Here is a 57,671-nt window from a genome sequence, read left to right on the forward strand (position 1 = left end):
TTTAATGATACGGCGACCACCGAGATCTACACTCTTTCCCTACACGACGCTCTTCCGATCTTACCAATTCCGCCACCTTCGCATACCATCGATACTGTAAAAGTATCGTAACCACGGAGGCGCATTCTAGATGTTTTGAGCTTTACGTCAATAGAAAAATGCGCGCGTTGTTTTAATTGCTGCAAAAATGGCCGGAGGGGGATGGCACTTCTCCGGCAAACAATACCCGTGGATTACTTTTTAGCCTGACGCGTCATCACGGTACGGTAGACCTTAAAACGGCCCGTTTGCGCGATAACTTCATGGAAGCCGAAGGTTTCATCCAGCACTTTCGGGTACGGCAGAAACGCGTTGGCGACGATCCTCAGTTCACCCCCGCTGTTCAGGTGACGTACTGCGCCACGGATCAGCGTTTGCGCTGCTTCAAGGCTGGTTTCGATGCCATCGTGGAACGGCGGATTTGAAATAATCATGTCGAACCGACCGGTAACGTCCGAGAAGACGTTGCTGGCGAAGACATCCCCTTCGAAGCCGTTTGCGGCAAGCGTCGCACGGCTGGCTTCAACTGCGGGCGCGCTGACGTCACAGAGCGTCAGGCGGACTTTTGGTGAGTGGCTTGCCAGCACCGTGGCCAGTACCCCTGCACCGCAGCCTACGTCCAGCACTTTGCCTTTGGTGTGCGGCGTCAGCGTGGAGAGCAGCAGCTTACTGCCCACGTCCAGCCCGTCACGGCTGAAAACGCCCGGCAGGGTTTTAATGGTCAGGCCATCAAGCTGATACGCATCCCAGTATGTCCCGGCATCAAAGGAAGGCTGGTTTTCCAGACGACCATGATACAGGCCGCAGCGACGGGCGCTGTCGACTTTATTGAGCGGGGCGTACGCTTCCAGCATCTGCTCTGCGCTTCGCACGCCGCTGCGGTTCTCACCGACCACGAAAATATCGCACCCGACCGGCAGCAGAGAGAGCAGATTCATCAGCTGGAACTGCGCTTCCGGTTTGTTCTTCGGCCAGTAGTAGATCAGCGTGTCGCAGTCAGCGACATCACTCTGTTCCGCCACCAGGCTAAAGCGTGCGCGCTCGCCCATCTGGCGGCTCAGCACCTGCCAGTGGTGGTAGTATTGGGTGTGGGCACGGCTTTCAGCACAGTCGAAACGCGCGGGCAGGTCATCCTGCATATCTCCGGCAAACAGAATACGGCTTTCTTCGAAATCATCACTGTGACGCAGCAAGACTTCACTTGCCGGGGTAAATGCAGACATGAATTGTTCCTCAATAAACTCAGGCGGGGATTATAGTAGGTAGATGGCGCACTTTCGACACATTTGCTATATTTGCGCGCCTGAGAGACAGGAGTTTTCGCTATGACATCCCGACGTGACTGGCAGTTGCAGCAGCTGGGTATCACCCAGTGGGTCTTGCGTCGCCCGACGGCGTTGCAGGGTGAAATCGCTATCGCCATCCCTGCGCATGTGCGTCTGGTGATGGTGGCGGAAGAACTGCCTGCCCTGAATGATGCCCTGATTGGTGATGTCCTTCGCAGCCTGAAGCTGACGGCCGACCAGGTTTTACAGCTGACGCCGGACAGGGTCGCCATGCTTCCTCCTGACAGCCATTGCAACTGCTGGCGAATGGGCGAGACAAACGACATATCCCTTTCCGGGAGCCAGATCAGCTCCCCCGTGCTGGAAGAGCTGAAAGCCAACCCAAAAGCGCGAAGCGCGCTATGGCAACAAATCTGCGAATATGAACACGATTTCTTCCCTCACGACGCCTGATCTGCCTGCGGCGTATGCGATTGAAACACGCGCCCATGCGTTTCCGTGGAGCGAAAAGACACTCGCCAGCAATCAGGGCGAACGGTATCTGAATTACCGCCTGGACGTTGACGGCACCCTGGCCGCATTTGCGATAACCCAGGTCGTTCTGGATGAGGCCACGCTGTTTAATATCGCGGTGGATCCCGCGTTTCAACGCCGTGGGCTGGGAAGAGAACTGCTTACGCATCTCATTCGTGAGCTCGAAACCCGTGACGTTTTCACCCTGTGGCTGGAGGTGCGCGCGTCAAATGTCGCCGCCATCGCGCTCTATGAAAGCTTAGGCTTTAACGAGGCGACAATTCGCCGTAACTACTACCCGACCGCAGAGGGACGTGAAGACGCCATTATTATGGCTCTGCCGATTGGATAACGAAAAATAAGGTTGTAACGATGAAATGGGACTGGATTTTCTTTGACGCCGACGAAACGCTCTTTACGTTCGATTCGTTCGGTGGTCTACAGCGGATGTTTTTGGACTATAGCGTGACCTTCACCGCTGAAGATTTTCAGGACTATCAGGCGGTGAATAAACCGCTGTGGGTGGATTACCAGAACGGTGCCATCACCGCGTTACAACTGCAGCACCAGCGTTTCGATGTCTGGGCCGAACGGTTAAATGTAAGTCCAGGCGCGTTAAACGAGGCATTCCTCAATGCGATGGCCGATATCTGCGCCCCGCTGCCGGGGGCGGTTTCCCTGCTTGATTCGCTGAAAGGCAAGGTCAAACTGGGGATCATCACCAACGGTTTTACCGCGCTGCAGCAGATTCGCCTTGAGCGCACGGGCCTGCGCGATCATTTCGACGCGCTGGTGATCTCAGAAGAGGTGGGCGTGCCGAAGCCGGATCCGCGTATTTTTGATTATGCACTGGCGCAAGCCGGCAACCCCGATCGCGACCGTGTGCTGATGGTGGGGGATACCGCGGAGTCGGATATTCTGGGCGGCATCAATTCTGGTCTGTCGACCGTCTGGTTGAATGCGCATGGCCGCGTGAAGCCAGAAGGTATTGAGCCAACCTGGACCGTAACGTCGTTGAACGAACTGGAGCAGCTCCTGTGTAAACAATGATTGCCTGCCCCCCATTGATGGGTAAAATAGCCGCATTTTTCGTATTCCATGATGCGCGGCCTGCTGTCGCGCTTATATAAGAAGATTTGATTATGACGTTGTCTCCTTATCTGCAAGAGGTGGCCAAACGCCGCACTTTTGCCATTATTTCGCACCCGGATGCCGGTAAAACCACCATCACCGAGAAGGTGCTGCTGTTCGGACAGGCCATCCAGACCGCCGGTACCGTAAAGGGCCGTGGCTCCAGCCAGCACGCAAAATCTGACTGGATGGAGATGGAAAAACAGCGTGGTATTTCGATTACCACCTCCGTGATGCAGTTCCCGTATCACGACTGCCTGGTGAACCTGCTGGACACCCCGGGCCACGAAGACTTCTCCGAAGATACCTACCGTACGCTGACGGCGGTGGACTGCTGCCTGATGGTGATCGACGCCGCAAAAGGTGTAGAAGACCGTACCCGTAAGCTGATGGAAGTGACCCGTCTGCGCGATACGCCAATCCTCACCTTTATGAACAAACTCGACCGTGACATCCGTGATCCGATGGAGCTGATGGATGAAGTGGAAAACGAGCTGAAGATTGCCTGTGCGCCCATCACCTGGCCAATTGGCTGCGGTAAATTGTTCAAAGGGGTTTACCACCTTTATAAAGACGAAACCTATTTGTATCAGACAGGTAAAGGCCACACCATTCAGGAAGTGCGCATCGTGAAAGGTCTGGATAATCCGGATCTGGACGCCGCGGTGGGTGACGAGCTGGCTGCACAGCTGCGTGACGAGCTGGAGCTGGTGAAAGGCGCATCTCATGAGTTCGATAAAGAGCTGTTCCTGAACGGCGAAATTACCCCGGTCTTCTTTGGTACCGCTCTGGGTAACTTCGGCGTCGACCATATGCTCGACGGTCTGGTGGAGTGGGCGCCGCAGCCGATGCCACGTAAAACCGACACCCGTGAAGTGGAAGCGAAAGAAGAGAAGTTCACCGGCTTCGTCTTTAAAATTCAGGCCAATATGGACCCGAAACACCGTGACCGCGTGGCCTTTATGCGCGTGGTGTCCGGCAAGTATGAAAAGGGTATGAAGCTGCGTCAGGTGCGTATCGGTAAAGATGTGGTGATCTCCGACGCGCTGACCTTCATGGCGGGCGACCGTTCGCACGTGGAAGAAGCGTATCCGGGTGACATTATCGGTCTGCATAACCATGGCACCATCCAGATCGGCGATACCTTCACGCAGGGCGAAATGATGAAGTTCACCGGGATACCGAACTTCGCGCCAGAGCTGTTCCGCCGCATTCGCCTGAAAGATCCGCTGAAGCAGAAACAGCTGCTGAAAGGGCTGGTGCAGCTTTCCGAAGAGGGTGCTGTGCAGGTCTTCCGTCCAATCGCGAACAACGATCTGATCGTGGGTGCGGTGGGTGTGCTGCAGTTCGACGTGGTGGTTGCGCGTCTGAAGAGCGAATACAACGTGGAAGCGATTTACGAATCGGTCAACGTGGCGACCGCGCGCTGGGTTGAATGTGCTGACGTGAAGAAATTCGAGGAGTTCAAGCGTAAGAACGAAGTTCAGCTGGCGCTGGATGGCGGTGATAATCTCACCTATATCGCCCCAACCATGGTTAACCTGAATCTGACGCAGGAACGTTATCCTGACGTACAGTTCCGCAAAACGCGCGAACACTAATCCCCTCTCAGAGCACGGCAGCCGCCGTGCTCTTCTTTATTTCCTGTCTTATTAGTCCCTTGCGGAATGTTCTTAATTCATCGCATTTTCGCGCTTTTTGCTCGTTTTTTGCCCGAAACTGAAAGCACCTCTGTGAGAGTGATCTATATTTAACTCAGTGTTTAGCTCCGGGCGTGGATGAATAAACTGTTCAATGCATGACTTTAGGTTCTCCATTTTGCCCGTGTGTCTATTCGCAATATATAAAACTACTAAGGAAGTATGTAGCCCGAATAACGGGCAAAACACAGGAATACATCGATGAATATGACAAGACTGAAGATTTCTAAAACTCTGCTGGCGGTGACATTGGGTAGCGTTCTGGTAAGCGGCTCCGCTCTGGCGGAATCCAGCACCATGGATAAAGCGCAAAACACCGCTAATACCGCAGGGGAAAAAATCGATAGCTCTATGAATAAAGTCGGTAATTTCATGGATGACAGCTCAATCACAGCAAAAGTGAAAGCCGCGCTGGTAGATGATGAAGCTATCAAGAGCACCGATATTTCCGTAAAAACCGAGCAAAAAGTCGTCACCCTGAGCGGCTTTGTTGAAAGCCAGGCCCAGGCCGAACAGGCCGTAAAAGTGGCGAAGGGTGTTGAAGGCGTTGCGTCTGTAAGTGACAAACTGCACGTCCGTGACAGCAAAAACGCGTCGGTGAAAGGCTATGCAGGCGATGCCGCTACGACCAGCGAAATCAAAGCTAAACTTTTAGCAGATGACATCGTGCCATCGCGTAAAGTCAAAGTGGAAACCACCGACGGTGTGGTTCAGCTTTCCGGTACGGTAGATTCTCAGGCGCAAATTGACCGCGCCGAATCCATTGCGAAAGCAATTGATGGTGTGAAAAGCGTTAAAAACGATCTGAAAACGAAGTAAACCTGCACGATTCGCCCGACAGGCCAGCCCTGCGGGCGAAATAAAAATGACTCTGGAAAAACGCCGGTGAGTGACCTGAGCGCTCATATTTAGCGGCCGACATTAACTATGGTAAAGGAGAGGCTTATGTTTCGTTGGGGCATTATATTTCTGGTTATCGCGTTAATTGCCGCCGCTTTGGGCTTTGGCGGACTGGCGGGTACAGCGGCCTGGGCAGCTAAAATTGTCTTCGTTGTCGGTATCATCCTGTTCCTGGTGAGCCTGTTTACGGGACGCAGACGTCCGTAGCAAACGCAATATTCCTTAAACAAAAAAAAGCCAGTCGTGATGACTGGCTTTTTCTTATTTGCGTTGCTGGTCGGGTGCGTTACTGTGGAGAGAGAAAATAATCAAAACAGGAAAGCAGAGGTGGGGCAACGAATTCCCGTTACGCTCGGCAATATTGCGCCGCTGACGTTAAAACCGTTTCGTGCTGGTCAACTTGCGCTGGTTTGCGAGGGGGGCGGGCAGCGCGGCATTTTTACCGCCGGCGTGCTGGATGAATTTATGCGCGCGCAATTTAACCCGTTTGACCTTTACTTCGGCACGTCTGCCGGGGCGCAGAACCTGTCTGCCTATGTCTGTAACCAGCCTGGCTACGCGCGAAAAGTCATTATGCGCTACACCACGGCGAAAGAATTTTTTAACCCGGTGCGCTTTGTGCGCGGCGGCAACCTGATCGATCTCGACTGGCTGCTGGAATCCACCTCCAGCCAGATGCCGCTGGCGATGGATACCGCCGCACGCCTGTTTGATAGCGGCAAAGCGTTCTGGATGTGCGCCAGCCGGGGCGATGATTATTCCCCGGGCTATTTCTCTCCGCAAAAAGAGAACTGGCTGGATATCATCCGTGCCTCCAGCGCCATTCCCGGTTTTTATCGGACCGGCGCGCTGCTGGACGGCATCAGCTATCTCGACGGCGGCATCAGTGACGCGGTGCCGGTGCAGGAAGCGGCCCGGCGGGGGGCAAAAACCATTGTGGTGATCCGCACTGTGCCGTCGCAAATGTACTACACGCCGCAGTGGTTTAAACGGATGGAGCGCTGGCTGGGCGACAGCAGTCTGCAGCCGCTGGTGAATATCGCGAAGCAGCATGAAACCACCTACGGCGCGATGCAACGCTTTATCGAAAAACCGCCGGGTAAGCTGCGTATTTTTGAAATTTATCCGCCGAAACCGCTGGTCAGTATGGCGCTCGGCAGCCGTGTTCCCGCGCTGCGTGCAGATTATAAAACGGGGCGACTGTGCGGACGCTACTTCCTGGCGACGGTTGGAAAAATGCTGGCAGAGCAACCGCCGCTGCACCGGCACAAACACATTATTACGCCGCCTGCGATTGTGGCTAACGATCCGCTGACCGTGCCGCTGGTGGATGTCCCGCAGGCGAATGACGCTTTACTGGATAACGAGGATCTGGCGTGACGCACCGTTTTGTTGATACCCACTGCCACTTTGATTTTCCGCCGTTTACGGGGGACGAGACGCAGAGCATTGAGCGCGCCGCTCAGGCGGGTATCCACGCGATGATTGTGCCTGCAATCGAAGTGGACAGATTCGAGCGCGTGCTTGATCTCGCCCGCCGCCATGATGCGCTGTATGCCGCACTGGGTCTGCATCCTATAGTGATAGAACACCATCTGGACGAACATCTCGACGTACTGGATGCGGCGCTGCAAACCCGCGAAAACAAACTGGTCGCGATGGGTGAGATCGGCCTCGATCTCTATCGCGATAATCCGCAGTTTGAACGCCAGCAGACGATCCTTGATGCCCAGCTCAGGCTGGCAAAGCGTCACGATCTGCCGGTGATCCTCCACTCACGACGTACGCACGACAAACTGGCGATGCACCTGAAACGCATCGATCTGCCGCGAAAAGGAGTGGTGCACGGTTTCTCCGGTAGCCTGCAGCAGGCGCAGCGTTTTATTGAACTTGGCTATAAGATTGGCGTGGGCGGTACCATTACCTATCCCCGGGCCAGCAAAACGCGCGACGTAATGGCACAGTTGCCGCTGTCCGCTCTGTTACTGGAAACGGATGCTCCTGATATGCCGTTAAACGGTTTTCAGGGGCAGCCGAACCGCCCGGAACAGGCGGCACGCGTGTTTACCACGCTGTGTGAACTGCGTGAGGAGCCGGAAACGGAGATTGCAGATGCGCTGCTGGAAAATACCCGCGCGCTGTTTGGCATCACGCTATAGGTAAAGTGCCGGGCGGATCACCGTGATGTGCTGTTTTTCGAGCGCCAGCGCCAGCGGCTCGATGTCCTCCGGTGTAGCGCTGCGCCATGACGCCGCCTCGCCGTAAACCCCGTGCGCGTGAAACGCGTTAATGCGCACCGGCACATTCCCCAGCCCAAGGATAAATGTTGTCAGGGGCTTAAGATGCTCCAGATAATCGCACTGCTCAGGGATCACCAGTAAACGCAGTTCCGTCAGCCGCTGATGCTGCGCCAGCCAGCGAATGCTTTGCTTAATCTGCGGGTTTTCGCGTCCGGTCAGCACGCGGTGATGTTCGTTTCCCCAGGCCTTGAGATCCACCATCGCGCCATCCAGTACCGGCAGCAGCCTTTGCCAGCCGGTTTCCCCCAGCAGACCGTTGCTGTCCACCAGACACGTCAGGTGGCGCAGGGCGGGATCCGTTTTGATCGCCGTGAACAGGGCGATCAAAAACGGCAACTGGGTGGTGGCTTCGCCGCCGCTCACGGTAACCCCTTCAATAAAAGGGGCGGCTTTACGGACCTGCGCGAGGATCTCTTCCACGCTCAGGCGCTGCGCCATTGGCGTTGCCTGCTGCTGGCACAGATGCAGGCAGGTATCGCACTGCTGGCACCGACTCTCCTGCCACCAGACGCGTCCGGCCTGAATGTTCAGTGCATCGTGCGGGCAGTGGGGCACGCAGTCGCCGCAGTCGTTGCAGCGCCCGATGGTCCACGGGTTGTGGCAGGTTTTACAGCGCAGGTTACAGCCCTGCAGGAAGAGGGCCAGGCGGCTGCCCGGCCCGTCCACGCAGGAGAAGGGGATAACCTGACTAACTAAAGCGCATCTGCTGTTCATGGCTAATCACGCGCGGCTGACGATCCAGAATGCGGGTATTGCGTGCGGCTTCTTCGCCAAGCCAGGTGGTATTGGTGCGCGATCCGGCTTCGCGATACTGTGCCAGATCCGACAGCCGCACCATATAGCCGGTCACGCGCACCAGATCGTTACCGGCAACGTTGGCGGTAAATTCCCGCATACCGGCCTTAAACGCCCCCAGGCACAGTTGCACGACCGCCTGCGGATTGCGTTTTACCGTCTCATCCAGCGTGAGAATGTCGCTGATCCCGGCGGAGTAGTGCGGGTGATGCGGCGCCACGGCCAGCAGATGAGTGATGGGATCCGGCTCGTGGCCGTACGGCAGACGCGCACCCGGAGTGGTACCGACATCTGAACTTATTCCCGACTGTGCATGGAGCATCGCACGCTGTTTCCAGCCGTATTTAACCGGCGTGTTTTCCACAAACGCCGCCAGCTGCTCGCTGATGCGATAGCCCAGCGCGTTGGCCTGCTCGCTCTTACCGTAACGGCCGTCAATACCCGCTTTTTCGCAAAGCGTATTCACCGCCTCTGCCATGCCGTACATGCCAAACATCGGTACAAAGCGATCGGCATCAATCAGCCCCTCTTTCACCAGGAAGCTATTCTCAAAGAAGCCGGATTGTTGATAGAGAAACGCGCAGCGGGCATCAATGATGGCCATTTGTTGCTGGCAGTAGTGCGGCAACATACGCGTGAAGAAATCGTCGGGTGACGCGCTGTGTTCAGCAATCGCCCGCAGATTGAGGCGGACCAGCGTACTGCCGCCGCCCGCCAGCGGCAGCGAGTTGTAACAGCTCACGATGCCATAGCGGCCTTTTGTGAAAATTTTATCATTCACCGGGCCATGGGAAATATGCGGTTTGCTGCATTCACAGATATTTTTTGCCACCTCAAGCAGGAGATCGTCCGGCGTTACGTCCGGGTCATAAATAAACGTCAGATTTGGTGCAGCCTGCTTCAATTCTGCATCGGCACGCAAAATGGCGCGGGTGATGGGGGTATCTGCCGGACCGATGTTGACGTGCGTAAAGGCGTCCGGCAACGTTCTGTCGAGATAGCGCCAGAAACGTTTTATTCGGCTATCGATCGCTTCTTGTGTTAGAATTCTAACATAGGGTTGCAGTAAGGCATCAAGGTGACCGAGATAGACCGGCATTGATGTTACTGACGGCACATGATGGTAGAGAATGGTTAACAGCGAGAGCGCGTCATCCAGATCTTTCGCCCCCTCCAGCTCCAGCCATTCTGAACCTTTAGCCAGAAACGTTGCGTAATCCGGCAGAACATAACGGGGTTTATAGGGCGCGTGGCCTTCAAACATGTCGCAGATAAATCCCTTGTCCAGCGCGGCACGAGCCGCCTCAGGAAGTGCCGGATAAGGCAGATTGTTTTCCGCTTCCAGCGCCAGAAAATGACGTTTCTGTTCCGGGGTTAACACCGGGCTTGTCACAATGTGCTGGCAACGTTGTTGCAGGGCGTCGGGGCTGGCGTGGGGCATGTTCGCTTCCTTGATTGTTCTGCGGATGATGAACGGATTGTAGGAAGCCATCCCGTCAGGGCTTTTGATCTGACAAGGGGAATCGCTGCATTCGTCAGCAGTTCACGCATTAAAATTTGAATCAGATCTCATTACAGTAATGCAAATTTGTACGTAGTTTTCATTAACTGTGATGAATGTCGAAGTGTGAATGCGGGTGGATGTTAGAATACTCACAGACCCGCAAGGTAAAATTGATACGGCACCGCCGTTGGAGAATGTTATGACCGATTTAACTGCAAGCAGCCTGCGCGCGTTGAAACTGATGGACCTGACCACCCTGAACGATGACGACACCAATGAAAAAGTCATCGCCCTGTGTCATCAGGCGAAAACGCCAGTGGGCAACACTGCCGCTGTCTGCATCTATCCGCGCTTTATCCCGATTGCCCGCAAAACGCTGAAAGAGCAGGGTACCCCGGACGTGCGCATTGCAACCGTAACTAACTTCCCGCATGGCAACGACGATATCGAGATCGCGCTGGCGGAAACCCGCGCGGCGATTGCCTACGGCGCAGACGAAGTTGACGTGGTATTCCCGTACCGTGCGCTGATCGCGGGCAACGAGCAGGTGGGCTTTGACCTGGTGAAAGCCTGTAAAGACGCCTGCGCGGCGGCAAACGTACTGCTGAAAGTGATCATCGAAACCGGCGAACTGAAAGAAGAAGCGCTGATTCGTAAAGCGTCCGAAATCTCCATCAAAGCCGGTGCGGATTTCATTAAAACCTCTACCGGTAAAGTGCCGGTGAATGCGACCCCGGAAAGCGCGCGCATCATGATGGAAGTGATCCGCGATATGGGCGTGTCCAAAACTGTGGGCTTTAAACCGGCGGGCGGCGTGCGTACTGCGGAAGACGCGCAGCAGTTCCTGGCGATTGCCGACGAGCTGTTCGGCGAAGAGTGGGCGGACTCACGTCACTACCGCTTCGGCGCGTCCAGCCTGCTGGCAAGCCTGCTGAAAGCGCTGGGTCACGGCGACGGTAAGAGCGCCAGCAGCTATTAAGTTTGAATTGCCGGGTGGCGCTACGCTTACCCGGCCTACAGGATCGTGGTCGGGTATATCGTACCCGCCATCATTCACCCGATTCCTCATGGGGGTTACCGTGTTTCTCGCACAAGAAATTATTCGTAAAAAACGTGATGGTCATGCATTAAGCGACGAAGAGATCCGCTTCTTTATCAACGGCATTCGAGATAACACCATCTCAGAAGGGCAGATTGCAGCCCTGGCGATGACCATCTTCTTCCACGATATGTCGATGCCTGAGCGTGTCTCGTTGACCATGGCGATGCGAGATTCAGGAACCGTACTGGACTGGAAGAGCCTCAACCTCAACGGTCCGATTGTCGACAAACACTCCACCGGCGGCGTAGGCGATGTAACGTCTCTGATGCTCGGCCCCATGGTGGCGGCCTGCGGCGGTTATATCCCGATGATCTCCGGGCGCGGCCTGGGACACACCGGCGGTACGCTCGACAAACTGGAAGCCATTCCGGGCTTCGATATCTTCCCGGATGACAACCGCTTCCGCGAAATTATTAAAGACGTTGGCGTGGCGATCATCGGCCAGACCAGCTCGCTTGCCCCGGCAGACAAGCGCTTCTACGCAACCCGCGATATCACCGCAACCGTTGACTCCATCCCGCTGATCACCGCCTCTATTCTGGCGAAGAAACTGGCAGAGGGGCTGGACGCGCTGGTAATGGACGTAAAAGTGGGTAGCGGCGCGTTTATGCCAACCTATGAACTCTCTGCTCAGCTTGCTGAAGCGATCGTTGGCGTTGCCAACGGCGCAGGCGTGCGCACCACCGCACTGCTGACGGACATGAATCAGGTGCTGGCCTCCAGCGCCGGTAACGCCGTCGAAGTGCGCGAAGCCGTTCAGTTCCTGACAGGCGTTTACCGCAACCCACGACTGTTCGACGTGACCATGGCGCTGTGCGTCGAGATGCTGATTTCAGGCAAACTGGCGAAAGACGACGCTGAAGCGCGCGCGAAACTGCAGGCGGTGCTGGATAACGGCAAAGCGGCAGAGATCTTTGGCCGCATGGTGGCGGCGCAAAAAGGCCCGACCGACTTCGTGGAAAACTACGCGAAATACCTGCCGACCGCGACGCTCAGCAAAGCCGTTTATGCCGATAGCGAAGGTTTCGTCTCTGCTATGGACACCCGTGCACTGGGTATGGCGGTGGTCTCGATGGGCGGCGGCCGTCGTCAGGCATCGGACACCATTGATTACAGCGTTGGCTTTACCGATATGGCCCGTCTGGGCGACAGCGTTGACGGAGAACGTCCGCTGGCGGTGATCCACGCCAAAGACGAAGCCAGCTGGCAGGAGGCGGCGAAGGCGGTGAAAGCGGCTATTACGCTTGCTGATAAAGCACCAGAAAGCTCGCCTTCGGTCTATCGTCGTATCACCGAATAGCGGTATACTGATCTGATCAATCATTTTTAGCACTACGTACGGAGAACAATTATGAAACGTGCATTTATTATGGTGCTGGACTCATTCGGCATCGGCGCAACCGAAGATGCAGAACGTTTTGGTGACGTGGGTTCCGATACCATGGGTCACATCGCGGAAGCCTGTGCGAAAGGCGAAGCGGACAACGGTCGTAAAGGCCCTCTGACTCTGCCCAATCTGACCCGCCTCGGTCTGGTGAAAGCGCATGAAGGTTCTACCGGTAAAATCGCTGCCGGTATGGACGGCAACGCGGAAGTGGTGGGCGCTTACGCCTGGGCGCATGAGCTCTCTTCCGGTAAAGACACCCCGTCTGGACACTGGGAAATCGCCGGTGTGCCGGTTCTGTTTGACTGGGGTTATTTCTCCGATCACGAGAACAGCTTCCCGCAGGAACTGCTTGATAAGCTGGTGAAACGCGCCAACCTGCCGGGCTACCTCGGTAACTGCCACTCTTCCGGTACCGTGATTCTGGATCAGCTCGGCGAAGAGCACATGAAAACCGGTAAGCCGATTTTCTACACCTCTGCTGACTCCGTATTCCAGATTGCCTGCCACGAAGAGACGTTTGGCCTGGATAAACTGTACGAACTGTGCGAAATCGCCCGTGAAGAGCTGACCGAAGGCGGCTACAACATTGGTCGTGTTATCGCGCGTCCGTTTATCGGCGACAAAGCGGGTAACTTCCAGCGTACCGGTAACCGTCACGACCTGGCCGTTGAGCCACCGGCACCTACCGTGCTGCAGAAACTGGTTGATGAGAAAGGCGGCCACGTGGTTTCCGTGGGTAAAATCGCCGATATCTACGCCAACTGCGGTATCACCAAAAAGGTGAAAGCCACCGGCCTGGATGCGCTGTTTGACGCGACCGTCAAAGAGATGAAAGAAGCGGGTGATAACACCATCGTCTTCACCAACTTCGTCGACTTCGACTCCTCCTGGGGCCACCGTCGCGACGTGGCGGGTTATGCGGCCGGCCTGGAGCTGTTCGACCGTCGTCTGCCAGAGCTGATGGAGCTGGTGGGTGAAGATGACATTCTGATCCTGACCGCTGACCACGGCTGTGACCCAACCTGGACCGGTACTGACCACACCCGTGAGCACATTCCGGTGCTGGTGTACGGCCCGAAAGTGAAACCGGGCTCGCTGGGTCACCGTGAAACCTTCGCGGACATCGGCCAGACGATTGCGAAATATTTTGGCACGTCTGACATGGAATATGGCAAGGCGATGTTCTGAGTTATGTTGGGTGCGGCCTGATGCCCTCACCCCAACCCTCTCCCACGGGGAGAGGGCGAATTTACAATGAAAAGGAACTGAAGATGGCAACTCCTCACATTAACGCAGAAATGGGTGATTTCGCTGACGTCGTATTGATGCCGGGCGACCCGCTGCGCGCGAAACACATTGCAGAAACTTTCCTGGAAGACGTGCGTGAAGTGAACAACGTTCGCGGCATGCTGGGCTTCACCGGAACGTACAAAGGCCGCAAAATCTCCGTGATGGGCCACGGTATGGGTATTCCATCCTGCTCCATCTACACCAAAGAGCTGATCACCGACTTCGGCGTGAAGAAAATCATCCGTGTTGGCTCCTGCGGCGCGGTGCGCATGGACGTTAAACTGCGTGACGTGGTGATTGGTATGGGTGCCTGCACCGATTCCAAAGTCAACCGTATGCGTTTCAAAGATCACGACTTCGCGGCGATTGCTGACTTCGGCATGGTGCGTAACGCGGTTGACGCGGCTAAAGCGCTGGGCGTTGATGCTCGCGTGGGTAACCTGTTCTCCGCGGATCTGTTCTATGCGCCGGACGGCGGCGAGATGTTCGACGTGATGGAAAAATACGGCATCCTGGGCGTGGAAATGGAAGCGGCGGGCATCTACGGCGTCGCGGCTGAGTTCGGTGCGAAAGCGCTGACCATCTGCACCGTATCTGACCACATCCGTACCCACGAGCAGACCACGGCTGCTGAGCGTCAGACCACCTTCAACGACATGATTAAAATCGCGCTGGAATCCGTTCTGCTGGGCGATAAAGAGTAATACAGAATGAAAGAGTGTAGCCCTGGCTACACTCTTTTTTGTTCTTAAAGATAAACAAGGCTGATTGTTGCCTGCCCGTCAATCGTGGTGTCATCGGTCAGGGCGAGCGATGTTGTATCCTGAACGGCCAGCGCGATGCGCAGCGGGAATACCGCATTGGTAAAGGCCACTGGATCGACGCCTGAGCTACCAGCTACCGTGTAAACCATGCCGTCATGTCGAACCGGCGCACTGTCGCCCACCATCTGGCCCCATGCATAACTTCCGGTGGAGTTGGCACCTGAAATCATCCCCGTGGTATTTCCGTCCGCAGTGACGTTACTCAGTTGCATCGTAACGGAATATGCCCCCAGATTTACACCCTTCGAGGTTTTACCCGCGCCGAAAAGGCTATTACTGCTCCACACCGAACCAGAACCACTCCAGTCGGTATTTTCGACAATCAAATTCTGTCTGGAATCCGCACGATCGTCGATAATACTCCAGCCTACTTTTGTCGGGGCAACGCAGTTAATAGAGAACGACAGATCTTTATTGCCAAGTTGGTTAGTCTGCGTGGCAGACATGTTACCAATATTTGTCGTGCCGAAATCCACAATACCGCCGCCACTCAGGGAGGGGGTACATGCTGAGTTAGTTAAAACACCTGTGACTTTTAATACTGCAGTTTCCGCAGCATGGGCGGCAGACGACATAATCACAGCAACAGACGCTGCTAAAAGAATTTTTTTCATGTTTAATCCTTAACATTAATTATGAGGAACATCATTTATTCCTCTGTGTCGGGATTTTCTTATGCGCTGTGCTATTTCGTCTATTTAATCTATTTACATTAGAAATGTGATTTTTTTAAAAAACACTTTTTTGAATATTATTACCCTTAATTATTTTACTTCCCCAGCGATCCATTCCGATAACTCTCTTAATTCCCTTTCCTGTTGAGGAAAATCTCCCAGCAGCGCATCGCATTCCTGTTGCAGCATATCCGCCCGATACAAACAGCCCTGCAAACGAGCCGCCAGCGCCTCTAACGGCGCCGGATTAAGGCTGTCCGTAAATACCTGCGTGCGGGTGATATGACCTTTCTCTACGTCAAAGTGCAGCTCCACGCCGCCCCAGGTAAAGCGTTCGTCCAGCAGATGCGAAAAGGCAGGCGCCTGACCAAAGTTCCACTCCCAGCTGCTCTGACGGGCAAAGGTTTCGGCGAAATTGGGCAGATCCGGGGTTTTATCCGGGGAGATCACCTCTGCCTCTACGCGCTCACCGTAATGGGCAAAGAAGGCTTCCTGGATCGCCTCGCAGATTTGCGCGTGAGTGATGTCCGGCAGAAGCTCAACCAAGTTGGCCACGCGCCCCCGCACGGAAGTGATCCCTTTGGCCTGCAGTTTTTTCTTGTCGGGATTCAGGTAGTTCGCCAGACGGCTGAGATCGGCGTTAAGAAGAAGGGTGCCGTGGTGGAAGCCGCGATCCAGTGTTTCGCGATAGGCTGAGCCTGACACTTTGCGATCTCCGTCGGGCGTTTTGACCACCAGATCGTTACGCCCGGAGGCTTCTGCCGTCACGCCGAGCAAATTGAGCGCGTTGAGGACAATGGACGTTGAGATGGTCTTGTCGTATTCCGGCTTACCCGCCATAAAGGTAAAGCAGGTATTGCCCAGATCGTGGAATACCGCACCACCGCCGCTGCTGCGGCGCGCCAGACGGACGTTGTCCTCTTCCATACGCCGGGTGTTACACTCTTTCCACGGATTCTGTGCGCGGCCAATGACCACCGTGTCGGCATTGCGCCAGAGAAACAGCACGCGTTGGGTGGCGGGCATCTGGCGGAAGATGCACTCTTCCACCGCAAGATTAAACCACGGATCGTAAGAGTCAGAGAGCAGCAGGCGTAACGTCGTCATGGCAGAGTTCCTTTTCCGAATCATCAGCCTACTTTATCACTAATCTTTCTTTTCGCTCTCTTCGTCTTCAGGAACGGATTTACTGGCGGTCAGCAGGAAGGGCGACTGCTGCCAGCGGGTGCGCTTGCCCTGCAGCAAGGTGCGGGCCAGTACCACGCCAATGGCGAGGGAGAGCAGGAGCATCAGACGGAGTATATTGGTGGTGTTATCCACCTGTTTGGCTTCTGTGGGCAGGGTATGGGTGTCGAGCGTCAGGCGCAGATACCCCAGCGGACCATTTTTGCCCTGAATAGGTTCGACGATCTGCTGGTTAAAGTAGCCCCCGGCTTTTTTACCGTCCAGCGCCAGTCTGTCGCGTACGTCGACATGTTCGCCCGCGCGGGCAATCAGATCGCCTTTTTCATCGTAGACACCGGCATCCAGGATACGGCTGTTCTCGGTTAACTGACGCAAAACCTGGCTGATGCGTTTGTCATCCGGCGTTTCGGTACGCATAGCGGTCGCGACGTTAAGCGTAACCTGACGCGCCAGCGTGCGGGCCAGCTCCTCAAACTGCGGATTCCGTTGCCGTTGATGATTCTGGCTAAACCACGACGCCCCTTGCATCAGCACCACTAACAGGGCGAGACAGAAAAGGACGATCACGGCACGATGAAGCCGGAATTTCAGTTTTGCGCGAGCCATATTCCACCTGCTGAAAATTTACGGCTTAATGTTGCCAGAAGTGATGGTTACAGGGTAGCCTCATGCGTTATTTTCCCTCTGGAACCTTCCGGCGCGAACGAAATTACAGGAGCTTCAATGCCGAACATTACCTGGTGCGACCTGCCAACGGATGTCTCTTTATGGCCAGGATTGCCGCTCTCTTTAAGTGGCGATGAGGTGATGCCTCTGGATTACCACGCTGGCCGTAGCGGCTGGCTGCTGTACGGACGCGGCCTGGATAAGCAACGCCTTACCCAATATCAAACTAAACTGGGTGCGGCGATGGTGATTGTCGCCGCCTGGTGTGTGGAAGATTATCAGGTCATTCGCCTTGCCGGTTCCCTGACGCAGCGCGCGACGCGTCTGGCGCACGATGCCGGGCTGGACGTTGCCCCGCTGGGTAAAATCCCGCATCTGAAAACGCCGGGTCTGCTGGTGATGGATATGGACTCTACCGCCATCCAGATTGAGTGTATCGATGAGATCGCCAAACTGGCGGGCAGCGGCGAGCTGGTGGCGGAAGTGACCGAGCGCGCGATGCGCGGCGAGCTGGATTTTACTGCCAGCCTGAGACAGCGCGTGGCGACCCTCAAAGGGGCCGATGCCAATATCCTGCGTCAGGTGCGCGATGAACTGCCGCTGATGCCCGGGCTGACGCAACTGGTGCTGAAGCTCCAGTCGCTGGGCTGGAAAGTGGCGATCGCTTCCGGTGGCTTTACCTTCTTCGCGGATTACCTGCGGGAAAAACTGCATCTGACCACTGTGGTCGCCAACGAGCTGGAGATCATGGACGGTAAGCTGACCGGGCAGGTGCTCGGCGATATCGTGGATGCGCAGTATAAAGCCAATACGCTGAGCCGACTGGCCGAGAAATATGAAATTCCGGTTGCCCAGACCGTTGCCATTGGCGATGGCGCAAACGATCTGCCGATGATCAAAGTTGCCGGTCTTGGCATTGCCTACCATGCCAAGCCAAAAGTGAATGAAAAGACGGAAGTGACAATCCGTCACGCTGACCTGATGGGTGTATTCTGCATCCTCTCCGGCAGCCTGAATCAGAAATAACGGTATGCGATTGTAGGCCGGGTAAGCGTTAGCGCCACCCGGCGCGCAGGCCGCACTGAAATAACGAGGTAAACCGTGGCTAAAGCCCCAAAACGCGCATTTGTCTGTAATGAATGTGGTGCGGATTATCCGCGCTGGCAGGGGCAATGCAGCGCCTGCCATGCCTGGAACACCATCACCGAAGTGCGTGGTGTGGCGGCTTCGCCGAGTGTGGCCCGCAATGAACGCCTGAGCGGCTATGCGGGTAATGCCGGTGTGGCAAAAGTCCAAAAACTGTCAGAAATCAGTCTGGAAGCGTTGCCGCGCTTCTCCACCGGCTTCAAAGAGTTTGACCGCGTGCTTGGCGGCGGCGTGGTGCCGGGCAGTGCGATCCTGATCGGCGGTAACCCGGGAGCGGGTAAATCGACCCTGCTGCTGCAAACGCTCTGCAAGCTCGCCGAGCAGATGAAAACCCTGTACGTCACCGGCGAAGAGTCCCTGCAGCAGGTGGCGATGCGAGCACACCGTCTGGGGTTACCTACCGGCAATCTGAATATGCTGTCGGAAACCAGCATTGAGCAGATCTGCATGATTGCCGAAGAAGAGCAGCCGAAGCTGATGGTGATTGACTCCATCCAGGTGATGCACATGGCGGATATTCAGTCCTCGCCGGGCAGCGTGGCGCAGGTGCGTGAGACCGCCGCGTATCTGACGCGTTTTGCCAAAACCCGCGGCGTGGCGATCGTCATGGTCGGCCACGTCACCAAAGACGGCTCGCTGGCGGGGCCAAAAGTGCTTGAGCACTGTATCGACTGCTCCGTGATGCTGGACGGCGACGCGGACTCCCGCTTCCGTACCCTGCGCAGCCACAAAAACCGCTTTGGTGCGGTGAATGAACTGGGCGTATTTGCCATGACCGAGCAGGGGCTGCGCGAAGTCAGCAACCCGTCGGCCATCTTCCTGAGCCGGGGAGATGAAGTCACCTCCGGCAGTTCGGTGATGGTGCTGTGGGAGGGGACGCGCCCGCTGCTCGTTGAAATTCAGGCGCTGGTGGATCACTCGATGATGGGTAACCCGCGGCGCGTGGCGGTCGGTCTGGAACAGAACCGTCTGGCGATCCTGCTGGCGGTGCTACACCGTCATGGTGGCCTGCAAATGGCCGATCAGGATGTCTTCGTCAACGTGGTCGGGGGCGTGAAAGTTTCAGAGACCAGTGCCGATCTGGCGCTGCTGCTGGCGATGGTCTCCAGTCTGCGTGACAGACCGCTGCCGCAGGATTTGGTGGTCTTCGGCGAAGTGGGGCTGGCCGGGGAGATCCGCCCGGTGCCCAGCGGCCAGGAGCGCATCTCCGAGGCGGCGAAACATGGCTTCCGCCGGGCGATTGTGCCGGCGGCCAACGTGCCGAAGAAGATCCCCGAAGGGATGCAGGTCTTTGGCGTTAAAAAACTCGCAGATGCGTTAAATGTCTTTGACGACTTATAATTACGTATTCGATTTTGCAGGAGGCACCGTAATTTATGTCATCATTTGACTACATCAAGACCGCAATCCGTCAGAAAGGCTGCACGCTACAGCAGGTGGCTGACGCCAGCGGCATGACGAAAGGCTATCTTAGCCAGTTGCTGAACGCCAAAATCAAAAGCCCCAGCGCGCAAAAGCTGGAAGCGTTACATCGCTTTCTGGGGCTTGAATTCCCGCGTATGCAAAAGAACATCGGCGTGGTGTTTGGCAAGTTTTACCCGCTGCATACCGGCCATATCTACCTGATCCAGCGCGCCTGTAGCCAGGTCGACGAGCTGCACATCATCATGGGTTACGATGAAACCCGTGACCGTCAGCTGTTTGAAGACAGCGCCATGTCGCAGCAGCCGACGGTGCCGGATCGCCTGCGCTGGCTGCTTCAGACCTTCAAATATCAGAAAAACATTCGCATTCATGCCTTTAACGAAGAGGGCATGGAGCCGTATCCACATGGCTGGGACGTGTGGAGCAACGGCATTAAAGCGTTTATGGAAGAGAAGGGGATTGCGCCCAACTGGATCTACACCTCTGAAGAGTCCGACGCACCGCAGTTCCGCGAGCATCTGGGCATTGAAACGGTGCTGATCGATCCGAAGCGTACATTCATGAACATCAGCGGGGCGCAGATCCGCGAAAACCCGTTCCGCTACTGGGATTACATCCCGACCGAAGTGAAGCCGTTCTTTGTGCGCACAGTTGCGATTCTGGGCGGTGAATCCAGCGGGAAATCGACCCTGGTTAACAAGCTGGCAAATATCTTCAATACCACCAGCGCGTGGGAATACGGACGTGATTATGTCTTTTCCCATCTGGGGGGAGACGAGATGGCGCTGCAGTATTCTGATTACGATAAAATCGCGCTAGGCCATGCTCAGTACATTGATTTCGCGGTGAAATACGCCAACAAAGTGGCCTTCATCGACACCGATTTTGTCACTACACAAGCCTTCTGTAAGAAGTATGAAGGACGCGAGCACCCGTTCGTACAGGCGCTGATCGATGAATATCGCTTCGACCTGGTGATCCTGCTGGAAAACAACACGCCGTGGGTCGCCGACGGGATGCGCAGCCTCGGTAGCTCAGTGGACAGGAAAGAGTTCCAGACGATGCTGGTGGAGATGCTTCACGAGAACAACGTGGAGTTTGTCCACGTTGAAGCGTCTGATTACGACACCCGTTTCCTGCGCTGCGTCGAGTTGGTGAAGGAGATGATGGGGGAGCAGGGGTAAATTCACAGGTTTGCCCCTCTCCCTAACCCTCTCCCCATGGGGGAGAGGGGATCGTACGGAGCTGTCTTTACCCTCTCCCCCGTGGGGAGAGGGCAGGGTGAGGGGGAATTATCCACTCAGAACGCAACCACCACCTTCCCGCGCATATGCCCGTCCAGCACTTTGCGGTGGGCCTCGGTAATGCTTTCCACGCTCAGCCCGTGCAGCGTTTCGCTGAGCGAACTCTCCACCACGCCGTTATCTACCAGCTTCGCCACCTCGTTTAAGATCTCACCCTGACGCGCCATATCGGCAGTCTGGTACATGCTGCGGGTATACATGAATTCCCAGTGCAGGGCGGCGGATTTGGATTTCAGCTTGTCCTGGTTCAGCGGGTGCGCATTTTCGACGATGGAGCAGATGTGTCCCTGCGGCGCAATCAGTTCGCTGACCGCATCCCAGTGGCCATCGGTATCATTGAGGATGAAAATATAATCCACCAAGGTGATGCCCTGTTTGGCCAGTTCACCTTTCAGATCGCGATAATTCACCACCAGATCCGCGCCGCGATCGCGACACCATTGGGCGGAGTCTTCCCGCGACGCGGTGGCGATGACCCTGACCTTGCTGTTGTGCTTCGCAAACGGGATCGCAAGGGAGCCTACGCCGCCGGCACCGCCGATGATCAGCAGCGTTTTGTCCGACCCGGCATCCTGAATGTTCAGGCGCTCAAACAGCCCTTCCCAGGCGGTGAGCGCGGTCAGCGGCAATGCGGCAGCGGCATCCCAGCCAAGGCTTGTCGGTTTGTGTCCCACAATACGCGCATCAATCAGCTGGTACGTGGCATTACTGCCCGGACGGGTAATGTCGCCCGCGTACCATACTTCGTCGCCCAGTTTGAAGCCGGTGACGCTTGTCCCCACCGCTTTGACGACACCGCTGGCATCCCAGCCGAGAATGCGTGGCGCCTGCAGGCCGTTTTTAACAAGACTCGCATGCACTTTGGTATCGACCGGGTTGATGGAAACGGCTTTTACTTCTACCAGCAGATCGTGTTCACCGGGCTGTGGCATCGGTTGGGTGATCTCAATAAAAGCTGCGGGATTTTCAGGATTAACGGCAATGGCTTTAACAGACATGATCAACTCCTCAATGGAATGCGTTTTGTTGAGGCTAGTCTATTAAGTGGTCATGCGCATGATAAGATGGACAATCAAGAACGGAGTGTTCGTATGGGGTGAACAATCATGTTTAAACAGCTGCAGGATATGGCGCTGTTTGCGCTGGTGGCGGAGATGGGCAGTTTTACCGCCGCAGCGCAGAAAGCAGACCTGCCGAAATCCAGCGTTAGCCAGCGGATTAGCCAGCTTGAGCAGCAGGTGGGGATCCGCCTGCTAAACCGCACCACGCGCAGGCTGAATCTGACCTTTGCGGGGGAGCACTATCTGGTGCATTGTCGCGAGATGCTGGCGGCCAGCGAAAGGGCGGAGTATGCCATTCAGCGGCTGCGTGAAAACCCCAGCGGGCGGCTTCGTATCACCTGCCCGGCGGGCATTGGCGCGACGTTACTGGCACACCTGAATGCCGAGTTTCAGCTCCGCTATCCTGACGTTTCGCTGGATGTTTCTATTTCTGACGATGTGCTCGATCTGGTGGAGTCTGGCTTTGACGTGGCGCTGCGTACCGGTAAACCGCAGGACTCCTCGCTGATTGGCCGCATGATTGGCCACTGCCCGCGCTATATGCTGGCCTCACCGGAATACCTGGCACGCCGGGAGCCGCTGCACCATCCCCGCCAGCTGGTGGATCACCGTTGTATTACCCACAAGGCCTGGTCTGAATGGCTCCTGCAAAGCGAGAGTGAGGATTACCGCTATCTGCCGGACAATGCGCATATGACGGATAATCTTGTGTATGCCCGTGAGTGCGCGGTAGCTGGTGCGGGAATCACACTCTTACCCGCTTTTTTGCTGGAAGATAAAATTGAAAAAGGGGCGCTGGTGCAGGTGCTACCGGAGTGGAACGTCGAAGGAAACGATCTCTGGCTGGCCTATCCGAGCCGTAAGCTCAATTCGCCTGCGCTGATGAGCTATATCGACTTTGCGATGCAGTGTGATGAGGTGAAGCGGTTTTACGTGGGCGGGTGATTATGTGTGGCCTGATGCCCTCACCCTGACCCTCTCCCACGGGGAGAGGGCACAAAGATAAAAAACGGCAACCGAAGTTGCCGTTTTACTTTTATTTCGCAATACGCTTGTACTTAATTCGCTTCGGCTCCAGCGCGTCTGCGCCCAGCGTGCGTTTCTTGTACTCTTCGTATTCGGTGAAGTTACCTTCGAAGAACTCCACTTTCCCTTCATCCTGGTAGTCCAGGATGTGGGTGGCGATACGGTCAAGGAACCAACGGTCGTGCGAGATAACCATGGCACAGCCCGGGAACTCCAGAAGGGCGTTTTCCAGCGCGCGCAGGGTTTCGATGTCGAGGTCGTTGGTTGGTTCATCGAGCAGCAGTACGTTACCGCCAACCTGCAGCAGCTTCGCCAGATGCAGACGACCACGCTCACCACCGGACAACTCGCCGACGCGTTTACCCTGATCGGTACCTTTGAAGTTAAAGCGGCCAACGTAGGCACGGCTTGGCATCTCGGTGTTACCGATACGCATGATATCCAGCCCGCCGGAGACTTCTTCCCACACGGTTTTGCTGTTATCCATTGCGTCACGGAACTGGTCAACGGACGCCAGTTTCACCGTTTCACCCAAGGTGATAGAGCCGCTGTCAGGCTGCTCCTGACCGGACATCATACGGAACAGGGTGGATTTACCCGCGCCGTTCGGACCGATGATACCGACGATGGCACCCTTCGGTACGGAGAAGGAGAGATCGTCGATCAGCACGCGGTCACCGTAAGATTTACGCAGGTTGCTGACTTCGACCACTTTATCCCCCAGACGCGCGCCAGGTGGAATAAACAGTTCGTTGGTTTCGTTACGTTTCTGGTATTCGGTGTTGTTCAGCTCTTCAAAGCGTGCCAGACGGGCTTTGCCCTTAGACTGACGGCCCTTCGTGCCCTGACGTACCCATTCCAGCTCTTTCTCAATAGACTTACGGCGTGCTGCTTCAGCAGACGCTTCCTGCGCCAGACGCTGATCTTTCTGCTCCAGCCAGGAAGAGTAGTTGCCTTCCCATGGGATACCCTCGCCGCGGTCCAGCTCCAGGATCCAGCCCGCCACGTTGTCGAGGAAGTAACGGTCGTGGGTGATCGCCACCACGGTGCCTTCGAAGTCGTGCAGGAAGCGTTCCAGCCACGCCACGGATTCCGCATCCAGGTGGTTAGTGGGTTCGTCGAGCAGCAGCATGTCTGGTTTTTCCAGCAGCAGACGGCACAGCGCCACGCGGCGACGCTCACCACCGGAGAGGTTGGCAATTTTCGCATCCCAGTCTGGCAGACGCAGGGCGTCAGCGGCGCGCTCCAGCTGCACGTTCAGGTTGTGACCGTCGTGCGCCTGGATAATCTCTTCAAATTTGCCTTGCTGAGCGGCCAGTTTATCGAAGTCCGCATCTGGCTCGGCGTATTTGGCATACACTTCATCCAGACCTTTCAGCGCGTTAACCACTTCGGATACCGCTTCTTCAACCGATTCACGAACGGTGTGTTCAGGGTTCAGCTGAGGTTCCTGCGGCAGGTAGCCAATTTTGATGCCTGGCTGCGGACGGGCTTCACCTTCGATGTCTGTATCGATGCCGGCCATGATGCGCAGCAGGGTGGACTTACCGGCACCGTTGAGGCCCAGAACACCGATTTTTGCGCCCGGGAAGAAGCTCAGCGAGATATTTTTAAGAATATGACGTTTCGGCGGTACCACTTTGCCGACACGATGCATGGTATAAACGAATTGAGCCACGTTGGACTTCGCCTCTTTTATCGTGATGAAAAGGAATTTCAGCCTCGAAGTGTAGCCTTTTTCCCGCCCTAATCCCAGCCAGGAACGTCGGGAGTGTTAAAACGCGCAGGAAAGGTAAAAAAGTGTCCGTAACGTGGCGCGTTCCGGGATGCCTGGTTAGCATAAGTTAATTAGACTTTGACGTGGCAAGACGCTGCAATTGACGAAAAAACAATGAGGAAGAGCTTGTGGAAAAAGCCAAACGGGTGGTCTGGCGTCTGCTGGCGGCCAGCGTATGCGTAATGGCGGTAAGCCAGGCGGTGCATGCCGATTCACTGGATGAACAACGTAACCGCTACGCCCAGATTAAACAGGCGTGGGACAACAAACAGATGGATACTGTGCAGGCGTTGATGCCGACGCTGAAAGACTATCCTCTCTATCCCTATCTGGAGTATCGCCAGATTACTGACGATCTCATGAATCAACCCACGGTCACCGTGAATAACTTCATTCAGGCGAACCCGACCCTGCCGCCCGCCCGGAACCTGCAGTCTCGTTTTGTAAACGAGCTGGCGCGTCGTGAAGACTGGCGCGGACTGCTGGCGTTCAGCCCGGAAAAACCGAACACCACGGAAGCCCAGTGTAACTATTACTATGCAAAATGGGCCACCGGTCAGCAGGAGGAAGCCTGGGCAGGGGCAAAAGAGCTGTGGCTGACCGGGAAAAGCCAGCCGAACGCCTGTGATTCGCTCTTTGGTGCCTGGCGTGCTTCCGGTAAACAGGATCCGCTGGCTTACCTTGAACGTATCCGTCTGGCGATGAAAGCCGGAAACACGCGTCTGGTGATGGCTCTGGCGGGTCAAATGCCGTCGGATTACCAGACCATTTCCACGGCCGTGATGTCGCTGGCAAACGACCCCAACAGCGTTCTGACCTTTGCCCGCAGCACGGGAGCGACCGATTTTACCCGACAGATGGCGGCGGTGGCCTTTGCCAGCGTGGCGCGTGACGATGTCGAAAACGCGCGGCTGATGATCCCGCAGCTGGTGCAGGCACAGCAGCTCAATGAAGAGCAAACCCAGGAACTGCGCGACATCGTGGCGTGGAGACTGATGGGCTCGGACGTAACCGACGAACAGGCCCGCTGGCGGGACGATGCCATTATGCGCTCCAACTCCACGTCGCTGGTGGAACGTCGCGTGCGCATGGCGCTGGGGACGGGCGATCGTAAAGGCCTTAATACCTGGCTTGCGCGTCTGCCGATGGAAGCCAAAGAGAAAGACGAATGGCGCTACTGGCAGGCGGATCTGCTGATGGAGCGGGGACGCGATGACGAAGCTAAAGAGATCCTCCACGCGCTGATGCAGCAGAGGGGCTTCTACCCGATGGTGGCCGCGCAGCGTCTGGGTGAGGAGTACACCTTCCGCATTGATAAAGCGCCGGGTAACGCCAGCCCGGCGTTGACCCAGGGGCCGGAAATGGCGCGCGTGCGCGAGCTGATGTACTGGAATATGGACAACACCGCCCGTAGCGAGTGGGCGAATCTGGTCACCAGCCGCACTACGGATGAGAAAGCCCAGCTTGCCCGTTACGCCTTTGATAACCACTGGTGGGATCTGAGCGTTCAGGCGACGATCGCCGGTAAGCTGTGGGATCATCTTGAAGAACGTTTCCCGCTGGCCTACAAAGATCTGTTCGATCGCTACACCAGCGGTAAAGATATTCCGCAAAGCTACGCCATGGCGATTGCCCGTCAGGAGAGCGCCTGGAACCCGAAAGTCCGTTCCCCGGTAGGGGCCAGCGGCCTGATGCAGATTATGCCGGGCACGGCGACGCATACGGTGAAGATGTTTAATATCCCGGGATACAGCAGTCCATCACAGCTGCTGGATCCGGATACCAACATCAACATTGGTACCAGCTATCTGCAGTACGTCTATCAGCAGTTTGGTAACAACCGCATTTTCGCCTCTGCGGCGTATAACGCGGGCCCAGGGCGTGTGCGTACCTGGCTGGGTAACAGCGCCGGACGCATCGACGCCGTGGCGTTTGTCGAGAGCATTCCGTTCTCAGAAACGCGCGGCTACGTGAAGAACGTGCTGGCGTATGATGCCTATTACCGTTACTTCATGGGGCAAAAAGATACCCTGATGAGCGATGCGGAGTGGCAGAGACGTTACTGATTGGGATGGGTTGTGTTATGCTGTACTCGTTAATGAGTACAACAGGCGGCATAACATGACCCAGCATTCCCCGTATTCCTCGGCACTGGCCGAACAACGTCATCAGGAGTGGCTTCGTTTTGTGGAGTTGCTCCGCCAGTCTTACGACCAGGATCTGCATCTACCCCTGCTGCAACTGATGCTGACGCCTGACGAGCGTGAGGCGTTGGGCACGCGCGTGCGGATCATCGAAGAGTTACTGCGCGGTGAGATGAGCCAGCGTGAGCTCAAAAACGAGCTTGGCGCGGGGATCGCGACGATCACCCGCGGTTCAAACAGCCTGAAGTCTGCGCCGGTTGAGCTGCGTCAGTGGCTGGAAGCGGTATTGCTGAAAAACGCCGGATGACGGCTGCGCCTTATCCGGCCTATACGTTCAACGATAAATGGCGTTATGGAACGGGCTTAACGCCAGGATCACCGCCTGATGGTAAACGCTTGAGCGCGTAAGCGCGCCAGCAGTAAAGACGCCAATCGCCCCTTCTTTACGGCCTATTTCATCAATGCCGGTGTACTGCGACATCACTGGCCCGAGCGCTTCGCCTGCGCGCACTTTTTCCAGAATGATGTCCGGCAGCGGCAGGGTGGCCGAGCGTGCTTCACCGCGCTGTTCACGACTTTCGATAACCACCCAGCTAAACGTCGCGCCTTCGTCAATTCCCGCTTCAATGGCGACCCAGAAGTCGGCATCGGGTGCGGCCGCTTTCGCATTTAACACGCGATTTCGTGCGCCAGCGCGCGTTTCTTCGCTGCCAAACGGCTGTTCAGGAACGCCACTCTCGACGCCGACGGCATCAATATGGCAGGATCCTTCGCCGAAAATCTCTTCAAATGCCCTTAGAATTGCCTGAATTTTGGCAGGATTGGTGGTAGCAGAGACAACATGGTGCATAATTAAGCTCGATTCAAAAAAACTCATCGCAGTATAACGGAAAAAAAGCATGTTACAGGTATACCTTGTTCGCCACGGTGAAACGCAGTGGAACGCCGAGCGACGTATTCAAGGCCAGTCCGACAGTCCTCTCACTGAAAAGGGTGTGCAGCAAGCGTGGCAGGTGGCAGAACGTGCCAGAACGCTGGGCATTACCCATGTCATCACCAGCGATTTAGGTCGCACGCAGCAGACGGCGCGCATAATTGCTGATGCCTGTGGTTGTGATGTGCTGCTTGAACCGCGCCTGCGCGAGCTGGATATGGGGGTGCTCGAAAAACGCCATATCGATACGCTGACGGAAACGGAAGAGGGCTGGCGCCGCACGCTGGTTAACGGTACCGAAGATGGCCGTATCCCTGAGGGCGAATCCATGCAGGAGCTGAGCGTGCGTATGCATGCTGCGCTGGCGGAATGCCTGAAGCTGCCAGCCGGAAGCCGTCCACTGCTGGTGAGTCACGGGATTGCGCTGGGATGTCTGGTCAGCACCATTCTGGGGTTACCGGCCTATGCGGAGCGCCGTTTGCGTCTGCGCAACTGCTCTATTTCCCGTATTGATTATCAGGAAAGCGCGTGGCTGGCGTCGGGATGGGTCGTTGAGATGGCAGGGGACATTTCGCATCTTGATGCCCCTGCACTGGATGAACTGCAGCGTTAACGACGGATCGGGATTAAGAATTCCATCCGCAGATTAATGGGGCCTTCTTCCGGTTTCGCATCGCTTGCCGGGTAGTAGCGCTCAATATCCTGACCTTTACGGCGATTCAGGTTCAGCATAGGCATGCATGTTCCGTAAACGGTCAGGATGAATTCCTGCACGCCCGTTCCCAGCCCTTCGTAGGAGAACATCACATACTCTCCGCCTTCCAGCACGACCGGTTTAGAGCCCTGAATATAGCCATTGGCCATCTCCGGCGTTAACGCGGTGGTGTAGAACACCTCCTGCTCGTCGTCTTTTTCCTGGCTTGGATGCGTTTCGTTGAGACCATACAGGATAGGCGGGATCGCCGGGGCATGGCTCAGGAAGTCGCGCCAGAACTGAACGCGCATTTGATGGCGGAACTCAGAAATCTGCTCCAGAGAACAGGTGTAGCTCTGTGTCGTACCGATCAAATGGGTTTCCGGCAGGGTAATGATTTCGTACTTCGGCATGGCGAACTCGCCCAGACGCAGCGGCGGGCGCATACCGTATGAACTCCAGTCAGGTGAACGGCGATAGAGTGCCGGCGTCAACGAGAACTGTTTTTTAAAGGCTCGGGTGAACGTTTGTTGCGAGTCGAAACGATACTGCAGGGCAATATCAAGAATGGGCCGCGCGGTCAGGCGTAAGGCCACCGCAGATTTAGATAAACGACGTGCGCGAATATAGGCACCGATAGCATGACCGGTGACATCCTTGAACATCCTTTGCAGATGCCACTTGGAATAGCCTGCTTTAGCCGCCACATTATCCAGTGACAAAGGCTGGTCAAGATGACCTTCCAGCCAGGTTAGCAGGTCGCGAATAATTCCAGCCTGATCCATATACTATCCTCATCCTTAAAACAGCAGGTGCCTGATAACAGGTTAGCGGATAATAGCATTTTTTGATGTTTTAGCATTCAGTGTTTTTTTTGCTCATTAATGCTTTTTGTCCTGCGTTTTGGGTGAATATATTCTAATCCTGTGATCTTGCTACATTTTTGTCTAACGTGTTGAATAATCGCTCAACGTAATATTAAGAAATGGTAACAATATGAAATATAAGACATTGCTCTTAACAGCCTTACTGCTGATAGCGGGCCGCGCGGCGCAGGCGGAACAGATTGGTTCTGTCGACACCGTGTTTAAAATGTTTGGGCCGGACCACAAAATTGTGGTGGAGGCGTTTGACGATCCGGATGTGAAAAACGTCACCTGCTACGTTAGCCGGGCAAAAACCGGGGGGATTAAAGGCGGTCTGGGGCTGGCCGAGGATACATCCGATGCGGCCATCTCCTGCCAGCAGGTCGGGCCGGTTGAACTGAGCGAGAAAATCAAAAACGGCAAAGCGCAGGGGGATGTGGTGTTCCAGAAACGGACGTCGCTGGTCTTCAAAAAGCTGCAGGTGGTGCGTTTTTACGATGCTAAACGTAACACCCTGGCCTACCTTGCCTACTCCGACAAAGTAGTGGAAGGTTCACCGAAAAACGCGATTAGCGCGGTGCCGATTATGCCGTGGCGGGAATAAAAAAACGGCGCTTTCGCGCCGTTTTTTTATGGTGTTGACTGCAGGATCACTCCTGCAGGTCACCGCAGAAACGATAGCCTTCGCCGTGGATCGTGGCGATGATTTCCGGCGTATCTGGCGTAGATTCGAAATGTTTACGAATACGACGGATGGTCACGTCTACAGTACGGTCGTGTGGCTTCAGCTCACGGCCGGTCATTTTCTTCAGCAGTTCTGCACGGGACTGAATTTTGCCCGGGTTTTCACAGAAGTGCAGCATCGCGCGGAATTCACTGCGCGGCAGTTTATACTGCTCACCGTTCGGGCTGATCAGTGAACGGCTATTGATATCAAGTTCCCAGCCGTTGAATTTGTAGCTGTCTACGCTACGACGCTCTTCGCTGACGGTGCCCAGGTTCATGGTGCGGGACAGCAGGTTGCGTGCACGAATGGTTAACTCGCGTGGGTTAAACGGTTTGGTGATGTAGTCATCCGCACCGATTTCCAGGCCAAGGATCTTATCAACTTCGTTATCACGGCCTGTCAGGAACATTAATGCGACGTTCGCCTGTTCACGCAGTTCGCGCGCCAGCAGAAGGCCGTTTTTACCTGGCAGATTGATATCCATAATGACCAGGTTGATATCATTTTCAGAAAGGATCTGATGCATCTCTGCGCCATCGGTCGCTTCAAAGACATCGTAGCCTTCTGCTTCGAAAATGCTCTTCAACGTGTTGCGTGTTACCAACTCGTCTTCAACGATAAGAATGTGCGGGGTCTGCATGTTTGCTACCTAAATTGCCAACTAAATCGAAACAGGAAGTACAAAAGTCCCTGACCTGCCTGATGCATGTCGCAAATTAACATGACCGGGCTAACGTGACTAAAGTACGTAATTGCGTTCTTGATGCACTTTCCATCAACGTCAACAACATCATTAGCTTGGTCGTGGGTACTTTCCCTTTGGACCCGACAGTGTCAAAAACGGCTGTCATCCTAACCATTTTAACAGCAACATAACAGGCTAAGTGACACCTGACACCCAATAAAACTACGCTTCGTTGACATATATCAAGTTCAATTGTAGCACGTTAACAGTTTGATGAAATCATCATAGCTAAATGCTAGCCTTTGTCACAATTTTTCAATAAACCAACTAGTTGCGGATCTTGATTGATAAACGTTACGAATCCAACTTAAATCGCGTATTCACCCTGTCATTATCATTATAAAACATAAGGATAATCAGGTTCTGTTAACATTCTAAATGATTGTTCAGCTACAAAATAGTTTAGCGCTTTTAATTTGTTATGAAACGCTATTTCGGTGATTTGTGTTGCAAAATTGTAAATTCGCGCCGCGTAATATGTTGACGCGCATCACAGTAATCCCCGCTAACTGATTAAAAAGAGAGCATAAATGCATCTGTCGATTGTACTGGTCGCGCCAGCCAGAGCTGAAAATATAGGCGCTGCGGCGCGTGCCATGAAGACCATGGGGTTCACCGATTTGCGTATTGTGGACAGCGCTGCTCACCTGGAGCCCGCGGCGCGTTGGGTGGCGCACGGGTCGGGCGATATTCTTGATAATATAACCACTTACGACACGCTCGCCGACGCGCTGCACGATATTTCGTTTACCGTTGCGACCACGGCGCGCAGTCGGGCTAAGTTCCACTATTACGCCACGCCAGCGGAACTGGTACCGATGATGAGCGAGAAAAGCCAGTGGCTGGAAAAAGCGGCGCTGGTGTTTGGGCGGGAAGATTCAGGATTAACAAACGACGAACTGGCGCTCGCGGATGTGCTGACGGGGGCTCCAATGGTCGCGGATTACCCGTCCCTGAATTTAGGCCAGGCGGTGATGGTCTATTGTTATCAATTAGCGTCCTTAATACAAATTCCTCAACCGCCAGCGGTGGGTACCGACGAAAACCAGCTGGCCGCGCTGCGTACGCGCGTTGACAACCTGCTGATGCAACTTGGCGTGGCGGATGACCAAAAAATGGCTGACTGGCTGCAGCAGCGTCTTGGGCGTCTGGAGCAGCGCGATACGGCAATGCTGCACCGTTTGCTGCACGATATCGAAAAAAAATTAGCCGAGTAAAATGCTGCCATAAGTTTTTACTATGGCGTAAGCGTCTGAAGTTAAGGGTTGCCTCTGGCGGAATCGGATGAAAATAAATCTGCACGCAGCGGGACGTAAGAATACGCTGAATTGTGATCAAATTAAAAATTCATTGACTTAAGGTGCCCGATCCTTTAACCCTAAAAGAATACAGCACAGACAGATAATAATGACAGAGTACACAACATCCATGAAACGCATCAGCATCACCACCATTACCACAACCATCATCATTACCACAGGTAACGATGCGGGCTGACGCGTACAGGAAAAACAGAAAAAAGCCCGCACCTGAACAGTGCGGGCTTTTTTTTCGGCTAAAGGAAACGAGGTAGAACCATGCGAGTGTTGAAGTTCGGCGGTACATCAGTGGCAAATGCAGAACGCTTTCTGCGTGTTGCCGATATCCTGGAGAGCAACGCCAGGCAGGGACAGGTCGCGACCGTTCTCTCTGCGCCGGCAAAAATCACTAACCACCTGGTGGCGATGATTGAAAAGACCATTGGCGGTCAGGATGCACTTCCGAACATTAGCGATGCCGAGCGTATCTTCGCCGAGCTGCTGCAGGGGCTGGCGGAGGCACAGCCAGGTTTCCCGCTCGTACAGCTGAAAGCCTTCGTAGAACAAGAATTTGCCCAGATTAAACATGTGCTGCACGGTATCAGCCTGCTGGGTCAGTGCCCGGACAGCATCAACGCGGCGTTAATTTGCCGCGGTGAGAAACTCTCTATCGCCATCATGGCGGGCCTGCTGGAAGCGCGCGGCCATCACGTCACGGTGATTGATCCGGTTGAAAAACTGCTGGCAGTGGGCCACTACCTCGAATCCACCGTTGATATTGCTGAATCAACCCGCCGCATCGCTGCGAGCAAAATTCCTTCTGACCATATGATCCTGATGGCGGGCTTCACCGCCGGCAATGAAAAGGGTGAACTGGTGGTGCTGGGCCGTAACGGCTCTGATTACTCTGCTGCTGTGCTGGCCGCCTGTTTACGCGCGGACTGTTGCGAGATCTGGACTGACGTTGACGGCGTATACACCTGCGACCCGCGCCAGGTACCGGACGCCAGGCTGCTGAAGTCGATGTCTTACCAGGAGGCGATGGAGCTTTCCTACTTCGGCGCGAAAGTGCTTCACCCTCGTACCATCTCCCCCATTGCCCAGTTCCAGATCCCTTGCCTGATTAAAAATACCGGTAACCCGCAAGCGCCTGGCACGCTGATTGGCGCCAGCACCGACGAAGATGGCCTGCCGGTGAAAGGCATCTCCAACCTCAACAACATGGCAATGTTCAGCGTCTCCGGGCCTGGTATGAAAGGGATGGTTGGCATGGCGGCGCGCGTGTTTGCCGCAATGTCACGCAATGGGATCTCTGTGGTGCTGATCACCCAGTCCTCATCGGAATACAGCATCAGCTTCTGCGTGCCGCAGGGTGACTGTCTGCGCGCCCGTCGTGCGCTGGAAGAAGAGTTCTATCTGGAGCTGAAAGAAGAACTGCTGGAGCCGTTATCCATTCAGGAACGTCTTGCGGTTATCTCCGTGGTTGGCGACGGTATGCGTACGCTGCGCGGCATTTCCGCCAAGTTCTTTGCCGCGCTGGCGCGCGCCAATATTAATATCGTGGCGATTGCCCAGGGCTCATCCGAGCGTTCTATTTCGGTGGTGGTTGATAACGATGACGCGACTACCGGCGTACGCGTGGTTCATCAGATGCTGTTCAACACCGATCAGGTGATTGAGCTGTTCCTGATTGGCGTGGGCGGCGTTGGCGGTGCGCTGCTGGAGCAGGTGAAGCGTCAGCAGGAGTGGTTGAAGAAGAAGCATATCGATCTGCGCGTCTGCGGGATCGCCAACTCAAAAGCGCTGTTGACCAACGTTCACGGGCTGAACCTGGAAAACTGGCAGGCCGAGTTGAACGAGGCAAAAGAGCCGTTCAACCTTGGGCGTCTGATCCGTCTGGTGAAAGAGTATCACCTGCTGAACCCGGTGATTGTCGATTGTACGTCGAACCAGGCGGTTGCCGATCAGTACGCGGACTTCCTGCGCGAAGGCTTCCACGTGGTCACGCCGAACAAAAAGGCCAACACCTCGTCGATGGATTACTATCACCAGCTGCGTCTGGCGGCGAGCAAATCGCGTCGCAAGTTCCTGTACGACACCAATGTGGGGGCGGGCCTGCCGGTTATCGAAAACCTGCAGAACCTGCTGAACGCGGGCGACGAACTGCAACGTTTCTCCGGCATTCTCTCCGGCTCGCTGTCCTTTATTTTCGGTAAGCTGGATGAAGGGATGAGCCTCTCAGAAGCAACCCGCGCCGCGCGTGAACTGGGCTACACCGAGCCGGATCCGCGTGACGATCTCTCCGGTATGGACGTGGCGCGCAAACTGCTTATTCTGGCGCGCGAAACGGGCCGTGAACTGGAGCTTTCCGATATCGTGATAGAACCCGTGCTGCCGGCTGAATTTGACAGCAGCGGTGACGTCAGCGCCTTTATGGATAATTTACCGCAGCTGGATGACGCTTTTGCCGCACGCGTGGCGAAAGCCCGTGATGAAGGTAAGATATTGCGCTATGTTGGCAACATTGAAGAAGATGGCGTGTGCCGGGTGAAGATTGCCGAAGTCGATGGCAACGATCCGCTGTACAAAGTCAAAAACGGCGAAAACGCCCTGGCGTTTTACAGCCACTATTATCAGCCATTGCCGCTGGTGCTTCGCGGCTATGGCGCAGGGAACGATGTTACGGCGGCGGGTGTGTTTGCCGATCTGCTGCGTACCCTGTCATGGAAGTTAGGAGTTTAACATGGTCAAAGTTTATGCCCCGGCTTCCAGCGCCAATATGAGCGTCGGGTTTGATGTGCTGGGTGCGGCGGTGACGCCGGTGGACGGTTCACTATTGGGCGATACGGTCACGGTGGAAGCGGCAGAAAGTTTCAGCCTGAATAACGTGGGACGTTTTGCCAGCAAGCTGCCGTCCGAACCGCGCGAGAATATTGTCTATCAGTGCTGGGAGCGTTTCTGTCAGGAGATCGGGAAAAACGTGCCGGTCGCCATGACGCTGGAAAAAAGTATGCCGATTGGCTCTGGCCTGGGGTCAAGTGCCTGCTCTGTTGTGGCCGCGCTGGTGGCGATGAATGAGCACTGCGGCAAACCCCTGAACAATAGCCGTCTGCTGGGGTTAATGGGTGAGCTGGAAGGCCGCATCTCTGGCAGTATCCACTACGATAACGTCGCGCCGTGTTTCCTCGGCGGTATGCAGTTGATGATCGAAGAAAATGGCATCATCAGCCAGCAGGTGCCAGGGTTTGATGAGTGGCTGTGGGTCCTGGCCTACCCGGGTATCAAAGTGTCTACTGCGGAAGCGCGGGCGATCCTGCCTGCGCAGTATCGCCGTCAGGACTGCATCGCCCACGGGCGTCATCTGGCAGGCTTTATTCACGCCTGTTATACCCGTCAGCCACAGCTGGCGGCGAAATTGATGAAAGATGTGATTGCCGAACCGTATCGTACGAAGTTGCTGCCTGGCTTTAATGAGGCGCGACAGGCATCGCTTGATATTGGCGCGCAGGCGTGCGGCATCTCCGGCTCCGGCCCGACGCTGTTCGCCCTGTGCGATAAGCCAGACACCGCGCAGCGCGTGGCGGACTGGCTCTCTAAACACTACCTGCAAAATCAGGAAGGCTTTGTTCATATTTGCCGTCTGGACACGGCTGGCGCACGAGTACTGGGATAACGAATGAAACTCTACAATCTGAAAGATCATAACGAGCAGGTCAGCTTCGCGCAGGCGGTGACTCAGGGACTGGGCAAAAATCAGGGGCTGTTCTTCCCTCACGATCTCCCTGAATTCCCGCTGACCGACATTGATGAGCTGCTGAAGCAGGACTTTGTCACTCGCAGCACAAAAATTTTGTCTGCGTTTATCGGCGACGAAATCCCGCAGGAGTTGCTGGAAGAGCGCGTACGTGCGGCGTTCGCCTTCCCGGCACCGGTTCAGCAGGTTGAGCCGGATGTGGGCTGTCTGGAGCTGTTCCACGGCCCAACCCTGGCGTTTAAAGACTTCGGCGGCCGCTTTATGGCGCAGATGCTTACCCACATCAGCGGCGACAAGCCGGTCACCATTCTGACCGCTACCTCCGGGGATACCGGTGCCGCCGTGGCGCATGCTTTTTACGGTCTGAAGAACGTACGCGTGGTGATCCTCTATCCGAAAGGCAAGATCAGCCCGCTCCAGGAAAAACTGTTCTGCACCCTCGGCGGTAACATTGAAACCGTGGCGGTAGATGGCGACTTCGATGCCTGTCAGGCGCTGGTGAAACAGGCCTTCGATGATGAAGAGCTGAAGGCCGCGCTGGGGCTCAACTCTGCTAACTCCATTAACATCAGCCGCCTGCTGGCGCAGATTTGCTACTACTTTGAAGCGGTTGCCCAACTGCCGCAAGAGGCGCGTAATCAGCTGGTGGTTTCGGTACCGAGCGGAAACTTTGGCGATCTGACCGCGGGCCTGCTGGCGAAATCCCTCGGGCTGCCGGTGAAACGCTTTATCGCGGCGACCAACGCCAACGACACCGTGCCACGCTTCCTGAAAGACGGTAAATGGGCGCCGAACGCGACCCAGGCGACGCTCTCTAACGCGATGGACGTGTCACAGCCAAACAACTGGCCGCGCGTGGAAGAGCTGTTCCGCCGTAAAGTGTGGCGTCTGGGCGATCTGGGCTATGCGGCGGTCAACGATGAAACCACCAAAAGCACTATGCGTGAGCTGAAAGCGGTGGGGTATACCTCTGAACCGCATGCGGCGATTGCTTACCGTGCGCTGCGCGACCAGCTTAATCCTGGCGAGTATGGCCTGTTCCTGGGGACGGCGCATCCGGCAAAATTCAAAGAGAGCGTGGAAGAGATTCTGGGTGAAACGCTGCCGCTGCCGAAAGAGCTGGCGGATCGCGCTGACCTGCCGCTGCTCTCTCATGAGCTGCCGGCGGATTTTGCCGCGCTGCGTAAGCTGATGATGACCCGAGCGTGATTTTTTGCCCGGTGGCGCTGCGCTTACCGGGCCTGCAACAATCTCAATCGTAGGCCGGGTAAGCGAAGCATCACCCGGCTTTTTTGTGAAGAAAATAAGGAGAAAAATAGCAGGGAAAAAGCAGAAATTCCCAATAAATGCGGTCACTTAGCGTTTAGGATTGCAGAGAATAACATCCCCGGTTCCCCTCACGTAATCTCCTTACATCGGCCCACGTTGGGCAAGAATCATAAGGAGTCACCGATGTCTAAACTGAAACCTGCGCTGATTGCGCTTTCACTGATGCTGGTCGCTCCCATGGCGGTACAGGCATCCGAAATCACCCTGGTTCCGGCGGTCAAACTGCAGATTGGCGATCGGGATAATAACGGCCATTACTGGGACGGCGGCCGCTGGCGCGACCATGACTGGTGGAAGGCGCATTATGAGTGGCGCGATAACCACTGGCGTCCACATGATGAGCATCGCGATCGTGACGAACGTCATGACCACCGCCACGACGATCACCGACCAGGCCCGGACTGGAAGCATCACTAATACAAACCCCGCCAGCAGGCGGGGTTGTTTTTTTACTGTTCGTGACGCTTAAATACCAGTTCCCCTTTCCCTGACGCTTCCTCGTCAAAGAAATACCCCTCGCTGTTGAAGCCGGTGAGCTGCTCTGGCTTCGTCAGGCGGTTTTGTATGATGTAGCGGCTCATCAGGCCACGCGCTTTTTTGGCATAGAAGCTGATGACCTTAAACTTGCCGTTTTTCTCATCAAGGAAGACCGGTTTAATAATTTCCGCATCGAGCTTCTTCGGCTTCACCGATTTGAAGTATTCATCGGAGGCGAGGTTAATCACCACGTTATCCCCCTGCGCGTGCAGGGCTGCGTTCAGCTTATCGGTGATAATGTCGCCCCAGAAATGGTACAGATCTTTGCCTTTGGCGTTTTCCAGGCGGATGCCCATCTCCAGACGATAGGGCTGCATCAGATCCAGCGGGCGCAGCACGCCGTACAGGCCTGAAAGCATACGCAGATGCTGCTGGGCAAAATCGAAATCGGCTTCGCTGAACTCTTCTGCCTGCAGGCCGGTATAGACATCGCCCTTGAAGGCCAGAAGCGCCTGGCGCGCATTCGCAGGAGTAAAGTCAGGATGCCACTCATGGAAGCGGGTCGCGTTGAGATCGGCGAGCTTATCACTGATGCTCATCAGAGAGGCGATTTGCGGCGCGGAGAGCTTACGCGCCTCGTGAATCAGCTGTTGCGAGTAGTCCAGCAGTTCAGGCTGGGTATAACGCTCGGTCGCGAGCGGGCTCTGGTAGTCGAGCGTTTTTGCAGGTGAAATCAGAATCAGCATATCCAGTCCTTGCAGGAAATTTAAGGCGACTTTAGCAAAAAATCGCCCTGAATTGATCGATAGCTGTTATTGCCGCGGCAAATCATCCCACGTGCCGGGCGCAATCTGCGATTTGATTTCGGGATAGCGCGAGGCGTCAAACACCGGCGGAACCCCCAGCTTACGCTGGCGAAGGTAGTCCCGGGCGATGAGGGTGACTACGGGCGAGAGCAGCAAAATCGCCGTCAGGTTGGTGATCGCCATCAGCGCCATAATCACGTCCGCCAGTTGCCAGACCACCGGCATGCTGAGCAGAGAACCCACGATGACCATCAGCAACATGCCCAGGCGCAACAGGTTGAGCATGGGGCGAGAGTTGAGCTTCAGGAAAATGAGGTTGTTCTCGGCGTAAAGGTAATTGACGACCATTGAGCTGAAGGCGAACAACAGCAGAATGAGCGAAACAAATCCCGCTCCCCAGCCACCGGTAAGGTTCACCAGCGCCTGCTGAAGAAGCTGTATCCCGCCGGCTTCCGTTGAGTGAGAGATTGGGCCTGCCAGCAGCAAGATCATGGCGCTAGAGGAGCAGATAATAATCGTGTCCGTGAAGACCCCAATCATCTGCACAATGCCCTGCGCGGCCGGGTGAGGGGGCCAGGAAGCGGCCGCCGCCGCGGCATTGGGGGTAGACCCCATTCCGGCTTCGTTAGAGAACATACCGCGTTGAAAACCCGCCATCAGCGCCTGGCTAAAGGTATAGCCCAGCGCACCCGAAGCCGCTTCACGCCAGCCAAAGGCGCTGCTGAAAATGGTCGCAATCACATCCGGCACCTGGTCGATATGCAACGCAGCGACAAGCAGACTGGCCGCAACCCAGAGCAAGGCCATAATGGGAACCAGCCACTGCATCAGGCGGGCTGTACCCTTAAGACCGGTAGAGATGGTCAGTAGTATGCAGAGGGCTAACCCCGCGCCGGTGAGCCATTCCGGACAGGCGAAGGCATAGCGCAGGGCATGGGCGACAGAATTTGCCTGGACGGTGTTGAAAATCAGGCCATAGGCGACGAGTAAGAAAAGTGAGAACAGCACGCCCATCCAGCGCATTCCTAAGCCGCGCGCCATGTACCAGGCAGGGCCACCGCGAAACTGGCCATGATGATCTTTTTCTTTATAGAGCTGGGCGAGAGAGCATTCGGCAAAGGACGTTGCCATGCCGATAATTGCCGTCACCCACATCCAGAAAACCGCCCCCGGCCCACCGGCGCTGATAGCCAGCGCGACCCCCGCCAGGTTACCGCTGCCAAGCCGTGCCGCAAGGCTGGTGCACAGCGCCTGGAACGAGGTTAATCCACCGGGTTGTGGCGTGACGCTGTTTTTCAGACTTCTGCCAAATTTGCGGATATAACGAAACTGGATAAAACCGCTGCGTAACGTAAACCATATACCTGCTGCCAGAAGCAGGTATATCATTATCGAACCCCAGAGCACTTCGTTAATAAAGAAAAAGAAATCAGGCATTAACGTCCCTCATGTTGATGCCAGGGTAAGGATGTAAGCGCTACCACATATTGGGCGTACTGTTACGTAGCTGCCTCTTAATATTCCGAGTTTATCATACATTGGCTAAGCGCACTGTCTGCGGTTGCGCTACCCCTCTGTCGTGTTATCATCAGGGCAGACCGGTTACATCCCCCTAACAAGTAAACCTGTCATTTTTCCGCTGCAGGCATGCTGTCGGTAGCGTGAATTATCCAGGGCACGTTAAAAGAGAAACACTATCATGACGGATAAATTGACCTCCCTTCGTCAGTTCACCACTGTCGTAGCTGACACCGGAGATATCGCGGCAATGAAGCTGTACCAGCCGCAGGATGCCACAACTAACCCTTCTCTGATCCTTAACGCCGCGCAGATCCCTGAGTATCGCAAACTGATTGACGACGCCGTGACCTGGGCGAAAGCACAGAGCAACGACCGCGCGCAGCAGGTTGTGGATGCCACTGATAAACTGGCAGTGAACATCGGTCTGGAGATCCTTAAACTGGTTCCTGGCCGCATCTCTACCGAAGTGGATGCGCGTCTCTCCTACGACACCGAAGCGTCTATCGCGAAAGCCAAACGTCTGATCAAAATGTATAACGATGCGGGTATCAGCAATGACCGTATCCTGATCAAACTGGCTTCTACCTGGCAGGGTATCCGCGCTGCTGAACAGCTGGAAAAAGACGGTATCAACTGTAACCTGACGCTGCTGTTCTCCTTCGCGCAGGCGCGTGCATGTGCGGAAGCGGGCGTATACCTGATTTCTCCGTTCGTGGGTCGTATTCTGGACTGGTACAAAGCCAATACCGACAAGAAAGAGTACGCCGCGTCTGAAGATCCAGGCGTGATTTCCGTGACTGAAATCTACGAATACTACAAACAGCACGGTTATGAGACCGTTGTTATGGGCGCAAGCTTCCGTAACGTCGGCGAAATCATCGAACTGGCTGGCTGTGACCGCCTGACCATCGCACCAGCGCTGCTGAAAGAGCTGGCTGAAAGCGAAGGTACCATCGAGCGTAAACTGTCTTACACCGGTGAAGTGAAAGCGCGTCCAGAGCGTATCACTGAATCCGAGTTCCTGTGGCAGCACAACCAGGATCCAATGGCGGTAGACAAACTGGCTGACGGTATCCGTAAGTTTGCTATTGACCAGGAAAAACTGGAAAAAATGATCGGCGATCTGCTGTAATCATTCTGCGTGACCGGGCTCCCGGTCACGCGACTTCTTTCGTACTCTGTCTGAAATTCCCCTCTGCGTGTATCATTCCCTTTAATCAGTACTTTTTGAATGGAATGGATATGAATACCTTACGCATCGGCTTAGTGTCGATTTCTGACCGCGCCTCAAGCGGTGTCTATCAGGACAAAGGCATCCCCGCTCTTGAAGAGTGGCTGGGGAGCGCGCTGACCACCCCGTTTGAAATCCAGACCCGCCTGATCCCGGACGAACAGCCGATCATCGAGCAGACGTTGTGTGAGCTGGTGGATGAGATGAGCTGCCACCTGGTGCTGACCACCGGCGGAACCGGTCCTGCACGTCGTGATGTGACACCAGATGCTACGCTTGCTATAGCTGACCGTGAAATGCCGGGCTTCGGTGAACAGATGCGCCAGATTAGCCTGCACTTTGTTCCAACGGCGATCCTCTCCCGTCAGGTGGGGGTGATTCGCAAGCAGGCGCTGATCCTGAATCTGCCGGGCCAGCCTAAGTCGATCAAAGAGACGCTGGAAGGGTTAAAAGCGGATGACGGCAGCGTGATCGTCCATGGGATCTTTGCAAGTGTACCGTATTGTATACAGCTGCTGGACGGGCCGTATGTCGAAACTGATGACAAAGTAGTAGCAGCATTTCGTCCTAAAAGCGCACGTCGCGAAACAATCTCCTGAAAATAACCATTATGTGACATTAGCTGAAGCTGCTGTGGTGTGCTAAAAGTTTTACGGTATAGTAATTTTTTCTTTACGATAGCTGTAATAATAATTCCACAACACACGCTAAATGGTTCGCTATGTCACATAACACCCGACCTCTGAATCGACAGGACTACAAAACTCTTACGCTCGCGGCCCTGGGCGGCGCGCTGGAGTTTTACGATTTCATCATCTTTGTTTTCTTTGCCGCTGTGGTGGGGGAGTTGTTCTTCCCGGCGGATATCCCGGAATGGCTGCGTCAGGTGCAAACCTTCGGTATTTTTGCTGCCGGGTATCTGGCGCGTCCTCTTGGTGGGATTGTGATGGCGCACTTTGGCGATCTTGTCGGGCGCAAGAAGATGTTTACCCTCAGTATCCTGCTGATGGCCGTGCCGACGTTGGCCATTGGTCTGCTGCCAACCTACGCCTCGATGGGCATTCTCGCCCCGTTATTGTTGCTGCTGATGCGTATTCTTCAGGGGGCGGCCATCGGCGGTGAAGTGCCGGGGGCGTGGGTGTTTGTCGCGGAGCATGTTCCGGCGCGCCGCATTGGTATCGCCTGCGGAACCTTAACCGCGGGGTTAACGGTGGGGATTTTGCTCGGTTCCGTGGTCGCGACAATTGTGAATACCAGCATGACGCAACAGGCCGTACACGACTGGGGCTGGCGTCTGCCGTTCCTGCTGGGCGGGGCGTTTGGCCTGGTGGCGATGTACCTGCGCCGTTGGCTCCAGGAGACACCGATTTTCCTCGAAATGCAGCAGAGCAAAGCGCTGGCACAAGAGTTGCCCGTTAAAGCCGTCGTGGTGCGTCATAAAAAAGCGGTGGTGGTGTCGATACTGCTTACCTGGTTGCTCTCGGCAGGCATTGTGGTGGTGATTTTGATGTCGCCGGTCTGGCTGCAAAAGCAGTACGGCTTTGCCCCGGCGGTGACCTTACAGGCGAACAGTATCGCCACGGTTATGCTCTGCTTCGGCTGCCTGGCCGCCGGGCTGGCTGCGGATCGTTTCGGTGCCAGCGTAACCTTTATCGTTGGCAGCCTGTTACTGGCGGGCTCAAGCTGGGCGTTTTACCATCTGGCCGGTAGTCATCCTGAACAGCTGTTCCTTTTATACGGCGTGGTAGGGCTGTGCGTTGGCGTGGTGGGGGCGGTGCCTTATGTGATGGTTCGGGCCTTCCCGCCAGAAGTCCGCTTCACCGGCATCTCATTCTCATACAATGTTTCATATGCCATCTTCGGTGGACTGACGCCGATTGCGGTTACGGTATTGATGGGCGTGTCACCGCTGGCACCTGCCTGGTATGTGCTGGCGTTGTCGCTGATGGGGCTGGTGTTGGGGATTTGGCTTCGCCAGATGGGAGAATGTCGTGCCCGCGAGGCGGACACGACAGAGGGATCAGTGTTTTTCACCAATCGGTAAAATGGTGCGGTCAAACTGCTCGTTCAGCACTTCACCCATTGCCAGGTAGATAGCGCTTGCGCCGCAAACCAGACCAATCCAGCCTGCAACGTGAACGATGCCTTCGTTGTCCACCAGATGACCAATCGCCAGCAGGGCGAACAGCACGGTCAGGCTCAGGAAGACAAACTGCAGTGCGCGGTTACCCTTGAGGGTGCCAAAGAACATGAACAGGGTGAAGACACCCCACAGGCCCAGGTAAACGCCCAGGAAATGGGCGTTTGCCGCCTCTGCCAGGCCCATTTTAGGCATCAGCAGAATGGCGACCAGGGTCAGCCAGAAGGAACCGTAAGAGGTAAAGGCGGTTAAGCCGAAGGTATTGCCTTTCTTATATTCCAGCAGGCCCGCGAAGATTTGCGCGATACCGCCGTAAAAAATGCCCATCGCCAGGATAATGCCGTCCATCGGGAACATCCCGATGTTGTGCAGGTTCAGCAGAATGGTGGTCATGCCAAAACCCATCAGGCCCAGCGGAGCCGGATTAGCCAACTTAGTGTTGCCCATAAGTCCTCAAAAAAATCATCATTAATATGGTGAAATGGTTAAACCCGCGACAGTACTCCCTGAAGGGGCGCGGCATCATAATGGGCGCAAACGATGCCGTCTATGATCTCGTCAGGGTGAAATTAAAATTTTTTTTATCCTTCCCCCCTTGATGGATGACGTTGCGACCCCATCTTGTAAGCAACCGCAGTGTGTGGACCTGAAAAAAATCAAATCTGGGCAGTTGAAAAAGCACGTTCTGCCCTTATTACAGGTACACAACCACATGTTGACTGAATTTTTAGTGGAGACGTTTAGATGGGTAAAATTATTGGTATCGACCTGGGTACTACCAACTCTTGTGTAGCGATTATGGATGGCACTACTGCACGTGTGCTGGAGAACGCCGAGGGCGATCGCACCACGCCTTCTATCATTGCCTATACCCAGGATGGTGAAACTCTGGTTGGTCAGCCGGCTAAACGTCAGGCAGTGACGAACCCGCAAAACACCCTGTTTGCGATTAAACGCCTGATTGGCCGCCGCTTCCAGGACGAAGAAGTTCAGCGTGACGTTTCTATCATGCCTTACAAAATCATCGCAGCAGATAACGGCGATGCATGGCTTGATGTGAAAGGCACCAAAACAGCACCACCTCAGATCTCTGCTGAAGTGCTGAAAAAAATGAAGAAAACCGCAGAAGATTACCTGGGTGAGCCGGTAACTGAAGCAGTTATCACCGTTCCTGCGTACTTCAACGATGCTCAGCGTCAGGCAACTAAAGATGCTGGCCGTATCGCAGGTCTGGAAGTAAAACGTATCATCAACGAACCAACCGCTGCTGCTCTGGCTTACGGTCTGGATAAAGAAGTTGGCAACCGTACTATCGCGGTTTACGACCTGGGTGGTGGTACCTTCGATATCTCTATTATCGAAATTGACGAAGTAGACGGCGAAAAAACCTTCGAAGTTCTGGCAACCAACGGTGATACGCACCTGGGTGGTGAAGACTTCGATACCCGTCTGATCAACTATCTCGTTGACGAATTTAAGAAAGATCAGGGCATTGACCTGCGTAACGACCCGCTGGCTATGCAGCGCCTGAAAGAAGCCGCTGAGAAAGCGAAGATCGAACTCTCTTCCGCTCAGCAGACCGACGTGAACCTGCCGTACATTACTGCAGACGCGACCGGTCCTAAGCACATGAACATCAAAGTGACCCGTGCGAAACTGGAAAGCCTGGTAGAAGACCTGGTGAACCGTTCTATCGAGCCACTGAAAGTTGCACTGCAGGATGCTGGCCTGTCCGTGTCTGATATCAACGACGTTATCCTCGTTGGTGGCCAGACCCGTATGCCGATGGTTCAGAAGAAAGTGGCTGAATTCTTTGGTAAAGAACCACGTAAAGACGTTAACCCGGATGAAGCAGTGGCAATTGGTGCTGCGGTTCAGGGCGGCGTGCTGACCGGTGATGTTAAAGACGTTCTGCTGCTGGACGTTACCCCACTGTCTCTGGGTATCGAGACCATGGGTGGCGTAATGACGGCGCTGATCAGCAAAAACACCACCATCCCAACCAAGCACAGCCAGGTGTTCTCTACCGCTGAAGATAACCAGTCTGCGGTAACCATCCATGTGCTGCAGGGTGAGCGTAAGCGTGCGTCTGATAACAAATCTCTGGGTCAGTTCAACCTGGATGGTATTAACCCGGCACCACGCGGCATGCCGCAGATCGAAGTGACCTTCGATATCGATGCTGACGGTATTCTGCACGTTTCCGCGAAAGACAAAAACAGCGGTAAAGAGCAGAAGATCACCATTAAGGCCTCTTCCGGTCTGAACGAGGAAGAGATCCAGAAAATGGTTCGTGAAGCGGAAGCCAACGCGGAATCTGACCGTAAGTTCGAAGAACTGGTTCAGACCCGTAACCAGGGTGACCATCTGCTGCACAGCACCCGTAAGCAGGTTGAAGAAGCAGGCGATAAACTGCCAGCGGAAGACAAAACTGCTATCGAAGCTGCACTGAGCGCGCTGGAAACGTCTCTGAAAGGCGAAGACAAAGCGGATATCGAAGCGAAGATGCAGGAGCTGGCACAGGCTTCTCAGAAGCTGATGGAAATCGCTCAGCAGCAGCATGCCCAGCAGCAGGCAGGCGCTGACGCTTCAGCGAACAACGCGAAAGACGACGACGTTGTCGACGCTGAGTTCGAAGAAGTTAAAGACAAAAAATAATCGCCCTGATGCAGGGTAATTAATCGGCACGGGCGTAGGAGAACTCTCCACGCCCGTGCTCGCATGTTAAGGGGCTTAAAAAAACCAATGGCAAAGCAAGACTATTACGAGATTTTAGGCGTTCCGAAAACTGCGGAAGAGCGTGAAATCAAAAAGGCGTATAAGCGCCTGGCCATGAAATTCCACCCGGATCGCAACCAGGGTGACAAAGAGGCTGAAGCTAAATTTAAAGAGATCAAAGAAGCCTACGAAGTCCTGACCGATGCACAAAAACGTGCGGCCTATGACCAGTACGGTCACGCAGCCTTTGAACAGGGCGGCATGGGTGGCGGTGGATTCGGTGGCGGCGGCTTTGGCGGCGGCGCTGATTTCAGCGATATCTTTGGCGACGTTTTCGGCGATATCTTCGGTGGTGGCCGCGGTCGTCAACGCGCAGCGCGTGGTGCGGATCTGCGCTACAACATGGAGCTGACGCTGGAAGAGGCCGTTCGCGGTGTCACCAAAGAGATCCGTATCCCGACGCTGGAAGAGTGTGACGTTTGCCATGGCAGCGGTGCGAAAGCGGGTACGCAGCCACAAACCTGTCCAACCTGTCACGGTTCCGGTCAGGTGCAGATGCGTCAGGGCTTCTTCGCCGTCCAGCAGGCGTGTCCGCACTGTCATGGTCGTGGGACGCTGATTAAAGATCCATGCACCAAATGCCACGGCCACGGTCGCGTTGAGAAAACCAAAACCCTGTCCGTTAAAATCCCGGCTGGCGTAGATACGGGTGACCGCATCCGTCTGGCAGGTGAAGGCGAAGCAGGTGAGCACGGCGCACCAGCAGGCGATCTGTACGTTCAGGTGCAGGTGAAACAGCACGCTATCTTTGAGCGTGAAGGCAACAACCTCTACTGTGAAGTCCCGATCAACTTTGCTATGGCAGCGCTCGGTGGCGAAATTGAAGTGCCTACACTGGATGGGCGCGTGAACCTGAAAATCCCAGGCGAAACGCAGACCGGTAAGCTGTTCCGCATGCGCGGTAAAGGCGTGAAATCCGTTCGCGGTGGTGCGCAGGGCGACCTGCTGTGCCGCGTGGTGGTTGAAACCCCGGTTGGCCTGAACGACAAGCAGAAACAGCTGTTAAAAGAGCTGCAGGAAAGCTTTGGCGGCCCGACGGGTGAGAAAAACAGCCCACGCTCCAAAAGCTTCTTCGATGGCGTCAAAAAATTCTTCGATGATTTGACCCGCTAAATCGTTAGCTGGTAACTATCCTTTAAAAACCCGGAAGCGATTCCGGGTTTTTTATTTCTTGTTCGAAAGCTCGGTTAAACTGAGTATATATTCAATATTAATCTGTTTTTACCGATTTGTTTGCGCTGATATTATGGTTTTATCGAGGTATTGTTGTAAAAGAGAGAATTAACGTGAAATTACTACACCGTTTCTTTAGCAGTGAAGCATCCGGCGGCGTGATCCTGATTATTGCTGCTGCGGCCGCGATGCTGCTCGCCAACATGGGCATGACGCGCGATCTCTATCACGCATTTCTGGAAACGCCCGTCGAGCTTAAGGTCGGCGCGCTGGAAATTAACAAGAACATGCTGCTGTGGATCAACGATGCGCTGATGGCGGTGTTCTTCCTGCTGGTGGGGCTTGAGGTGAAACGTGAGCTGGTGATGGGCTCGTTAGCCAGCCGCCAGCGCGCAGCGTTTCCGGTGATCGCCGCCATTGGCGGAATGGTCGTTCCGGCGCTGCTCTTCCTCGCGTTTGCCTGGCAGGATCCTGTCGCGCGTGACGGGTGGGCGATCCCGGCGGCAACGGATATCGCGTTTGCGCTTGGCGTTTTAGCGTTGCTCGGGAGCCGGGTTCCGGTTGCACTGAAAATCTTCCTGATGGCGCTGGCGATCATTGATGACCTGGGGGCTATCGTCATTATCGCGCTGTTCTACACCAGCGATCTGTCGATTCTGTCGCTGAGCGTGGCAGCAGGGGCGATTGCCGTTCTGGCGCTGTTGAACATTTTCAATGTCCGTCGCATTGGAATTTACATCCTTGTGGGGATGGTGTTGTGGACGGCGGTGCTGAAATCGGGTGTCCATGCCACGCTGGCCGGGGTAATCGTCGGCTTCTTTGTGCCGCTTAAGCCGCAGGAGGGTAAATCACCGGCCAAACAACTGGAGCATGTGCTGCACCCGTGGGTCGCCTTTATGATCCTGCCACTGTTTGCGTTTGCCAACGCGGGCGTTTCTCTGGGAGGGGTTACGCTGGAGGGGCTCACTTCCGTGCTGCCGCTGGGTATTATTGCCGGGCTGTTTATTGGTAAACCGCTGGGGATCAGCCTGTTCTGCTGGCTGGCGCTGAAGCTTAAGCTGGCATCGTTGCCGAACGGCACAACATTTGGTCAGATTATGGCGGTCGGCGTGCTGTGCGGTATCGGATTTACCATGTCGATCTTTATCTCGACGCTGGCGTTTGGTGCAAATGCGCCTGAGCTGATTATCTGGGCAAAACTCGCCATTCTTATCGGTTCATTACTGGCCGCAGTTATTGGTTATACCTTATTGAAGGTGAAGTTGTCCGGGCAGGTCGTCCAGGCATAACGGAAAACCGGGAGGAGGTCATTCTTCTCCCGATACACTCAGGGAGAGAAGACGCGATGTCTCATTTGAATTACAACCATCTTTATTATTTCTGGCATGTTTACAAACAAGGCTCGGTGGTAGGGGCGGCAGAAGCTCTTTTTCTGACGCCACAAACTATCACCGGGCAAATCAAGGCTCTGGAAGAACGCCTGCAAGGCAAGCTGTTCAAGCGTAAAGGACGTGGCATAGAGCCAAGCGAGTTGGGTGAACTGGTTTTTCGCTATGCGGACAAGATGTTTACCCTGAGCCAGGAGATGCTGGATATCGTCAACTACCGCAAAGAGTCTAATTTGCTGTTTGACGTGGGCGTGGCGGATGCCCTCTCGAAACGGCTGGTAAGCGGCGTGCTGGATGCGGCGGTGGTTGAAGACGAGCAGATCCATTTGCGCTGTTTTGAATCCACACACGAAATGCTGCTGGAGCAGTTGAGCCAGCATAAGCTGGATATGATTATCTCGGATTGCCCCATCGACTCCACGCAGCAGGAGGGGCTGTTCTCGGTCAAGATTGGTGAATGCGGGGTAAGCTTCTGGTGCATTAACCCGCCTCCGGAAAAACCGTTCCCTGCCTGTCTGGAAGAACGCCGCTTGCTGGTGCCGGGAAGGCGCTCCATGCTGGGGCGTAAGCTGCAGAACTGGTTTAACTCTCAGGGGCTAAACGTGGAGATCCTCGGTGAGTTCGATGATGCAGCACTGATGAAAGCGTTTGGTGAGGCGCACAACGCAATCTTTGTTGCGCCGACGCTGTACATGCACGATCTCTATTCAGATAACAAGATTACCGAGATTGGCAGAGTCGATAACGTCATGGAGGAGTACCACGCCATCTTCGCCGAAAGGATGATTCAACACCCGGCGGTGCAGCGTATCTGTAACCGCGACTACTCGGCGCTGTTTACCCCGCCAGCAAACTGAAGGTATAAAAAAACCCGCGTTAAGCGGGTTCTTTAAACAAGCAACAACAAGCGGCGATTAAGCCAGTTTGTTGATCTGCGCGGTCAGGTTTGCTTTATGACGCGCTGCTTTGTTTTTGTGGATCAGACCTTTAGCAGCCTGACGATCCACGATTGGTTGCATTTCGTTAAATGCGTTCTGCGCTGCAGCTTTGTCGCCAGCTTCGATTGCTGCGTATACTTTCTTGATGAAAGTACGCATCATAGAGCGACGGCTTGCGTTGTGCTTACGAGCCTTTTCAGACTGAACGGCACGTTTCTTAGCTGATTTGATATTAGCCAAGTCCAACTCCCAAATATGATCTATGTGGACAATTCAAAGGCCGAGGAATATGCCCTCTTTGCCTTCTTTTGTCAATGGATTTGTGCAAATAAGCGCCGTTAATTAGCGACGCTACGTTACGTAGTGATGGCGCAGGATTCTACCAGCTTGTCTTTCGTGAATACAGCTTTTCGGCATAAAAATCGCAGTTCCCGGACAGATTTTTTTGCTGTGAAAGGTCAGCATGATGAAATCATTACGGCTTTCTGTTTTGTGCAGACAATCGTCGGTTAACCTTAATCGCTGTACAAGGTATACTTTGGCGATTTTCACTGTTTTGAGCCAGACATGAAGCTGATACGCGGCATACATAATCTCAGCAAAGCCCCCCACGGGTGCGTGCTGACCATTGGTAATTTCGACGGCGTGCATCGTGGGCATCAGGCGCTGTTGCAGGGATTGCGTAAAGAAGGGGAGGCACGTGGCCTGCCCGTGGTAGTGATGATTTTCGAGCCGCAGCCGCTGGAACTGTTCGCGGGCGATAAATCGCCTGCCCGACTTACTCGCCTGCGCGAGAAGTTGCGCTATCTGGCACAGTCCGGTGTGGACTACGTCTTGTGTGTCCGTTTTGATCGTCGTTTTGCCGCGCTGACAGCACAAAATTTCGTCAGCGACCTGTTGGTCAAGCGCCTTGGCGTTCAGTTTCTCGCCGTGGGTGATGATTTCCGCTTTGGCGCTGGTCGTCAGGGCGATTTCTTGCTATTACAGAAGGCTGGCCTGGAATATGGTTTTGACGTCACCAGCGCGATGACCTTTTGCGAAGGTGGCGTGCGCGTCAGCAGTACGGCGGTTCGTCAGGCGCTGGCCAATGATGAACTGGAGACCGCAGAGAATTTGCTGGGGCATCCGTTTACCATTTCTGGTCGTGTGGTTCATGGCGATGCGCTGGGCCGTACGATAGGTTTCCCGACGGCGAATATACCGCTGCGTCGTCAGGTCTCCCCGGTTAAAGGGGTATATGCGGTGGAAGTGGCTGGACTGGGCGAGAAACCTTTTTACGGTGTCGCCAATATTGGCACACGTCCTACGGTCGCCGGTGTGCGACAGCAGCTGGAAGTGCATCTGCTGGACGTTGTAATGGACCTCTACGGTCGCCATATAGATGTCATACTGCGTAAAAAAATACGCAATGAGCAGCGATTTGCCTCGCTGGATGAACTAAAAGCGCAAATCGCGCGAGATGAATTAACGGCCCGCGAGTTTTTTGGGCTTTGAACCCGGCTTAAATGCCTACGTGATAAATACGGAACCGAGAATCTGATGAGTGACTATAAATCAACCCTGAATTTGCCGGAAACAGGGTTCCCGATGCGCGGCGATCTCGCCAAGCGCGAACCGGGAATGCTGGCGCGTTGGACCGATGATGACCTGTACGGCATCATTCGTGCAGCCAAGAAAGGCAAAAAAACCTTCATTCTGCATGATGGCCCTCCATATGCGAATGGCAGCATTCATATTGGTCACTCTGTAAACAAGATTCTGAAAGACATTATCGTGAAGTCCAAAGGACTCGCGGGATATGACTCGCCTTACGTTCCGGGTTGGGACTGCCACGGTCTGCCGATTGAACTGAAAGTTGAGCAGGAATTTGGTAAGCCGGGTGAGAAATTCACCGCGGCGGAATTCCGTGCGAAATGCCGTGAATACGCGGCCACTCAGGTTGACGGCCAGCGTGCAGACTTTATTCGTCTGGGCGTGCTGGGCGACTGGTCGCATCCGTACCTGACCATGGACTTCAAAACCGAAGCCAACATCATCCGTGCGCTGGGTAAAATCATCGGCAATGGCCACCTGCACAAAGGCGCGAAGCCGGTGCACTGGTGCGTGGACTGCCGTTCTGCGCTGGCAGAAGCAGAAGTTGAGTATTACGACAAAACCTCGCCTTCAATCGACGTGGCCTTCGAAGCGGTCGATCAGGATGCGATCAAAGGTAAATTCGGTCTGCCGGGCGTAAGCGGCCCGATCTCGCTGGTTATCTGGACCACCACCCCATGGACGCTGCCAGCTAACCGTGCGATCTCCCTCTCCGGTGAGTTCGAATATGCACTGGTTCAGATTGACGGTCAGGCGCTGATCCTGGCGAAAGATCTGGTGGAAAGCGTGCTGAAACGCGCGAACATCACCGACTACACCGTGCTGGGCACCGTGAAGGGCGACGCGCTTGAGCTGATGCGTTTCAAACACCCGTTCCTGGACTTCGACGTTCCGGCGATCCTGGGCGACCACGTGACGCTGGAAGCCGGTACCGGTGCAGTACATACCGCCGGTGGTCACGGTCCTGACGACTACAACATCAGCCTGAAATACGGTCTGGAAATCGCGAACCCGGTTGGTCCGGACGGATCATACCTGCCTGGTACGTATCCATCGCTGGACGGTATCAACGTCTTCAAAGCGAACGACATCATCGTGGAGATGCTGCGTGAGCGCGGCGCGCTGTTGCACGTTGAGAAAATGCAGCACAGCTACCCGTGCTGCTGGCGTCACAAGACGCCGATCATCTTCCGTGCGACCCCACAGTGGTTCGTCAGCATGGATCAGAAAGGCCTGCGCGAGCAGTCTCTGAAAGAGATCAAAGGCGTGCAGTGGATCCCGGACTGGGGCCAGGCGCGTATTGAATCCATGGTGGCTAACCGTCCTGACTGGTGTATCTCCCGTCAGCGCACCTGGGGCGTGCCGATGTCGCTGTTCGTGCATAAAGAGACGCACGAACTGCACCCGAACACGCTGGAACTGATGGAAGAAGTGGCGAAGCGTGTTGAAGTTGATGGCATTCAGGCGTGGTGGGATCTCGATGCCCGCGATATCCTGGGCGCAGACGCGGACAACTACGAGAAAGTGCCAGATACCCTGGACGTGTGGTTCGACTCCGGGTCTACTCACGCCTCCGTGGTTGACGTGCGCCCTGAGTTTGCCGGTCACGCGGCTGATATGTATCTGGAAGGTTCTGACCAACACCGTGGCTGGTTCATGTCATCCCTGATGATCTCCACCGCCATGAAAGGTAAAGCACCTTACCGTCAGGTACTGACCCACGGTTTCACCGTCGATGGTCAGGGCCGTAAGATGTCAAAATCTATCGGTAATACCGTTTCTCCGCAGGACGTGATGAACAAACTGGGCGCAGACATTCTGCGTCTGTGGGTGGCATCTACCGACTATACCGGCGAAATGGCGGTATCAGATGAGATCCTGAAACGTGCTGCCGACAGCTATCGTCGTATCCGTAACACCGCGCGCTTCCTGCTGGCGAACCTGAATGGTTTCGATCCGGCAAAAGACATGGTGAAACCGGAAGAGATGGTAGTGCTGGATCGCTGGGCGGTAGGCTGTGCGAAAGCGGCGCAAGAAGATATCGTTAAGGCATATGAGTCTTACGATTTCCATGAAGTGGTGCAGCGCCTGATGCGCTTCTGCTCCATCGAGATGGGCTCGTTCTACCTCGACATCATCAAAGATCGCCAGTACACCGCGAAAGCGGACAGCGTGGCGCGTCGTAGCTGCCAGACTGCGCTGTATCACATCGCAGAAGCACTGGTGCGCTGGATGGCGCCAATTATGTCCTTCACCGCGGATGAAATCTGGGGCTACCTGCCAGGTGAGCGTGAGAAGTATGTCTTCACCGGCGAGTGGTACGAAGGTCTGTTCGATCTCTCCAGTACCGAAGCGATGAACGACGCCTTCTGGGACGAGCTGCTGAAAGTGCGTGGCGAAGTGAACAAGGTCATCGAACAGGCGCGTGCAGACAAGAAAGTCGGTGGTTCTCTGGAAGCGGCAGTGACCCTGTACGCAGAACCTGAGCTGGCGGCCAAACTGACGGCGCTGGGCGATGAATTACGATTTGTCCTGTTGACCTCCGGTGCGAAAGTTGCGGATTATGCCGACGCTTCTGCTGATGCTCAGCAGAGCGAACTGCTTAAAGGACTGAAAGTCGCACTGAGCAAAGCCGAAGGTGAGAAGTGCCCGCGCTGCTGGCACTACACCACCGATGTCGGCCAGGTGGCGGAACACGCAGACATCTGCGGACGCTGTGTAAGCAACGTCGCCGGTGACGGCGAAAAACGTAAGTTTGCCTGATGAGTAAAACTCTCTGTTCAACAGGACTGCGCTGGCTGTGGCTGGTTGTGGTGGTGCTGATTATTGATCTGGGCAGCAAGTTCCTGATCCTCCAGAACTTTGCTCTGGGGGATACGGTTCCGCTGTTCCCGTCGCTTAATCTGCACTATGCGCGTAACTATGGCGCAGCGTTTAGCTTCCTTGCTGACAGCGGTGGCTGGCAGCGCTGGTTCTTTGCGGGTATTGCTATCGGTATCTGTGTGGTGCTGGCGGTGCTGATGTACCGTTCGAAAGCGACGCAAAAGCTGAATAACATCGCCTATGCGCTGATCATTGGCGGCGCGTTAGGTAACCTGTTCGATCGCCTGTGGCATGGCTTTGTGGTCGATATGATCGACTTCTACGTCGGCGACTGGCACTTTGCGACCTTTAACCTCGCCGATAGCGCAATTTGTATCGGTGCGGCGTTAATCGTGCTGGAAGGTTTCTTGCCGAAACCCGCCGCGAAAGAGCAGGCTTAATTGTAAATGCCGGGTGGCGCTGCGCTTACCCGGCCTACAGAATTTGTGGCCTCCCGTAGGCCCGGTAAGCGCAGCGCCACCGGGCAACAGGTGACCCAAAACAAGCGAGCAATTTGCATGTGTAAATCCGTACAAAGCAATAGCGCGATTCTCGTTCACTTCACGCTGAAACTGGATGACGGCTCAACGGCCGAATCCACCCGCAATAACGGCAAACCAGCCCTGTTTCGTCTTGGCGATACGTCGTTATCTGAAGGTCTGGAGCAGCAGCTTCTGGGTCTGAAAGAGGGGGAGAAGAAGGCGTTTTCGCTGGAGCCAGATGCCGCGTTTGGCGTGCCAAGCCCGGATCTTATCCAGTACTTCTCTCGTCGTGAGTTTATGGATGCGGGCGAACCGGAAATCGGGGCGATTATGCTCTTTACCGCTATGGATGGCAGCGAAATGCCTGGCGTGATCCGCGAAATCAACGGCGACTCCATCACCGTAGATTTCAACCATCCTCTTGCCGGGCGCACCGTCCATTTTGATATTGAAGTGCTGGAGATCGATCCGGTACTGGAGGCCTGAAATGCAGATCCTGTTGGCTAACCCGCGCGGCTTCTGCGCCGGTGTAGACCGCGCTATCAGCATTGTTGAAAACGCGCTGGAGATTTACGGCGCGCCGATTTACGTGCGTCACGAAGTTGTACATAACCGTTACGTGGTCGACAGCCTGCGTGAACGCGGTGCAATCTTCATTGAGCAGATTAGCGAAGTGCCGGACGGCGCGATCCTGATTTTCTCCGCACACGGTGTCTCCCAGGCGGTACGTAACGAAGCGAAAAGCCGTGATTTGACGGTGTTCGACGCCACCTGTCCGTTGGTAACCAAAGTGCATATGGAAGTGGCGCGCGCCAGCCGTCGCGGTGAAGAGTCGATCCTGATTGGTCATGCGGGTCATCCGGAAGTCGAAGGCACTATGGGCCAGTACAGCAACCCGGAAGGGGGGATGTATCTGGTGGAGTCGCCAGAAGATGTTCTTACGCTGAACGTAAAAAACGAAGCCCGTCTGTCGTTCATGACGCAGACCACGCTTTCAGTTGATGATACGTCGGATGTGATTGACGCATTGCGCCAGCGTTTCCCGAAAATCGTCGGGCCGCGTAAAGATGATATCTGCTACGCAACCACTAACCGCCAGGAAGCGGTGCGTGCGCTGGCTGAACAGGCGGACGTGGTGCTGGTGGTCGGCTCGAAAAACTCCTCTAACTCCAACCGTCTGGCCGAACTGGCGCAGCGCATGGGCAAGGCGGCGTTTCTGATTGACGACGCGACGGATATTCAAGAAGCGTGGGTGAAAAACGCGGCCTGTGTCGGTGTCACCGCAGGGGCTTCCGCACCGGATATCCTGGTGCAGAACGTGATCGCCCGTCTGCAGGAACTGGGTGGTGGTGAAGCCGTTCCGCTGGAAGGCCGCGAAGAAAACATCGTCTTCGAAGTCCCGAAAGAGCTGCGTATTGATGCACGCGAAGTGGAATAATCCTTCTTCTGATGAAAGGCCAGCACCTCCTGTGCTGGCCTTTTTTTTATCTGCTACTTTATCGTGACGACAAAATCATGTCTTTTACTGATATTTGAGTCCGTTTCACGTTAAATTCTAATTATCGGTGTTTTCAGTTGGCAGCCCTGACAAAGGCTGGTTAATCTGAAAACGGTTTACATCAATTTAACGTAAGAGAATAACTATGCATGATGCACAGATCCGTGTCGCTATTGCGGGCGCGGGTGGACGTATGGGTCGCCAGCTCATTCAGGCGGCACTTCAGATGGATGGCGTAGCGCTGGGCGCAGCACTGGAACGTGAAGGTTCATCGCTTCTTGGGGCCGATGCCGGTGAACTGGCAGGCGCGGGCAAGACGGGCGTTACCGTTCAAAGCAGCCTTGATGCGGTGAAAGATGATTTTGATGTGTTCATCGATTTTACCCGGCCAGAAGGCACACTGACCCATCTGGCATTTTGCCGTCAGCACGGCAAAGGCATGGTGATTGGCACCACCGGGTTTGATGAAGCCGGTAAACAAGCCATTCAGGATGCGTCACATGAGATTGCTATTGTCTTCGCTGCTAACTTTAGCGTGGGCGTTAACGTTATGCTTAAGCTGCTGGAGAAGGCCGCAAAAGTGATGGGCGATTATACCGACATTGAGATTGTCGAAGCTCACCACCGTTACAAAGTCGATGCTCCCTCCGGCACGGCGCTGGCAATGGGCGAAGCGATTGCTCATGCACTGGATAAAGATTTAAAAGACTGCGCGGTATATACCCGCGAAGGCCATACGGGCGAACGCGTCCCGGGAACGATTGGTTTCGCAACTGTGCGTGCGGGTGACATCGTCGGGGAACATACTGCGATGTTCGCCGATATTGGAGAACGTGTAGAGATCACGCATAAAGCATCCAGCCGCATGACATTTGCGAATGGTGCCGTTCGCTCCGCTTTGTGGCTGAAAGGCAAAGAAAATGGTCTTTTTGATATGCGTGATGTGCTCGAACTCAACAATTTGTAAGAGATATTACCCATCGTGATGTGGTTATTGCAGTCGTAACTTTTTGATTGCATAGGGCAATAAGTTATTGCCCTTTTATTTTTCCCATTTCATGTTTATTTTTGTCTTTTTTGGCTAAAAGTAGATGTTATCCCGCTATTTTGTGTTGCTGGTATGTAAATTTTGACCGTTTGGTCCACTTTTTATTATCTGAGTACCAGAAATTCCAATAAACTTGCCACGCAAGCGTTTTCTGTCGTGATTTACCTGATCTTTTTGCCGCTTAACATCTTTTCAGGCCGCCAGGCTTGC

General features: G+C 55.0%; 55 protein-coding genes, 1 pseudogene and 1 other annotated feature. Of the genes and pseudogenes, 41 read left to right on the top strand and 15 right to left on the bottom strand.

Annotation, left to right across the window (positions count from 1 at the left end):
* Positions 1-233: 233 nt before the first annotated feature.
* A complete protein-coding gene (gene rsmC, locus AK59_RS0109800) occupies positions 234-1,262 on the bottom strand; it encodes a 16S rRNA (guanine(1207)-N(2))-methyltransferase RsmC (protein ID WP_013095479.1) in 1,029 nt (342 codons plus the stop codon).
* A 102-nt stretch (positions 1,263-1,364) separates the two neighbouring features.
* Between rsmC and AK59_RS0109805 the strand changes: the two genes are divergently transcribed.
* From AK59_RS0109805 to AK59_RS0109840, 8 genes are all read left to right on the top strand, one after another.
* Positions 1,365-1,778 (top strand): DNA polymerase III subunit psi, encoded by a 414-nt coding sequence (locus tag AK59_RS0109805; protein ID WP_029882663.1) that lies wholly within the window; start codon positions 1,365-1,367, stop codon positions 1,776-1,778.
* A complete protein-coding gene (gene rimI, locus AK59_RS0109810; RefSeq protein WP_013095481.1) occupies positions 1,747-2,190 on the top strand; it encodes a ribosomal protein S18-alanine N-acetyltransferase in 444 nt (147 codons plus the stop codon). The genes AK59_RS0109805 and rimI overlap by 32 nt, the downstream gene beginning before the upstream one ends.
* A 20-nt stretch (positions 2,191-2,210) precedes the next feature.
* Positions 2,211-2,888 carry a pyrimidine 5'-nucleotidase gene (yjjG, locus tag AK59_RS0109815; RefSeq protein WP_014830570.1) on the top strand — a complete coding sequence of 226 codons (678 nt, stop codon included), beginning with the start codon at positions 2,211-2,213 and terminating at the stop codon, positions 2,886-2,888.
* A gap of 92 nt (positions 2,889-2,980) precedes the next feature.
* On the top strand, positions 2,981-4,570 hold the full coding sequence (gene prfC / locus AK59_RS0109820; protein WP_029882664.1) for a peptide chain release factor 3: 1,590 nt from the start codon (positions 2,981-2,983) through the stop codon (positions 4,568-4,570).
* Between the two features lie 300 nt (positions 4,571-4,870).
* Positions 4,871-5,488, top strand: a complete 618-nt coding sequence (osmY, locus tag AK59_RS0109825) for a molecular chaperone OsmY (protein ID WP_013095484.1) — start codon at positions 4,871-4,873, stop codon at positions 5,486-5,488.
* Positions 5,489-5,614: 126 nt separating this feature from the next.
* Positions 5,615-5,776, top strand: a complete 162-nt coding sequence (locus tag AK59_RS01000000123645) for a DUF1328 domain-containing protein (protein WP_003856556.1) — start codon at positions 5,615-5,617, stop codon at positions 5,774-5,776.
* A gap of 120 nt (positions 5,777-5,896) precedes the next feature.
* Positions 5,897-6,949 carry a patatin-like phospholipase family protein gene (locus AK59_RS0109835; RefSeq protein WP_013095485.1) on the top strand — a complete coding sequence of 351 codons (1,053 nt, stop codon included), beginning with the start codon at positions 5,897-5,899 and terminating at the stop codon, positions 6,947-6,949.
* A complete protein-coding gene (locus tag AK59_RS0109840; protein ID WP_023621924.1) occupies positions 6,946-7,728 on the top strand; it encodes a TatD family hydrolase in 783 nt (260 codons plus the stop codon). The genes AK59_RS0109835 and AK59_RS0109840 overlap by 4 nt, the downstream gene beginning before the upstream one ends.
* Here the strand turns inward: AK59_RS0109840 and AK59_RS0109845 are convergent.
* Together AK59_RS0109845 and AK59_RS0109850 are read right to left on the bottom strand one after the other, a co-directional pair.
* The gene (locus tag AK59_RS0109845; RefSeq protein WP_029882665.1) at positions 7,723-8,583 is read right to left on the bottom strand and encodes a YjjW family glycine radical enzyme activase; all 861 of its coding nucleotides are present in this window, start codon (positions 8,581-8,583) and stop codon (positions 7,723-7,725) included. The two genes, AK59_RS0109840 and AK59_RS0109845, sit on opposite strands and share 6 nt — an antisense overlap.
* Positions 8,558-10,105, bottom strand: coding sequence for a YjjI family glycine radical enzyme (locus tag AK59_RS0109850; RefSeq protein WP_029882666.1), 1,548 nt, complete (start codon positions 10,103-10,105; stop codon positions 8,558-8,560). Before AK59_RS0109850 ends, AK59_RS0109845 begins: the two co-directional genes overlap by 26 nt.
* 262 nt (positions 10,106-10,367) lie before the next feature.
* On the opposite strand from AK59_RS0109850, the gene deoC reads away from it, so the two are divergent.
* The 4 genes from deoC (at position 10,368) to deoD (ending at position 14,651) form a co-directional block, all read left to right on the top strand.
* Complete coding sequence (gene deoC, locus AK59_RS0109855; protein ID WP_013095489.1) at positions 10,368-11,147, top strand: deoxyribose-phosphate aldolase; 780 nt, start codon at positions 10,368-10,370, stop codon at positions 11,145-11,147.
* A gap of 100 nt (positions 11,148-11,247) precedes the next feature.
* Positions 11,248-12,570 carry a thymidine phosphorylase gene (deoA, locus tag AK59_RS0109860; protein ID WP_032618491.1) on the top strand — a complete coding sequence of 441 codons (1,323 nt, stop codon included), beginning with the start codon at positions 11,248-11,250 and terminating at the stop codon, positions 12,568-12,570.
* 51 nt (positions 12,571-12,621) lie between these two features.
* Complete coding sequence (gene deoB, locus AK59_RS0109865; RefSeq protein ID WP_013095491.1) at positions 12,622-13,845, top strand: phosphopentomutase; 1,224 nt, start codon at positions 12,622-12,624, stop codon at positions 13,843-13,845.
* A gap of 83 nt (positions 13,846-13,928) precedes the next feature.
* Positions 13,929-14,651 (top strand): purine-nucleoside phosphorylase, encoded by a 723-nt coding sequence (gene deoD / locus AK59_RS0109870; RefSeq protein WP_013095492.1) that lies wholly within the window; start codon positions 13,929-13,931, stop codon positions 14,649-14,651.
* 44 nt (positions 14,652-14,695) lie between these two features.
* Here the strand turns inward: deoD and AK59_RS0109875 are convergent, their stop codons facing one another.
* From AK59_RS0109875 to AK59_RS0109885, 3 genes are all read right to left on the bottom strand, one after another.
* Positions 14,696-15,385 (bottom strand): DUF1120 domain-containing protein, encoded by a 690-nt coding sequence (locus AK59_RS0109875; protein WP_029882668.1) that lies wholly within the window; start codon positions 15,383-15,385, stop codon positions 14,696-14,698.
* A 150-nt stretch (positions 15,386-15,535) separates the two neighbouring features.
* Positions 15,536-16,552, bottom strand: a complete 1,017-nt coding sequence (gene lplA, locus AK59_RS0109880; protein ID WP_029882669.1) for a lipoate--protein ligase LplA — start codon at positions 16,550-16,552, stop codon at positions 15,536-15,538.
* Between the two features lie 39 nt (positions 16,553-16,591).
* The gene (locus AK59_RS0109885; protein ID WP_029882670.1) at positions 16,592-17,236 is read right to left on the bottom strand and encodes a YtjB family periplasmic protein; all 645 of its coding nucleotides are present in this window, start codon (positions 17,234-17,236) and stop codon (positions 16,592-16,594) included.
* Positions 17,237-17,353: 117 nt separating this feature from the next.
* Here AK59_RS0109885 and serB point away from each other — a divergent pair, with 117 nt between their 5' ends.
* The 3 genes from serB to nadR all read left to right on the top strand — a co-directional run bounded on the left by serB (position 17,354) and on the right by nadR (position 21,051).
* On the top strand, positions 17,354-18,322 hold the full coding sequence (gene serB, locus AK59_RS0109890) for a phosphoserine phosphatase (protein ID WP_013095495.1): 969 nt from the start codon (positions 17,354-17,356) through the stop codon (positions 18,320-18,322).
* 75 nt (positions 18,323-18,397) lie between these two features.
* On the top strand, positions 18,398-19,783 hold the full coding sequence (radA, locus tag AK59_RS0109895) for a DNA repair protein RadA (RefSeq protein WP_013095496.1): 1,386 nt from the start codon (positions 18,398-18,400) through the stop codon (positions 19,781-19,783).
* A gap of 35 nt (positions 19,784-19,818) precedes the next feature.
* A complete protein-coding gene (gene nadR / locus AK59_RS0109900; RefSeq protein WP_014830583.1) occupies positions 19,819-21,051 on the top strand; it encodes a multifunctional transcriptional regulator/nicotinamide-nucleotide adenylyltransferase/ribosylnicotinamide kinase NadR in 1,233 nt (410 codons plus the stop codon).
* 116 nt (positions 21,052-21,167) lie between these two features.
* Here the strand turns inward: nadR and AK59_RS0109905 are convergent, their stop codons facing one another.
* Positions 21,168-22,169, bottom strand: coding sequence for a zinc-binding alcohol dehydrogenase family protein (locus AK59_RS0109905; protein ID WP_029882671.1), 1,002 nt, complete (start codon positions 22,167-22,169; stop codon positions 21,168-21,170).
* 108 nt (positions 22,170-22,277) lie between these two features.
* Between AK59_RS0109905 and AK59_RS0109910 the strand changes: the two genes are divergently transcribed.
* Complete coding sequence (locus AK59_RS0109910) at positions 22,278-23,177, top strand: LysR family transcriptional regulator (RefSeq protein ID WP_013095499.1); 900 nt, start codon at positions 22,278-22,280, stop codon at positions 23,175-23,177.
* Between the two features lie 91 nt (positions 23,178-23,268).
* On the opposite strand, the gene ettA is transcribed toward AK59_RS0109910, so the two are convergent.
* Complete coding sequence (ettA, locus tag AK59_RS0109915; RefSeq protein ID WP_013095500.1) at positions 23,269-24,936, bottom strand: energy-dependent translational throttle protein EttA; 1,668 nt, start codon at positions 24,934-24,936, stop codon at positions 23,269-23,271.
* Positions 24,937-25,163: 227 nt separating this feature from the next.
* On the opposite strand from ettA, the gene sltY reads away from it, so the two are divergent.
* Together sltY and trpR are read left to right on the top strand one after the other, a co-directional pair.
* A complete protein-coding gene (gene sltY, locus AK59_RS0109920) occupies positions 25,164-27,101 on the top strand; it encodes a murein transglycosylase (RefSeq protein ID WP_013095501.1) in 1,938 nt (645 codons plus the stop codon).
* A 55-nt stretch (positions 27,102-27,156) separates the two neighbouring features.
* Entirely contained in the window at positions 27,157-27,486 is a 330-nt protein-coding gene (gene trpR / locus AK59_RS0109925; protein ID WP_013095502.1) for a trp operon repressor, read from the top strand.
* A 27-nt stretch (positions 27,487-27,513) separates the two neighbouring features.
* Here trpR and yjjX read toward each other — a convergent pair whose 3' ends face one another.
* Positions 27,514-28,029: an inosine/xanthosine triphosphatase gene (gene yjjX / locus AK59_RS0109930; protein ID WP_029882672.1), complete on the bottom strand. Its 516-nt coding sequence runs from the start codon at positions 28,027-28,029 to the stop codon at positions 27,514-27,516.
* A 49-nt stretch (positions 28,030-28,078) separates the two neighbouring features.
* Here yjjX and gpmB point away from each other — a divergent pair, with 49 nt between their 5' ends.
* Complete coding sequence (gpmB, locus tag AK59_RS0109935; RefSeq protein ID WP_013095504.1) at positions 28,079-28,726, top strand: 2,3-diphosphoglycerate-dependent phosphoglycerate mutase GpmB; 648 nt, start codon at positions 28,079-28,081, stop codon at positions 28,724-28,726.
* Here gpmB and robA read toward each other — a convergent pair.
* The gene (gene robA / locus AK59_RS0109940; protein WP_013095505.1) at positions 28,723-29,592 is read right to left on the bottom strand and encodes an MDR efflux pump AcrAB transcriptional activator RobA; all 870 of its coding nucleotides are present in this window, start codon (positions 29,590-29,592) and stop codon (positions 28,723-28,725) included. The two genes, gpmB and robA, sit on opposite strands and share 4 nt — an antisense overlap.
* A 211-nt stretch (positions 29,593-29,803) precedes the next feature.
* On the opposite strand from robA, the gene creA reads away from it, so the two are divergent.
* The gene (creA, locus tag AK59_RS0109945) at positions 29,804-30,277 is read left to right on the top strand and encodes a protein CreA (RefSeq protein ID WP_013095506.1); all 474 of its coding nucleotides are present in this window, start codon (positions 29,804-29,806) and stop codon (positions 30,275-30,277) included.
* Positions 30,278-30,323: 46 nt separating this feature from the next.
* Here creA and arcA read toward each other — a convergent pair whose 3' ends face one another.
* On the bottom strand, positions 30,324-31,040 hold the full coding sequence (gene arcA / locus AK59_RS0109950; protein WP_003856501.1) for a two-component system response regulator ArcA: 717 nt from the start codon (positions 31,038-31,040) through the stop codon (positions 30,324-30,326).
* Positions 31,041-31,135: 95 nt separating this feature from the next.
* Between arcA and yjjY the strand changes: the two genes are divergently transcribed.
* The 7 genes from yjjY (at position 31,136) to AK59_RS0109980 (ending at position 37,943) form a co-directional block, all read left to right on the top strand.
* Positions 31,136-31,276, top strand: coding sequence for a protein YjjY (gene yjjY / locus AK59_RS1000000124935; protein ID WP_001541509.1), 141 nt, complete (start codon positions 31,136-31,138; stop codon positions 31,274-31,276).
* A 399-nt stretch (positions 31,277-31,675) separates the two neighbouring features.
* Complete coding sequence (locus AK59_RS0109955) at positions 31,676-32,362, top strand: tRNA/rRNA methyltransferase (protein WP_029882673.1); 687 nt, start codon at positions 31,676-31,678, stop codon at positions 32,360-32,362.
* 211 nt (positions 32,363-32,573) lie between these two features.
* Positions 32,574-32,642 (top strand): thr operon leader peptide, encoded by a 69-nt coding sequence (gene thrL / locus AK59_RS1000000124355; RefSeq protein ID WP_015572623.1) that lies wholly within the window; start codon positions 32,574-32,576, stop codon positions 32,640-32,642.
* Positions 32,581-32,698: a sequence feature (Thr leader region), on the top strand. (Overlaps the previous gene by 62 nt.)
* Before the next feature lie 24 nt (positions 32,699-32,722).
* Positions 32,723-35,185 carry a bifunctional aspartate kinase/homoserine dehydrogenase I gene (thrA, locus tag AK59_RS0109965; RefSeq protein WP_029882674.1) on the top strand — a complete coding sequence of 821 codons (2,463 nt, stop codon included), beginning with the start codon at positions 32,723-32,725 and terminating at the stop codon, positions 35,183-35,185.
* A 1-nt stretch (position 35,186) separates the two neighbouring features.
* Positions 35,187-36,116 (top strand): homoserine kinase, encoded by a 930-nt coding sequence (thrB, locus tag AK59_RS0109970; protein ID WP_013095510.1) that lies wholly within the window; start codon positions 35,187-35,189, stop codon positions 36,114-36,116.
* 3 nt (positions 36,117-36,119) lie between these two features.
* Positions 36,120-37,406 (top strand): threonine synthase, encoded by a 1,287-nt coding sequence (gene thrC / locus AK59_RS0109975; protein WP_029882675.1) that lies wholly within the window; start codon positions 36,120-36,122, stop codon positions 37,404-37,406.
* Between the two features lie 243 nt (positions 37,407-37,649).
* Positions 37,650-37,943 (top strand): DUF2502 domain-containing protein, encoded by a 294-nt coding sequence (locus tag AK59_RS0109980; RefSeq protein WP_029882676.1) that lies wholly within the window; start codon positions 37,650-37,652, stop codon positions 37,941-37,943.
* 32 nt (positions 37,944-37,975) lie between these two features.
* On the opposite strand, the gene yaaA is transcribed toward AK59_RS0109980, so the two are convergent.
* Positions 37,976-38,749: a peroxide stress protein YaaA gene (gene yaaA, locus AK59_RS0109985; protein WP_013095513.1), complete on the bottom strand. Its 774-nt coding sequence runs from the start codon at positions 38,747-38,749 to the stop codon at positions 37,976-37,978.
* Between the two features lie 66 nt (positions 38,750-38,815).
* Positions 38,816-40,246, bottom strand: coding sequence for an alanine/glycine:cation symporter family protein (locus AK59_RS0109990; RefSeq protein ID WP_029882677.1), 1,431 nt, complete (start codon positions 40,244-40,246; stop codon positions 38,816-38,818).
* 262 nt (positions 40,247-40,508) lie between these two features.
* Between AK59_RS0109990 and tal the strand changes: the two genes are divergently transcribed.
* The 3 genes from tal (at position 40,509) to AK59_RS0110005 (ending at position 43,605) form a co-directional block, all read left to right on the top strand.
* The gene (gene tal / locus AK59_RS0109995; protein ID WP_013095515.1) at positions 40,509-41,462 is read left to right on the top strand and encodes a transaldolase; all 954 of its coding nucleotides are present in this window, start codon (positions 40,509-40,511) and stop codon (positions 41,460-41,462) included.
* Between the two features lie 110 nt (positions 41,463-41,572).
* Positions 41,573-42,160, top strand: coding sequence for a molybdopterin adenylyltransferase (gene mog, locus AK59_RS0110000; protein WP_013095516.1), 588 nt, complete (start codon positions 41,573-41,575; stop codon positions 42,158-42,160).
* 122 nt (positions 42,161-42,282) lie between these two features.
* Positions 42,283-43,605, top strand: coding sequence for an MFS transporter (locus AK59_RS0110005; RefSeq protein ID WP_029882678.1), 1,323 nt, complete (start codon positions 42,283-42,285; stop codon positions 43,603-43,605).
* Here the strand turns inward: AK59_RS0110005 and satP are convergent.
* Complete coding sequence (gene satP, locus AK59_RS0110010; protein ID WP_013095518.1) at positions 43,582-44,148, bottom strand: acetate uptake transporter; 567 nt, start codon at positions 44,146-44,148, stop codon at positions 43,582-43,584. The genes AK59_RS0110005 and satP overlap by 24 nt on opposite strands.
* 297 nt (positions 44,149-44,445) lie before the next feature.
* On the opposite strand from satP, the gene dnaK reads away from it, so the two are divergent.
* The 4 genes from dnaK to nhaR all read left to right on the top strand — a co-directional run bounded on the left by dnaK (position 44,446) and on the right by nhaR (position 49,897).
* Positions 44,446-46,359 (top strand): molecular chaperone DnaK, encoded by a 1,914-nt coding sequence (dnaK, locus tag AK59_RS0110015; RefSeq protein WP_013095521.1) that lies wholly within the window; start codon positions 44,446-44,448, stop codon positions 46,357-46,359.
* Positions 46,360-46,446: 87 nt separating this feature from the next.
* Positions 46,447-47,592, top strand: a complete 1,146-nt coding sequence (dnaJ, locus tag AK59_RS0110020; protein WP_014830600.1) for a molecular chaperone DnaJ — start codon at positions 46,447-46,449, stop codon at positions 47,590-47,592.
* A 173-nt stretch (positions 47,593-47,765) separates the two neighbouring features.
* Positions 47,766-48,941: a Na+/H+ antiporter NhaA gene (gene nhaA, locus AK59_RS0110025; RefSeq protein WP_029882679.1), complete on the top strand. Its 1,176-nt coding sequence runs from the start codon at positions 47,766-47,768 to the stop codon at positions 48,939-48,941.
* 56 nt (positions 48,942-48,997) lie between these two features.
* Complete coding sequence (gene nhaR, locus AK59_RS0110030; protein WP_020688469.1) at positions 48,998-49,897, top strand: transcriptional activator NhaR; 900 nt, start codon at positions 48,998-49,000, stop codon at positions 49,895-49,897.
* A gap of 57 nt (positions 49,898-49,954) precedes the next feature.
* On the opposite strand, the gene rpsT is transcribed toward nhaR, so the two are convergent.
* Complete coding sequence (gene rpsT, locus AK59_RS0110035) at positions 49,955-50,218, bottom strand: 30S ribosomal protein S20 (RefSeq protein ID WP_003856458.1); 264 nt, start codon at positions 50,216-50,218, stop codon at positions 49,955-49,957.
* A 101-nt stretch (positions 50,219-50,319) separates the two neighbouring features.
* Between rpsT and AK59_RS1000000125225 the strand changes: the two are divergent.
* The 7 genes and pseudogenes from AK59_RS1000000125225 to dapB all read left to right on the top strand — a co-directional run bounded on the left by AK59_RS1000000125225 (position 50,320) and on the right by dapB (position 57,380).
* A pseudogene (locus tag AK59_RS1000000125225) lies at positions 50,320-50,538 on the top strand (DUF2575 domain-containing protein).
* 7 nt (positions 50,539-50,545) lie between these two features.
* Entirely contained in the window at positions 50,546-51,472 is a 927-nt protein-coding gene (gene ribF, locus AK59_RS0110040) for a bifunctional riboflavin kinase/FAD synthetase (protein WP_020688470.1), read from the top strand.
* A 45-nt stretch (positions 51,473-51,517) separates the two neighbouring features.
* Positions 51,518-54,334 carry an isoleucine--tRNA ligase gene (gene ileS, locus AK59_RS0110045; protein WP_029882680.1) on the top strand — a complete coding sequence of 939 codons (2,817 nt, stop codon included), beginning with the start codon at positions 51,518-51,520 and terminating at the stop codon, positions 54,332-54,334.
* On the top strand, positions 54,334-54,834 hold the full coding sequence (gene lspA, locus AK59_RS0110050; protein WP_013095527.1) for a signal peptidase II: 501 nt from the start codon (positions 54,334-54,336) through the stop codon (positions 54,832-54,834). The genes ileS and lspA overlap by 1 nt, the downstream gene beginning before the upstream one ends.
* A 117-nt stretch (positions 54,835-54,951) precedes the next feature.
* Positions 54,952-55,401, top strand: a complete 450-nt coding sequence (fkpB, locus tag AK59_RS0110055; protein WP_029882681.1) for an FKBP-type peptidyl-prolyl cis-trans isomerase — start codon at positions 54,952-54,954, stop codon at positions 55,399-55,401.
* Between the two features lies 1 nt (position 55,402).
* Positions 55,403-56,353: a 4-hydroxy-3-methylbut-2-enyl diphosphate reductase gene (gene ispH / locus AK59_RS0110060; protein ID WP_028015471.1), complete on the top strand. Its 951-nt coding sequence runs from the start codon at positions 55,403-55,405 to the stop codon at positions 56,351-56,353.
* Positions 56,354-56,558: 205 nt separating this feature from the next.
* Entirely contained in the window at positions 56,559-57,380 is an 822-nt protein-coding gene (gene dapB / locus AK59_RS0110065; protein WP_029882682.1) for a 4-hydroxy-tetrahydrodipicolinate reductase, read from the top strand.
* Positions 57,381-57,671: the final 291 nt, after the last annotated feature.

Origin of the sequence: Enterobacter sp. T1-1 (assembly GCF_000710795.1) — a bacterium.
GTDB classification, from domain to species: Bacteria; Pseudomonadota; Gammaproteobacteria; order Enterobacterales; family Enterobacteriaceae; genus Enterobacter; species Enterobacter cloacae.

Coding starts and splice junctions, on each gene's coding strand:
- rsmC (WP_013095479.1), bottom strand. CDS start 1,262: ATGTCTGCATTTACCCCGGCAAGTGAAGTCTTGCTGCGTCACAGTGAT.
- AK59_RS0109805 (WP_029882663.1), top strand. CDS start 1,365: ATGACATCCCGACGTGACTGGCAGTTGCAGCAGCTGGGTATCACCCAG.
- rimI (WP_013095481.1), top strand. CDS start 1,747: ATGAACACGATTTCTTCCCTCACGACGCCTGATCTGCCTGCGGCGTAT.
- yjjG (WP_014830570.1), top strand. CDS start 2,211: ATGAAATGGGACTGGATTTTCTTTGACGCCGACGAAACGCTCTTTACG.
- prfC (WP_029882664.1), top strand. CDS start 2,981: ATGACGTTGTCTCCTTATCTGCAAGAGGTGGCCAAACGCCGCACTTTT.
- osmY (WP_013095484.1), top strand. CDS start 4,871: ATGAATATGACAAGACTGAAGATTTCTAAAACTCTGCTGGCGGTGACA.
- AK59_RS01000000123645 (WP_003856556.1), top strand. CDS start 5,615: ATGTTTCGTTGGGGCATTATATTTCTGGTTATCGCGTTAATTGCCGCC.
- AK59_RS0109845 (WP_029882665.1), bottom strand. CDS start 8,583: ATGAACAGCAGATGCGCTTTAGTTAGTCAGGTTATCCCCTTCTCCTGC.
- AK59_RS0109850 (WP_029882666.1), bottom strand. CDS start 10,105: ATGCCCCACGCCAGCCCCGACGCCCTGCAACAACGTTGCCAGCACATT.
- deoC (WP_013095489.1), top strand. CDS start 10,368: ATGACCGATTTAACTGCAAGCAGCCTGCGCGCGTTGAAACTGATGGAC.
- deoB (WP_013095491.1), top strand. CDS start 12,622: ATGAAACGTGCATTTATTATGGTGCTGGACTCATTCGGCATCGGCGCA.
- deoD (WP_013095492.1), top strand. CDS start 13,929: ATGGCAACTCCTCACATTAACGCAGAAATGGGTGATTTCGCTGACGTC.
- AK59_RS0109875 (WP_029882668.1), bottom strand. CDS start 15,385: ATGAAAAAAATTCTTTTAGCAGCGTCTGTTGCTGTGATTATGTCGTCT.
- lplA (WP_029882669.1), bottom strand. CDS start 16,552: ATGACGACGTTACGCCTGCTGCTCTCTGACTCTTACGATCCGTGGTTT.
- AK59_RS0109885 (WP_029882670.1), bottom strand. CDS start 17,236: ATGGCTCGCGCAAAACTGAAATTCCGGCTTCATCGTGCCGTGATCGTC.
- serB (WP_013095495.1), top strand. CDS start 17,354: ATGCCGAACATTACCTGGTGCGACCTGCCAACGGATGTCTCTTTATGG.
- nadR (WP_014830583.1), top strand. CDS start 19,819: ATGTCATCATTTGACTACATCAAGACCGCAATCCGTCAGAAAGGCTGC.
- AK59_RS0109905 (WP_029882671.1), bottom strand. CDS start 22,169: ATGTCTGTTAAAGCCATTGCCGTTAATCCTGAAAATCCCGCAGCTTTT.
- AK59_RS0109910 (WP_013095499.1), top strand. CDS start 22,278: ATGTTTAAACAGCTGCAGGATATGGCGCTGTTTGCGCTGGTGGCGGAG.
- trpR (WP_013095502.1), top strand. CDS start 27,157: ATGACCCAGCATTCCCCGTATTCCTCGGCACTGGCCGAACAACGTCAT.
- yjjX (WP_029882672.1), bottom strand. CDS start 28,029: ATGCACCATGTTGTCTCTGCTACCACCAATCCTGCCAAAATTCAGGCA.
- gpmB (WP_013095504.1), top strand. CDS start 28,079: ATGTTACAGGTATACCTTGTTCGCCACGGTGAAACGCAGTGGAACGCC.
- robA (WP_013095505.1), bottom strand. CDS start 29,592: ATGGATCAGGCTGGAATTATTCGCGACCTGCTAACCTGGCTGGAAGGT.
- creA (WP_013095506.1), top strand. CDS start 29,804: ATGAAATATAAGACATTGCTCTTAACAGCCTTACTGCTGATAGCGGGC.
- arcA (WP_003856501.1), bottom strand. CDS start 31,040: ATGCAGACCCCGCACATTCTTATCGTTGAAGACGAGTTGGTAACACGC.
- AK59_RS0109955 (WP_029882673.1), top strand. CDS start 31,676: ATGCATCTGTCGATTGTACTGGTCGCGCCAGCCAGAGCTGAAAATATA.
- thrA (WP_029882674.1), top strand. CDS start 32,723: ATGCGAGTGTTGAAGTTCGGCGGTACATCAGTGGCAAATGCAGAACGC.
- thrB (WP_013095510.1), top strand. CDS start 35,187: ATGGTCAAAGTTTATGCCCCGGCTTCCAGCGCCAATATGAGCGTCGGG.
- thrC (WP_029882675.1), top strand. CDS start 36,120: ATGAAACTCTACAATCTGAAAGATCATAACGAGCAGGTCAGCTTCGCG.
- AK59_RS0109980 (WP_029882676.1), top strand. CDS start 37,650: ATGTCTAAACTGAAACCTGCGCTGATTGCGCTTTCACTGATGCTGGTC.
- yaaA (WP_013095513.1), bottom strand. CDS start 38,749: ATGCTGATTCTGATTTCACCTGCAAAAACGCTCGACTACCAGAGCCCG.
- AK59_RS0109990 (WP_029882677.1), bottom strand. CDS start 40,246: ATGCCTGATTTCTTTTTCTTTATTAACGAAGTGCTCTGGGGTTCGATA.
- tal (WP_013095515.1), top strand. CDS start 40,509: ATGACGGATAAATTGACCTCCCTTCGTCAGTTCACCACTGTCGTAGCT.
- mog (WP_013095516.1), top strand. CDS start 41,573: ATGAATACCTTACGCATCGGCTTAGTGTCGATTTCTGACCGCGCCTCA.
- AK59_RS0110005 (WP_029882678.1), top strand. CDS start 42,283: ATGTCACATAACACCCGACCTCTGAATCGACAGGACTACAAAACTCTT.
- satP (WP_013095518.1), bottom strand. CDS start 44,148: ATGGGCAACACTAAGTTGGCTAATCCGGCTCCGCTGGGCCTGATGGGT.
- dnaK (WP_013095521.1), top strand. CDS start 44,446: ATGGGTAAAATTATTGGTATCGACCTGGGTACTACCAACTCTTGTGTA.
- dnaJ (WP_014830600.1), top strand. CDS start 46,447: ATGGCAAAGCAAGACTATTACGAGATTTTAGGCGTTCCGAAAACTGCG.
- nhaR (WP_020688469.1), top strand. CDS start 48,998: ATGTCTCATTTGAATTACAACCATCTTTATTATTTCTGGCATGTTTAC.
- ribF (WP_020688470.1), top strand. CDS start 50,546: ATGAAGCTGATACGCGGCATACATAATCTCAGCAAAGCCCCCCACGGG.
- ileS (WP_029882680.1), top strand. CDS start 51,518: ATGAGTGACTATAAATCAACCCTGAATTTGCCGGAAACAGGGTTCCCG.
- lspA (WP_013095527.1), top strand. CDS start 54,334: ATGAGTAAAACTCTCTGTTCAACAGGACTGCGCTGGCTGTGGCTGGTT.
- fkpB (WP_029882681.1), top strand. CDS start 54,952: ATGTGTAAATCCGTACAAAGCAATAGCGCGATTCTCGTTCACTTCACG.
- ispH (WP_028015471.1), top strand. CDS start 55,403: ATGCAGATCCTGTTGGCTAACCCGCGCGGCTTCTGCGCCGGTGTAGAC.
- dapB (WP_029882682.1), top strand. CDS start 56,559: ATGCATGATGCACAGATCCGTGTCGCTATTGCGGGCGCGGGTGGACGT.